This is a genomic window from Sphingomonas sp. Root710 (assembly GCF_001429065.1).
Classification (GTDB): Bacteria; Pseudomonadota; Alphaproteobacteria; order Sphingomonadales; family Sphingomonadaceae; genus Rhizorhabdus.
In genome coordinates this window covers 1,299,565-1,351,837 of sequence record NZ_LMIB01000001.1, presented here as the reverse complement: position 1 = coordinate 1,351,837, position 52,273 = coordinate 1,299,565, and the positions used below count along the sequence as shown (strand labels likewise).

The window sequence follows — 52,273 nt, the reverse complement described above, 5'->3', positions numbered from 1 at the left end:
TTCGTCGCGGGGGAGAAGGTGATCTTCTCCGAACTGTCACCCCGGCCGCATGATACCGGCATGGTGACGCTGATCTCGCAGAACCTGACTGAGTTCGACCTGCACGCCCGCGCGATCCTGGGCCTGCCGATCCCGCATATCCAGTTGCTGGGTGCGGCGGCGTCGGCGGTGATCCTGGCCGATCGCGACGCCGAGGATTTCCGTTTCGAGGGGCTGGCGGAAGCGCTGGCCCCGACGCCCGGCGCGGAGACCGACATACGGCTGTTCAGTAAACCGGTGACGCGCCGCAATCGCCGAATGGGCGTCGCGCTGGCACTGACCCGTGACGGCACCGCCGAGCAGGCGCGAGAAGCCGCGCGCAAGGCGGCGTCGCGGATATCGATACATTATGGGGAGGAGGGCTGATGACTCGCACGCTGATTTCCTCGGGTTCGCCATTCGAGAAGCAGGTCGGGTACAGTCGCGCCGTGGTCGACGGCGACTGGGCCTTCGTCGCGGGCACCACCGGCTATGATCCCGAAACACGGGTGATGCCCGATAGCGCGGCGGAACAGGCGCGCAACGCGCTCGGCGTCATCGAACGGGCGTTGGACGAGGCGGGCTTCGCGATGGCGGACATCGTTCGCGCAACTTATTATTTCACCGACGCCGCCTATTGGGATGAGGTGGGTCCGGTGCTGGGCGAGATCTTCGGCGAGATCCGCCCTGCCGCGACGGCGCTGATCGCCGGGCTGATCAAGCCTGAGATGAAAGTCGAGATCGAGGTGACTGCCAAGCGACGTTAGTTCGTAATTTTCGCCATATTTCAGAATTGGGCACTGAAATATGGTGTAACTGTGTTTGTGATATCCGGAATATCAATACATTTTTCGGCCTAAAGGCATTTGGCACGGTTCCTGCTGAGATGTGTGCATTCACAACGCACACGGAAAGGGAACTACAATGCAGAGCTTCAAGAACATGGTCGCCGGGAGCGCCGCCCTCGTCGCCGCCTTCGTCACCGTTGCCGCGGCGACCCCGCTGCGGGCCGAGCCGGTCCGGGTCGCAGTTGCTTATGGCGATCTGGACATCCAGAGCCAAGTGGGTGCCGCCGAACTTCAGACCCGTATCGCCCGCGCAGCACGCCGGGCCTGCGGTCCCAGCGATGCCGCTAGCCACTTTCAAGTCGCCCGCTGCCGCACCATGGCGGTCGAGTCGGCCCAGAGCCAGCTCGCGATGAAGGCGAACGGGATCAAGCTCGCCGCACGCTAAGTCCGGTCAGGCAGGCCAAGACCGGGCCGCCGCGGAGGGACTCCAGCCCTTCCCGGCGGCCCGAGTCATTTTAGAATTATGAGGATCAGAAGGTGAAGCTGTAAGGCTGGCCTGAGAGCGTGCCCGTTCCCGAGCCATGTTTCATGCCTTTCAGCGCGAAACTGAACGGCCCAGAGCGCCGATCGTCGCAGACCAGCATGCCTCGCCCGAATAGGGCGTCCTTTGCGCCGCGCTTATAGGTGAAACTGCCGACGCAATGGGTGCGGGCGCCTCCGAACAGTTCGATCGTGCCGCCATCGCTATACTGGGTCAGCGAACCCGAAAGCGCTTCATCGGCGCCGAGAACGCCTTTCACCGCCACCGTCATGTCGCACGCCGTTAGCAAGAGTGCCGATATCGCAACCGCGAATCCCGCATAATGTCTCACAACGCCGCCCCCCGGCCCGCCGCAGAGCAGCAGGGATAGCATGGCTGGCGCATGGCACTATCACCAATTGATCCATTTCGAAGCGAGGGCCGTGCGGCCGCCAGCCGCACATTTGCTTATCGCTTTCCAATATTTAATTTGGGGCGTGCGGAGCGGGGCTTGGCTAGTGGCGCAGCATGGCAATTAACATGACTCATCTGGAGCGGCTCGAGGCCGAGAGCATCCACATCATGCGTGAAGTCGTCGCCGAGTGCGAACGGCCGGTGATGCTTTATTCGGTGGGCAAGGATTCCGCGGTGATGCTGCATCTCGCCCGCAAAGCCTTTTATCCGTCGCCGCCGCCATTTCCACTGCTGCATGTCGACACGACGTGGAAGTTCAGGGCCATGTATGAATTGCGCGACCGGATGGCGCGCGAGAGCGGCATGGAGTTGCTGGTCTATCAAAACCCCGAGGCGATCGAGCGCGGGATCAACCCGTTCGACCATGGCGCGCTGCACACCGATATGTGGAAGACCGAGGGGCTGAAGCAGGCGCTCGACAAATATGGGTTCGATGCGGCGTTCGGCGGCGCGCGGCGCGACGAGGAGAAAAGCCGGGCGAAGGAGCGGATATTCTCGTTCCGCACGGCTTCGCACGGCTGGGACCCGAAGAACCAGCGGCCCGAGCTGTGGAACCTGTACAACGCCAAGAAGGCGAAGGGCGAAAGCATCCGCGTCTTTCCGATCTCCAACTGGACCGAACTCGACATCTGGCAATATATCCAGCTCAACGACGTGCCGATCGTGCCGCTTTACTTCGCAGCCAAGCGCCCCACGGTCGAGCGTGACGGCATGCTGCTGATGGTCGACGACGATCGCTTCCCCTTGAAGCCCGGCGAGGTGCCGGTCGACCGGTCGATCCGCTTCCGCACGCTCGGTTGCTATCCTCTGACCGGCGCGGTCGAGAGCGAGGCGTCGACCTTGCCCGAGGTGATCCAGGAAATGCTGCTGACGACGACGTCGGAGCGGCAGGGGCGCGCGATCGACAAGGACGCCGGCGGTGCCGGTATGGAGAAGAAGAAGCAGGAAGGGTATTTCTGATGACCGAGACGCTTCAAGAGAGCGCCTATCAGGTCGACAAGCTGATCGCCCAGGATATCGACGCCTATCTCGATCAGCACCAGCACAAGACCCTGCTGCGCTTCATCACCTGCGGATCGGTGGACGACGGCAAGTCGACGCTGATCGGACGCCTTCTCTATGATTCGAAGATGATCTTCGAGGACCAGCTTGCCGCACTCGAGGCGGACAGCAAGCGGGTGGGCACCCAGGGGCAGGAAATCGACTTCGCCCTCCTGGTCGACGGACTTGCCGCCGAGCGCGAGCAGGGCATCACCATCGACGTCGCCTATCGCTTCTTCTCGACCGAGAAGCGCAAGTTCATCGTCGCAGATACGCCGGGACACGAGCAATATACCCGCAACATGGTGACCGGCGCGTCGACTGCCGACCTGGCCGTGATCCTCATCGATGCGCGCAAGGGCGTGCTGACCCAGACGCGGCGGCACAGCTATCTGGCGCATCTGATCGGCATCAGGAACCTGGTGCTCGCGGTCAACAAGATGGATTTGGTCGGTTATGACCAGAAGGTCTTCGACGATATCGTCGAGGACTATACGGTCTTTGCGAAATCGATCGGAATTGAAGCATTCGTGCCGATGCCGATTTCCGGCTTCAAGGGCGACAACATCACGGCGCTGTCAGAGAACACCCCCTGGTACAAGGGGCCGACGCTGATGGAGCATCTGGAGACCGTCGAGGTCGACCAGATTTCCGATCAGGCGAAGGCGCTGCGCATGCCGGTGCAGTGGGTCAACCGGCCCAATCTCGATTTCCGTGGCTTTTCGGGGCTGATCGCTTCGGGCACCGTGAGGCCTGGCGACAAGATCCGGGTCCTACCTTCGGGCAAGACCTCGACCGTCGATCGCATCGTCACCCTGAGCGGGGATCTGGACGAGGCCATAGCCGGTCAATCGGTGACGTTGACGCTCGCCGACGAGATCGATTGCTCGCGTGGGGACGTGATCGCGATCGCCGACAGCCCGCCGCAGGTCGCCGACCAGTTCGAGACGACGATTGTCTGGATGTCAGACGAGGCGATGCTCCCGGGGCGGCCCTATTGGCTGAAGCTCGGGGCGCAAACCGTCACCGCCTCGGTTCAGGCGCCCAAATATCAGGTCAACGTCAACACGATGGAGCATTTGGCGGCGAAGACGCTGGAACTCAACGCGATTGGCGTTGCCAACCTGTCGACCGACCGGCCCCTGGTCTTCGAAAGCTATGCCGACAATCGCAGCCTGGGCGGCTTCATCCTGATCGACAAGATCACCAACGCCACCGTTGCCGCGGGGATAATCCATTTCTCGCTGCGCCGGTCGCAGAACGTCCATTGGCAGGCGATGGACATCACCCGCGAGAAGCGCGCCGACCTGAAGAATCAAAAGGCCGCGGTCCTCTGGTTCACCGGCCTGTCGGGTGCAGGCAAGTCGACCATCGCCAATATCGTTGAGAAGAAGCTGACGCGGATGAACCGCCACACCTTCCTCCTCGACGGCGACAATGTCCGTCACGGCCTCAACAAGGATCTCGGCTTCACTGATGCCGACCGGGTCGAGAATATCCGCCGGGTGGGGGAAGTGGCGCGACTGATGACCGATGCGGGCCTGATCGTCATCACCGCCTTCATTTCGCCTTTCCGCGCCGAGCGCGAGATGGTGCGCGCGATGATGGCGCCGGGCGAGTTCATCGAGGTGCACATCGACACCAGTCTGGCGGATGCGGAGAAGCGAGACGTGAAGGGCCTTTACAAGAAGGCGCGGGCCGGTGAGCTCCGGAACTTCACGGGCATCGACAGCCCCTATGAAGCGCCCGAACAGCCCGAGATCCGGATCGACACCGCCAAGCTGTCGCCCGAACAGGCTGCCGACCTGATCATCGACCAGCTGCTGGGGCAGGGCTGATGACCGATTCCGAACTTGCGATCCACATTGCGAACGCCGCGGGGCGGATGCTGCTCGACTTGCGGGCGTCGGGCCGTTTCGAGGGCAAGGCGATGGGCGTGGAGGGCGATCGCATCGCCAACGCCTTCATCATGGAGACGCTGCGCCGCGAACGGCCCGCCGACGCCATCCTGTCCGAAGAAGAGGTCAATGATGTGGCGCGCTGCCAAGCGGAGCGCGTCTGGATCGTCGATCCGCTCGACGGCACCCGCGAATATGGCGAAGGCCGCAGCGACTGGGCGGTTCATATCGCGGTGGCTGTCGCCGGGAAGGCGAGCGTCGGCGCGGTGGCACTGCCGGGGCTGGGCGTGACCCTCGATTCGGAGCATCCGCTTCCGCTCGCACCGCGCCCGGAAAGGCTGCGTATGCTGGTCAGCCGTACCCGGCCCGCGGCGGAAGCGGTTGCGGTCGCCGAGAGCCTGGGCGCCGAGCTGGTGCCGATGGGTTCGGCAGGCGCCAAGGCGATGGCGGTGGTGCGCGGCGAGGCCGACATCTATCTCCATTCGGGCGGTCAATATGAATGGGACAATTGCGCGCCGGTCGCGGTCGCGCAGGCCGCAGGGCTACACTGCTCGCGGATCGATGGAGCGCCGCTCACCTACAACCATCCCAATCCATGGCTGCCTGACCTCCTGATCTGCCCGACCGACCTGGCTGATGAGGTGCTACGCCTCGTCAAGGAGACGTCGCCAGCCTGACAGGATTGCGGAGGTCAGGAAGGCCGCACCGAACGGTCGTTCTTCAGAACGCTGATTTCCTGTGTGAGCTGTTGGCGTTTGATGTAGGACCAGCGCATATAAGCGGCCATCTGGCGCTCCTGGATGAGGAACCTGTGCTCTCTCATTCTCTGCCGCTTCGCCGCGTTGGACATCAGCGGCGGTTCGAGCAGCAGGTCGAGATAGCGGGGCAGGGAATATCGGTCGACCCAGGCTTGCGGCATATCGCGCGCGAAGGCGACGCCCTTGGCGTAATTGCCGATGATCTCGGCGGCGATCTGTGCGCCCGAGAGGCGGCGTCCGCAGCATCGGCCGGTGAAGTTGAAACGCGCGGCCATGTCGACATTGATCCGGTCGAGATAGCCCGGCCCACCAAAATGGTCATAAATGTAGACCGGTACGCGGCTGACTAACGCATAAGGCACCGTCTTGCCGATCGAGATGACCACATCGGCATCGGCGATCATCTGCGGCGTGATGAGCGTGACCTCGTCCCCGCCATGGCCGACATGATGGACCGACATATTCTGCCGCAGCAACCCGATCGCTTCCATCAACGCCGGATCGGCGTGGTTGGTGACCACAAGCGCGCGGCGCGGGGAGGGCGGTTTTGCGATGAAGGGCCGAAAGAAACCGGCAGGCGCGGCGTTGAGAAAGCTGGTGATCGGGCCATCATGGCCCATTGCGACGAGGTGCTCTGCCGTCAATGCAGAATTGGCGAGAACATGATCGGCCAGCAATCGGTCATGAAGCCACGCTCCGCTTTCCAGGAATACGCGCCGTGAAAGACGACCGATTATGATCCGCGTGTCCGACCTGTCTCTGTCCGAAGGGCCATAATCGAACAGCCCGAGCACCTGATGCTGGGCATAGACAATGTCATAGGCGAACGGCCGTATGCGGGCGGGATCGGTGATCGGCGGCGCGCCCGTGACAGATTCGATCAGGGCGCTCATCGGCCTGCCGACCCAGTTGGCGAACGTCGTGACGTTGCATCCCAGCGCCTGGAAATGTTGCGCCAGCTCGAGCGCAACGACTTCCGATCCGGCAATATGCTGGAGGTGATTGGTCGCGATGAGGAGGCTGCGGCTCCCGGCCGGTCGAACGGATTTGCGCACCTGATCTAGCGATCCATAAGCTAACAGATCGCCCAAATCTTACAGATACTTATCGAGTAATGTAAATGATTTGTCGGCAGTTTAGAGAGATGCGCGCTCGATCATTGACCAGCTGATGCCGGGAAAGGCACCCTCGATCAGGGTGCGCGCTGCTTTACGTCCGGCTTCGGCGGCTTCGTCCGCGCGTTGCGCGGCTTCAGCGTGATGGTCTCGGTCGCCGTTCGCCCCGTCATGGCCGCGCGCTTGCGCATCGGCCCGTTCGATACCCGCGAGAAGTTCGGCAAGCTGATGGCTCAAATTCATGCCGGGCGCCCCCCGGCCGCGATCCAGCTGTCATGGATGGCGTCGATCTCGAACAGGCGATAGGCGGCGGCCAGGCTGTCGATCCAGGCTTCCTCCCGCAGCCGCCCGGCCGTGGCGAAAAGGCGGCGGCCCTGATCGTCTGCGTAGCTGCTGCGCGACGCCGCAGTACCCGACCAGTGGCGCAGGTTACCGAGCGCGCGCACCAGCGCATCGATTTCGACGACCTCCCGACACGAGCCGTCCAATGAGCAAGGCAGGTCCATCTTTGCTCCCGAATGAGCGTTCGCTGTACAAGAATATTGCACAAATGTCAATCAGAATCTTGGTTAAGCGATTGTAGGCAATAGCGGCATGTAACAAAATTTAACGAGAAAATGCGCCGTTTAAACCGCTCGTTGTCAACAATTGTAACTTCAGTGTGAGTCCTATTTTCTTGGTCACGATATCGGCGCAGAGAGGCGGGGCGGGCGCGATAGTCCGCTGATTCGGTGGACGGCATCATGGCCAACGCAGTACTGAACATGGCTGACTATCCTGTGGTCGAGGCGCAACAGCGTCCCTTCCTTCGTTTGGTCGAGCCAGCGCCCCAGCCGAAGATGGCGCCGCCGTCGTGGATGATGGCTCCGCCAATTCCCGCCGAGATAAAGTCCGTCAGCGTCAACGAGCCGCAGCAACCTTATCTGCCGATCAATGTGATGTCGGTCGCCGTTCCGGTTTCTCAGTCCGTTCCGCCGGTTTCGGACAGTGCTCCCTATCGCCACGTTCGCGAAGTTCCGCGCATTATCTAATCGATGCTGCTTGGCCCGCCGGTTTGTTGGAAGCGGCGATAGGAAAAATCCTAGACTTGTAGGGAATGACCGTTAGAACATAACGGGAACAATTCAGCGAGTCGGATTATGGGGAAACCAGCCTACCGGGCGTCTCCGGGCTGCGAGATCGCATGCCCGGCATGCGATATCAGATGCGCGATACTGGCGGGCGAGGCTGATGATGCCTGGCGCGCGGCCGAACGTCTGCGGCGGGAGGCGGCGCTGCATCCCGCACCGGAACGGGCGGCGACACTGAGGCGCGCTGAAGCGCGGCTGGCAAGCGCAGAGCGAGACTTCGCGCGAGCGCGTCCCGCTGCTCCGCCGGCACTTCCTTTTCCAGCATGGTTTCGAACATGCGGGTCAAAGCGTCTGCATTAGGGAGGGCGACATCGAGGCGGATATATTGGACGGCCGGTTCGATGGCCGAGACTTCACCAGCGCGCTCTGCAGGGGACAGGCCGGCGAGCGCCAGAACGTCGGCCGGCTCGACGCCATAAGGTTGAAGCGCCGCGGCGATCTGTCGCGCGGCATCGATAGGAAGCAGGCCGGTGAAGCGTTTTTCCTCATAATAAGCGTAGCGGGTGTCGAGCGGACTGCCGAGCAGGGCAGCGAAGCTGCGCATCGACAGTCCGGAGCGGGCACGCAGAGCGCGCATGCGTTCATAAGGAAGGGCCATGCTGTCCACCGGAAACGGGATTGTCCGATTACCCGTAAAACTTGTGCGAAATTGTGCAACGAATTTGTTGATAAGCGAGGTGACGACATGGCGAGAGCGGGCAGGAAGCGTAAGTCGGGCGCGCGAGATAAGTCGGGACGGCTGATTGCGACGGCGAGGCTCCGCGCCGACCGGGGAACCGCAGAACTCCGGCTACATCGCGCCCGGCGAGCGGGAGCGCTCGATCCCCAGGCGGCGAGGCTATGGCAGCAGGGCCGGGCGGAGGAAGCGGTGGAAGCGATTGGCGGTGGTGATCATAGCCAGGCGGTCGATGCGATCGGCCGCGCCTGGCTGGCCGGGCTGCTTGCCCATCCGGCGCGCAGCGCGGAGGCGTTGCGCGATGCGGGGCGAATTTTGTTCAAGCTATATTGGGCGCATTATGCCGAACTTGCGCCGAGCGGCGGGCTCTATCGCGAGATGGCCGGGCGCGGCGTCGTCCGATCGATTACGGCAAGCGATATCGAGCGGGCGGCGAACCTGGAGGCCGCGCTCAACCGGCGGCTGGCCATCCTAGACGATTGCGGGCGCGATGTCCGCAAGGCCGTGGAGAGTCTTTGTATCGATCATCATTTCGAGTTCGGGCCGCTGTGGCTCGATCGGCTGATCCAGGCGCGGCGGCAGAAAGCCGCCCCGGATGCAGAGGCTTTGCGGCGGATCGAGGCCGCCGTGCTGGGCCTCGCCGCACTCACATGAATCGCAACTAGGACCGGATGGCCTTTACCATAACGTAATGAACGGCGTGTTAGCCATAAGTCTCAATTGAGGGACCGCCGATGATTTCGTCCGAAGTTTCCGTGATAGGGCGTTCGCGCCGGGCCGAAGAGCGGCTGCCGGCGGATATCCGCAGCCGGTACGGCACCGGCGGGATGCCTGAGCGCGCCTTGTGCCGCATTGTGGATATAACGACGCGCGGCGCGCGGCTGGAGGTCTATTGCGACCTTCCGCCCGCGACGATGATCACGCTGAAGCTGCCTTATACGGGTACGGTTCGCGCCAAGATCATGTGGTCCAAGGATTTCGAGGCGGGCTGCCAGTTCCTCGATCCGATCAAGGAAAGTGATCTGTCCACGATCTTTCAACAGGGTCACGCCTGATCCGGGCGCGGGCGGCCTGACCCGCTCAGGCCGCCGATTCGACGACCAGACTATTACCTTCCACCGCCACCACGGTGGCAATGGTGCCGACGGGCATGTCGGGCCCATTGGCCGACCAGAAACTATCGCCGTCGGTGGCCCGTCCCTGGCCCGCTATCAGAGCTTCGCAGATCGTCACCCGCATGCCGATCATCCGCGCCGCGCGGTTGTTGAGCAGGGGCTCGGGCGTTTGGGCGCTGCGACGGTAGATGTTGCCGCCGATGTAGATCGAGGCCACCGACGCGACCGCGAAGACGGCGAGGTCGACCGCCAGCGGCGGATCGAACAGCAGGGCAACGACGCCCGTCACGATCGCGGCGAGCGCCAGCCAGATCAGGAAGACGCCGGGCACGAATATCTCGGCCGCCGCTAGGATCACGGCGGCTATCCACCATCCCCAGCGCAGGTCGATCAGCGTGATGATGTCGCTCATGCGGCGTTATCCGGCGGAGTCGTCGGCACGCTCACGGCGGCGCGTGGCGACCCCTTGGCGCGAGTGGGGGCCGGCGGCGGTGTGCCGTCATCGCCCAGGGCGGCCTTGGCGAGCGCGCCGATGCCGCCGATCGTGCCGATCAGCTGGGTTGCTTCGACCGGGAAGAGGATCGTCTTGGCGTTGGGCGAGGTGGCGAACTTGCTCACCGCCTCGACATATTTCTGCGCGACGAAATAGTTGATCGCCAGCGCCTCGCCATTCTCGATCGCTTCGGACACGACGCGGGTGGCGTTGGCTTCGGCCTCCGCCGCGCGTTCGCGGGCTTCGGCGTCGCGAAAGGCACTTTCGCGGCGGCCCTCGGCCTGGAGGATCTGGCTTTGCTTCTGCCCCTCGGCCTTGAGGATTTCGGACGCGCGCTGACCTTCGGATTCAAGGATCAGGGCGCGTTTCTCGCGCTCGGCCTTCATCTGGCGGCCCATCGCGTTGACGATGTCGGCGGGCGGGCGGATGTCCTTCAGCTCGACGCGGGTGAGCTTGACGCCCCAGGCGACGGTCGCGTGATCGACCACGCTGAGCAGGCGGGCGTTGATCTCGTCCCGCTTCGACAGCGTCTCGTCCAGATCCATCGAGCCCATCACCGTGCGCAGGTTGGTCGTGGTGAGTTGGAGCAGCGCGCGATAGAGATCCGATACCTCATAGGCGGCCTTCACCGGGTCGAGCACCTGGAAGAAGACGACCCCGTCGACCGCGACCATCGCATTGTCCTTGGTGATGATCTCCTGCCCCGGGATATCGAGGACCTGTTCCATCATGTTGATCCGCCGGCCGACGCGATCGATGAAAGGTATGATCAGCGAGAAGCCGGGCTGCGCGGTCTTGGTGAAGCGCCCGAAGCGCTCGATCGTATATTCATAGCCCTGCCGGACGACGAGGACCGCCGAAAGGACGAAGATTATCGCCAGCAGCGCGATGGCGGCGAATAACAAGGCTGCGATCGTCATGCTTCGCTCTCCCCAGTTGCAGCAGGATGATAGCGTGTCGCGCGCGGCATGACAGCAAAACCCGCCATCCCGGATCTTTCTTGCTGGCCTCACGCTCCGCAAGGACACGAATGGCTTTCAAACCGTTACGGTTAGTCACGCCCTTCAGGATTCAGCGACGCTCATGCGCCTCAAGATAGATGCCAGCCTGCGATATCGCATGGCGGAACCCCTCGATGTCCTTCTGACCATCGAGGCGGCGCAGTTACCCGATCAGTTGCTGGTGAGCGACTTGCTGACCGTCGATGGCGTCGGGCCGATGCGGCCGATCGATGGCGAGGATGGAATCGGCCGCCGAACCTGGATGTGTGCGAGCGGCGACTTCCACGCACATTATGCGGCGGAGGTAGACGTAGATCGCCGTCCGATATCGATCGACGCGTTGCCGATCACGCCGCGCCGTGAATTGCCGCCCGAGGTGATCCCCTATCTCTGGCCCAGCCGCTATTGCGAGGCCGACCGGTTCGAGGCGTTCGTCGAACGGGAATTTCCGGGCGACAATCATGGCGCGAAGATCATGGCGATGGCGCGCTGGATATATGAGCATCTCGATTATTGCGCGGGGTCGAGTGACGCGTCGACGACGGCGGTCGACGTGTTCGTGTCACGGCAGGGCGTATGCCGTGACTTTGCGCATCTGCTGGTGAGCTTCGCCCGCGCGGCGGGGGTGCCGGCGCGGCTGGTGTCCGCCTATGCGTGGAACCTCGATCCGCCGGACTTTCACGCGGTCGTCGAGATCTGGCTGGCGGGCGACTGGTATCTGATCGATCCGACGCAGCTCGCACCGCTCGATGGTCTGGTGCGGATCGCGGTGGGGCGCGATGCGACGGACATCGCCTTCATGACGATATTTGGCACGGCTGAGCTTGTCGAACAGTCGATAATGGTTCGCCGCTTGGACTAGGACCCTCAAGCCCGGGTGAGTGCGCTGCGCCGCGCCGCGCCGCAGAAGCGGGGCGCCGATGCCTAAGGGTCCAGCCGATCGCGCCGAAGCCCAGGAGCATCATGGCCCAGGTCGCAGGTTCGGGCGCGGTGCTCACGACGGCGGTGCCGACGGTCAGATTGTCGAACTCGAAGCCGCCGCCGCCATTCTGGATGAGTTGAACGCGATTGAAGGCGCTATCACTCTGGAAATTGAAAAAAGCATATAATTCGCCGCCGTTGCCGCCGCCAAAGGGGTTGCCGTAATAGCTGCTGCCGAACCCGGACGAAGATTGCAGGACCGACTGAAGGGCATAGGTGCCGAGCAGGGTGGAGTCGTTATAGAGAGCGACCGTGTTGTTACCGTCGAGCGCCGATCCCCAGAGGCCGAAATAGTTGACGTTCTGCGACAGCTGGATGGTTGCCGGATTGCCGTTGACCGAGCCATATTGGCCGGTGCCGCCGACGCCACCATAGACGTTGGCATTTGCGATATTGATGAAGCCGCTGCTCGTCGTTCCAGTGATCGGCGAACCAGCGAAGCTCATGGTCGCCAGACCATTGGGCGCGCCGTCTAGATTGGCCACCGAGAAATCATAACCAGAAAGGGTTGGGGCGGTTACCCCGGCAGCTTCGACCGAAACGATCACAGCTGATTGAGCGGTGGCCGTGAAACCAAATAGCGCACAAAGCGCGAGAGAAGCTGCTCTGAACATACGCCACGACCCCGTTACACGGTCGGGCACTCATGCCCGATCGGATGAGATTAGAGATTTTCAGGCCGAAGGGAAGAATGGACGAACATCGATCGGCATAGCCTTAGACCAAAGTACTGCTATGGCGTGGAATATGAGCATGACCGGCATAGACCTTTGGGTGGGCAAGACGTTGTTCGTCCCGCTCATCATCAAATTCTGTCAGATCACCCGGCAAAGCCAATATGCGGTATCGCGGCTGTTCTGGTTCATCACGGCCCTCGATCAGTTGCGGATCGCCACGACCCTTACGTCGCAGATCATCGCGGGGCTGTTCAGCGTCTTCATGATGTTCACGGCATCGACCCGCGCCGACATGCCGGCGTTCAGCATGGCGTGGTTTCGGATGGTCGCGCTGGTTTTCCTGGCGCTCGACGTCTTTTCCGGCATCATCAGCGGCGCATGGCGGGGTGTCGAGATCTGGCTGCTCGTGCTGTTCGCGGAATATGCGGCTACGATCACCACGGTTCCCCCGCGGGAAGACAGGAAAGCCACCCGAAAGCTGCGCCCAGGGGAAGCGAGCCGCTGAGAAGGCTCAGACGGCGCGGAAGCGGCGGCCCAGTTCAACCGGCGCGGACGGAGGAAAGGCGCGGCCGAGTCGCGCAGTTGCGACATCAAGGAAGAGGTCGCCCAGGCGTTCGGTGACATGGGTGCCGAACGGGAAGGGGGCGGTCGCGAATTCCCCTATTTCGAGGAAAGGGACGCCGACATTGGTGGCACAGCGGTAGTCGGCCATCGTCGCGCCGACGAAGAGGCAACGGGCGCGGTCAGCGCGGCTGGCGGCGAAGATCGCTTCGCAGTTCATCCCCTGCGATAGCGGCGCGCCCAGCACCGATCGAAATTGGCGGGTGAGACCCTTGCGGGCGACGATCGTGCGGAGCTCGTCCTGCGGCATGCTCGACACGATATGGGCGGCGATCCCGCGGGCGTTGAGAAGCTGGAGCGCTTCGGCGATATCGGGCATCAGCGGACAATCGATCATGTCGTCGAGAATGATCTCGCCCAGTTTGTCACACTCCATGCTTGTCTCTGCGGGTGAAAGTTCTTCCCCGAGGAGCGTGCGGTGGAGCATGCGGACTTGCTCATGACGCGGCTCACCGGGATGCGCGCGCCGATAGGCTTCGACCATGCCGCGGACGTCGTCGCCATGATCCGCATAGAGTTCGCCAAAGGCCGAAACCGTCAACTCGGCAGAATCGAGGATCACACCGTCAAAGGCGAACAGGAAATGATCGAACTGCTCCAGGGTGAACATCTTGCCGGTCCTATCGTTCAGAACATTGGAGGCTATGCGCACATGGTAAATAATAGGCTAACCCGTTTCGGCGCCGTTGCTCGAAATCTCCTCTGGTAACCTATATCGGCCATCAGCTTTGGGAGTGAATCGTCATGCCGCGTTTCAGCGCTTTTTGCGGATTGCTGCTCATGTCCGCGGCGGTCGCGGCACCGGCGGCACAGGCGCCGATAACGGGCGCGCGCGCCGCTACTGCGCCACCATTCGACGTTCGGGCGGTCGCGACGTTCGATAATCCCTGGGCGCTAACTTTCCTGCCCGATGGCCAGATTCTCGTGACAGAGAAGGCCGGAAGGATGCTGCTCCTGTCTGCTGACGGGAAGCGGCGGGTCATCGTGGCTGGCATACCCCGGGTCGATTCAAGCGGACAGGGCGGGCTGGGCGAAGTTGTCGTCCACCCTGGCTTCGCGTCAAACCGGCTGGTTTACTTCAGCTATTCAGCACCCGGTTCGCGTAATGGAATCGTGCTGGCGCGCGGCAAGCTGACTGGCGGGCTCGACGGAGCCCGGCTGGAAGGGGTGACTAGCCTCTACGAGGCGCATCCCCTGATCAGCGGCGGACATTATGCCGGACGGATCGCCTTCGCGCCCGATGGCCATCTGTTCTTCGCGATGGGCGAGCGACAGAAGTTCACGCCCGCCCAGGACCTTAATGGTGTGTTGGGCAAGATTGTGCGACTGACCGCCGAGGGCAAGCCGGCGCCCGGCAATCCCCTCGTCGGTAAAGGCGATCCGGCGGTCTGGAGCTATGGTCATCGCAACCCGCTCGGCCTCGCCTTCGATCTGAACGGGCGATTGTGGAATGCCGAGATGGGCCCGAAAGGCGGGGACGAGGTCAACCTGATCCTGCCCGGCCGAAACTATGGTTGGCCGATCGTGTCGAACGGCGACCATTATGACGGGCGGAATATCCCCGACCACCCGGCCAGGCCCGAGTTCGAAGCGCCGAAGGTCAGCTGGAACCCGTCAATCTCTCCGTCGAGCCTGCTGGTCTATTCGGGCGGAATGTTTCCCCGATGGCACGGCAAGGCGCTGATCAGCGCATTGTCGGGTGAAGCGCTGATCCTGGTCGATCTGGGCAAGGACGGCGCGCGGGAAGAGGCGCGCTATGCTATGGGCAAGCGAATCCGGGCGGTGAACCAAGGCCCGGACGGCGCGGTCTATCTGCTGGAAGACAAGGAAGGCGGACGGCTGCTCCGGCTCACGCCGAAGGGCTAGGGAAGGTGCAACACGGTTACGCTCATCGTCGCGCGAATGGCGAAGCCGAGCGTTTCATAGAGCTGGATTATCGGTATAGACGCGTAGGAAGGGCACCTCGCCGCGCGCCGAGATCCGGTGGGCGATGATGCGCGAGCAGCCGCGCATAGCTAAGTTCCCTGGAAATCTGGCTGGGCGCGAAAGCCGCTCTCCTCAGTGAAACTATCGGGTTTCAGCCGTCCGCTCGCCATCACGCTTGTTGAGCGCGCTCCAGATCGGCAGACGAACTACGAGCGCGTCAACCGTCCGGTGACCGGTGGAGTGGCGCGCGCCGCCTCTTGCGTGACCGCGTCCGGCACAGGCGGATCGAAAGCGAGCCGGAAGGGCATCGCACCCGCCCAGACCGGGGCGGCCATGTCTTCCGTGTCGTCGACTGGCTCGCCGGTGCGGATTTTTACCGATGCTTCGTCGATCGGCATCCACAGGATCTTCGTCGCCTTGAGCTCCTGTGCGGACACGGGGCGCAGGCTGCTCCAGCGGCCGGGATAAAGGCCCTCCATCATCGCCTCGAGCCGGGCGAGTTTGTCCTCGTCACCGTTCACCAGTCGCGCGGTGCCGAACAGCATGGCGGATCGGTAGTTCGCGGAGTGGTGGAAAGCGGATCGCGCCAGCACGAGCCCGTCGAGATGGGTGACCGTCAGGCAGACGTCGAGGTCCTCGCTGGCACGGAGCGCGCGGCTGGCGCTCGATCCGTGCCAATAGATCGCGTCGCCCTCGCGCCAGTAAAGTGTGGGCGTGACCACCGGATAGCCATCGAACATGTAGCCGACGTGGCAAAGCATGCCTGCGTCGAGCACGGCGTCGAGCGCCGCGCGATCGTAGGCGGCGCGCTCATGGGCGCGCTTGACCCGTGTCCGCTCGCTGGGCGGCGAAGATGTCACGATGGCCCCCTGGATATTCTGTTCTGGAAGGAGCGTGACGCCCCGCCCTGGAGGACGGCGGGGCGGGGCACGCTCAAGCACAAACCGCCCCCGATGTGCGCGGCGGTGTGCCCTAACCGAGTTATTTAGCTGATCTGGAGCAGAATTGCCAGTTCAGGCGAAGACCCGCCGGCCACGGTCCGGCGGGTCCGCATTCTCTCCTAAAGAGCCGAGGGTCGAAGGGGCTCGTCGGCTCAGGGCACAAAACCCCTCGGGCGGCGGCTGGTTCCTGATCTGGCGCTCATGACCGCGCATTATGCGTCGGCGCATGGAAGTCGGGTGGCTTGTCGGCGATCCAAGCCAGAAACGAGCAATCGCCGGATGGGCGACCAGCGAGGCAGGGTCCGAAGACATGCGCGCCAACTCGCCGTTGGTGAAATGGGCGTGGATCGTTCGGTGGCAGATCGGATGAAGTGCGACCGTCTCGCGCCCTCCACGGCTTTTCGGCAGGGAATGGTGCCACTCGACCCGCCGGCCCAGCGGCCGTTCGCATAGCCAGCAAAAGAGATCCATCGAACGCCCCGGTTAGGGCATCGCCAGGCTGCTCAATTCCCGGATGCTGATGCCATAGACCTCGCAGATATGGTCGCGGAGTGCACGCTTGGCCAGCGCCATTTCGGCATAGGCCTCCTCCTCCGCGGCCTCGGCGTCGAGATTGACGCGAAATGAGGATGGGACGAGAGCTTCCCAGCTGGCACTATGCCGGCGGGCGGCCTCCCGCACCTGCGCGACCAGCTGCCGTCCTTCACTCACAGCCCTGCCCGGTGGCTTGACGGAAGGCGATCGCCATCGCTTTGTGATCCAGCGGCTTGGCAAGTATGATGTCTTCGGGTGCCCGAGGGGAGCATTCAGCAGGAGTCCCGGTGATGAAAATCACGGGAATCGGCCCCAGCTTTTCATGGATGGCACGGACCGCCAGCGGGCCGCTACCGTCGGCAAGGCGCACGTCCGAGGTGATCAGATCCGGCCGCTGGACGAGGGCGGCGTCGACGGCTTCTGTCTGGGATGCGGCGATCGAGACCGAGGATGCGCCCTGCTCCCGCAGAATGTCCTCGATCGTGATCGCGACGAACGGATCGTCCTCGATGATCAATATATGCGACACGCTACACCACTTTAACAAATGATGCTGCCTAACGCGCAGGACCGCTATCTGGGTCCGGCGGGCGTTTCGCCGCGCGGCGCTAGCTGCTCAGCCGGCTGATCTCGGCGATCAGCGTGCCGGCCCGATAAGGTTTCTGTAGGAAGGGGATCGCTGCTGGCACGCTGGAATCGCCATGAAACAGATGCCCCGAGGTGAGGAGGATGGGCAAGGCGGGCCAGCGCAGCCGGACACGCGCGGCAAGTTCCAGCCCGTCGATCTCGCCGGGCATCTTGATGTCGGTGAACAACAGGCCGATGTCGTCGCGGCTGTCGAGAAGTGTCAGTGCTTCGTCGCCGGTCTCGACGCCGACGGCCTTATATCCTGCATCCTCGATCGCATCGATCGCCATCAGCCGCACGAAAAGTTCGTCCTCTACCACGAGGATCACGGCTTTCGGATCGCGACCCTCGAATTCAAGGGCGAACTCGGACAAGCATTTCCCCCTTCGGCGAGCGAGGCAAGGCGGAAATTGCCTGATTTGCGCAGCGGAATCCAGCGGAACAGCCTCGCATCCCAGCCGTTACGCAATCATTACAACAAGGAGGCGAGGATGCTTGGGACTATTCTTCTTATCGTGCTGATCCTGCTGCTGGTCGGCGCGCTGCCGACCTGGGGACACAGCCGCAGCTGGGGCTATGGACCGTCGGGGCTGCTGGGCGTCGTCGTCGTCATCCTGCTAATTCTGGTCCTTACCGGTCGACTCTGATCCGCGGCGGCGGCGGACAACCCGCCGCCGTCACATTGTCCGGTCGATGCCGGTGATCAGCCGTGCGCCGCGATCGAAGGTCAGATAATTCCACAGCCAATTGGCGCAGACGATCAGCCGATTGCGGAACCCGATCAGGAAATAGATGTGTGCCGCGGACCATAGCAGCCAGGCCGTCATTCCCGAAAGCCGCAGCCAGCCAAGATCGACCACCGCACATTTTCGGCCGATCGTCGCCAGATTCCCGAAGCTTTGATACCGGAACCGGCCAGGATCCCGCCGCGCCAGCAACCGCGCAACGATGGTTCGGGCCGCATGACGGCCTTGCTGTTTGGCGGCGGGGGCAATGCCGGGAACGGCGTTGCCGCCAGCGTCGATGACCGCCGCCGTATCGCCGATCACGAAGATATTGTCGGTGCCCGGGACAGCGAGATCGGAACCCACGATCACCCGTCCGGCCCTGTCCGCAGCAGCATTCAGCCATTCGGCGGCCGGAGAGGCGCGAACCCCCGCCGCCCAGATGACCGTGCTCGCCGCGATCCGTTGGTTGCCGATGATCACGCCCTCGTCGTCGATCACCGTCACGCGGCTCCCGAGGCGCACTTGGACCCCCAGGCCCTCGAGTGCCTTCTTCGCCGATTCCGAGAGCGATGCGGGGAAGCTGGGGAGGAGCCGCTGTTCGGACTGGACGAGGATCACGCGTACGCAATGGCGGGTAATGTGAGGGAACTCGGTTTCCGCTGCCGAGCGGGCGAGTTCGGCGATCGCGCCCGCCATTTCCACGCCCGTCGGGCCGCCGCCGACGACGACGAAGGTCAGATATTCGGCCCGTTCGGCGAGATGCTCCTGCCGGTTCGTTTCCGCACGCTCGAGCGCCAGCAGGATCGTGCGCCGCACGCTGACCGCGTCGTCGATCGTCTTGATGCCGGGCGCGCGATCTGCCCAGCTGGCGCCGAAATAGCTATGCCGCGCGCCGGTGGCGATGATCAGCGCGTCATAGTCGATACTCGCTCCACTCGCCAGGCTCACGCGCTGCGCCGCCCGATCGACGGCATCGACACTGTCGAGCAGTACCTGGGTTCGCGCCTGCTTGCGGACGATCGAGCGGATCGGCTGGGCGATGTCGGCAGGCGAGAGGCCCGCCGTGGCGACCTGATAGAGCAGCGGCTGGAACAGGTGGTGGTTTTGCTTGTCGATCAGAACGATGTCGACGTCGTGCCGGGCGAGCTCCTTTGCCGCCGACAAGCCGCCGAAGCCGGCCCCGACGATGACGACCCGACGCCGCGCGCGAACAGGGGCTGGGATGGCCATCGGCTCAGTCCTTTCCGCCGACCGCGCGCGCGGCCAGCCGGTCGAGCGACCAGGCGCCACCACCGCGTGCGATCAGCGGGAGGAGCAATCCCGCCCAGCTCAGGTGGGTCGGCCATGCGTCGGGATAGACGAAGATCTGGATTGTCGCGGTCATACCCAGCAGAGCGAGCGCGGCGGGACGTGTTGCGAGGCCTAATACCAGCAGGATGGGGAAGAGATGTTCCGAATAGGTGGCGGCGTGTGCCGCGATCTCCGGCGGAGCGAAGGGCAGGGCATATTCGGTACGAAACAGCTCATAGGTGCTGTCGGTGATCGTCAGCAGTCCGTCGACCTTGGTGCGACCGGAGAGAAAGAAGATCGCGGCTATGCCGAAGCGTGCGACGAGCAGCAGCAGGGATTCCGGCAGCAGTTTCCCGGCGAGCGCCGCGGCGCGGCGATAATGGGACAACAGGCTGAGCATGGCAGTTCTCCGATGAGCGCCGATCCCCGCGCGCGGGCTTGTAAGCCGTCGCGCGCGGGGCCGGGCGAGGTCACGCCTTCTTTGGGGTGAGCGATCCGGGGCCCTTCGGCGTCTTGATCGTGGTGCAGGTGCCAGCGGGAACGAGCTTCCAGGCATTGCCCTGATAGTCGACCTTGGACGTGCCGGCGCAGCTGGTGCCCGCGCCTGCTGCACATTCGTTCTTTCCCGCTAGGGCGACGCCGAAGCACTTTTCGGTCTTCTTGGCGGCGGTATCGGCGGCGATCGCGGCATTGGAGGCGAAGGCCAGCGCGAGCGTGGCGGCGATGGCTGCGTTGGTTCTAGTCATGAGAATCTCCTGGTCTTGCCTTCGCAGCGGTTGCCGCGGTGACCTGAAAGGCGGAAGCGCAGGTCACGGGAGGCCAGTTCGCGACCCGGTCGGCGGGCGTTACAGCGACGGCAGCAAATAAATTTTCGCCGATATGGTTTTGCCGGTGTAACCTTCCGCGCGGCTGCCACGAATGCGTCCAGGGGAGCGCATATGCGAGCGAGCGAGGATCAACTGCGGCGATGGATGATCGGCGGCCTTGAAGGCGACGCCGCGGACCATGCCGCGCTCCTCACGGCGCTGGTGCCGCTCCTCCAGGCTTTTTATCGGCGGCGCGTGCGAGATGCCGCCGAGGATATCGAGGACCTCGTGCAGGAGACGTTGATTGCGGTACATACGCGCCGCTCGACCTATGATGCGGATCGCTCCTTCGGCGTCTGGCTGTTCGCGATCGCGCGCTACAAGATGATCGATCACTTCCGGCGCCGGCGGCAAAGCTGCGCGATCGAGGATGTCGAGGAAATGCTAGCCACCGAAGGATTCGAGGATGCGAGCCTGTCGCGAATGGATGTCGCCCGGCTGCTCGACACGCTTCCGCCCAAACAGGCCGATGCGATTCGCGATACGCGGATCGCCGGGCTGAGCATAGCCGAGGCTGCCAGCAGCGCGGGCATCGGCGAGTCCGACGTCAAGGTATCGGTCCATCGCGGGCTCAAGGCGCTGGCGGCGCGTGTGCGGGGGCAGATGTGATGGACACCGATCTGCTGATCCGCAGCATGGCGGAGGATGTGAAGCCGGTGCCGCGCCACGCGGTAGGCCGGCGGATCGCCATCGGACTCGGTCTGGGGGCTGCCGCCACCGTTCTGCTCATCGGAATGTGGCTGGGGTTCCGGCCCGATTTCCGAGTGGCCATGCAGGGTTATTCCTTCTGGATGAAGTGGACCTATTCGGCGTCGCTGGCCACCGTCGCGATCATCGCAACGATCCAGCTTGCCCGGCCGGAACCGGCGCGATTGGGATGGATGTGGGTGCTCGCCGTTCCCATGCTGCTGCTCGCCGCGGTCGGCGTCGCGGAAATGGCCCGGACGGCTCCTGACGGCTGGCTGGCGATGTGGCTCGGGGCGAGCTGGAAACAATGTCCCGGCATCGTGCTGCGTCTGGCAGTTCCGATCTTCATCGGTCTGCTCTGGTCGTTCCGGCAGCTTGCGCCGACGCGGCTGCGGGCCGCAGGCGCGGTCGCCGGTCTCGCGGCGGGTGCCTGCGCGGCCATGCTTTATTGCCTGCATTGCCCTGAGGTCTCGGCGCTGTTCGTGCTGACCTGGTATACCCTCGGCATCGGCATGGCCGCCGCGCTGGGGGCGCTCGCCGGTCCGCGGCTGATGCGGTGGTGAAATGTTTGGCGGGCAGTGTAACTTCGTCGGCCGCCGCTCCGTATTTCCGGAAGCCAATCCGGCGAACCTGAGGGAGAGTTAGAGATGATCACCGTAAAGACCGGCGTCAGCGCCGCTTCGACCGCCGCGCTGCTCGCGCTCGCCGCGCTTCAGTCGGCGCCCGCGCTGGCCGATCATCATGGCGAAGCGAAGAAGGTCCACTGCTATGGCGTCAACAGCTGCAAGGGCAGCTCAGACTGCAAGACCGCCGAACATGCCTGCAAGGGCCAGAATGATTGTAAGGGTCATGGCTTCAAGGAAATGACTGCCGAGGCCTGCACCGCCGCCGGCGGCAGCACGACCGAAGCCAAGAAGTAATTCGGCCCGCCCGGCCGCGCGATGAAAGCGCGGCCGGGCCTTTCCCAGAGGCACCCATGCCCGTCCACCGTTTCGGTCTCGGCCTGCGCAAGCCGCATTATGCGGATTTCCTTGATGGCGACGCGCCGGTCGCGGTCGATTTCGTCGAGGTGATCTCAGAGAATTTCATGGTCGATGGCGGCCGGCCGCGTCACATATTGCGGCAGGTGCGCGAGCGGCATCCCGTCGCGCTTCATGGCGTGTCGATGTCGGTCGGGTCGGCGGATGGCGTCGATCGCGACTATCTCCGCCGCCTGCGCGCGCTGGTCGACGAGATCGAACCGATGGTCGTTTCCGATCATCTGTGCTGGACGCGGATCGAAGGTTTCAATTCGCACGATCTGCTGCCGCTGCCCTATACCGAGGAGGCGCTGGACGTGGTCTGCGCCAATATCGCGATCGCGCAGGATGTTCTGGGGCGCGCAATGCTGATCGAGAATCCGTCGAGCTACGTCGCTTTCGCCGACGCTGCGATGACCGAATGGCAGTTTCTCGACGCGATGTGCGCCCGCACCGGATGCTCGCTGCTGCTCGACGTCAACAACATCCATGTCAGCGCGACCAACCATGGGTTCGATCCGCGCGATTATCTTGCAGGCGTCCCGGCCGATCGGGTCGAACAGATACATCTCGCCGGGCACAGCCAGGGCCGCCAGCTGCTGATCGACACGCATGACAAGCCGGTGCCACCTGCGGTCTGGGCGCTATACGAAGCGGCGATCACCCTAGTGGGGCCGGTGGCGACGATGATCGAGCGCGACGACGATATTCCGCCGCTCGACGAGCTGCTCGATGAGCTCGCCATAGCGCGCGATATCGCACGCGCCGATGCGCGGCGGGCGGCATGAGTCTGCTGGCGCTGCAGCGCGATTTCCGCGCCTGGATCGCCGAGGAAGCGCGCGACGCCGCCGATCGGATTGGGCCCGGCGCGCAGCCGGGCCTGGACGTCTACCAGAACAATTATCGCGCTTCGCTTGTTGCTTGTCTCAGCGAGACCTTCGAGCGGGTGCGGCTGTGGCTCGGCCAAGAACGCTTCCTGGCGGCGGCGGCGGCGCATATCGATGTGACGCCGCCGCACGCCTGGACGCTCGACGCGTATGCGACCGGCTTCCCGGAGACGCTGGATCTGCTGTTCGTCGACGCGCCCGAAGTCGTCGAGCTCGGCTGGCTCGATCTCGCCCTGTCGGAAGCCTTTGTCGGGCCCGATGCGGATTCTCTCGATCCGGCCACGCTGGGCGCAATCGACTGGGACAATGCGGTGCTTCGGCTGGTGCCGACGCTAACGATGCGCAGTTTCGGCACCAATGCAGCCGCGATCTGGTCGGCTCTGTCGGCGGAGGAAATGCCCCCGCCCGTCGAGGCGATATCCGAACCCGCCCTGCTGCTCGTCTGGCGCCGGGAATTCACATCCTGTTACCGGACGGCCGAGCCGGGAGAGTATTTGGCGCTGGATCTTGCGGCGCGGGGGGCGACGTTCGGACGCATTTGCGCGCGGCTGATCGAAGCGCATGGTGAGGAAGAAGGCGTCGCGATGGCGGGTGCCGCGCTCGGCCGCTGGATCGCCGACGGGATTCTGGTCGGCGTCGAAACCGGGACGGCGGACACTTAGCGCGTCCCCGTCACTCTCCAGGCACCGGCTATGTGAAACAGCGAGAAGGTGCCCCAGCGATGCGCGAATCCGCCCTGTTCATAGTTGATCCTGATGCGGCAACCCGATCGGGTTGCGCTCACGAAACGGTATAGCGGCAAGCCGGGCTGCATCACATCGCCGCGTTGATAGGCCTGGCCCTTCTCGGCAATGTCGACGCCGATCGCTTCGACTACGCCGCGAGGAAGCTCGGCCTTTTGCCGATATGATTGTTCGGCAAGCTTGCCGCAGGACGAGGCCGTCATGCCCGGTTGCCCGCTCAAGACGGCCAGGGCGGCCAGGGCGGCCAATGTTATCGGAAGCGCAGCGTGCCTCATCGGATTATCTCGCCCCATCACTGTCGCCCATCTTCCCGACTTCCCGGGGCGCTGGCAAGGGTGGCGGTCTAGTGTTTCGAACCGCGCAACGTTCCCGCGATATGAACGAGCGGCACGATCGCGCCGCCGACGATCAGGCCAACCACCCCGGACAAAAAGGCCGTGACGATCCACAAAACCGCGCCAGACGCGATCGAGACGGCATGGCCGGCGGCGTGGGCAAGATCATGGATCAACTTGGCTGGCGCATGGATGTCGAAGGCCTCGAGGCCATGAACGAGAATGCCGCCGCCGACCCAGATCATCGCCGCGGTGCCGATGATCGACAGCCAGCGCATCACCACCGGCATGCCGTGAACCAGCGCGCGGCCGATCGCGCGGGTGACGGCGATGCTTCGGCCGGCGAGATGGAGGCCGATATCGTCCATTTTCACGATGAGCGCGACGACGCCATAGACGCCGATGGTGATCGCGACGCCGACTGCAGCGAGCACGCCCGCGCGGAGCAGCACCGGCTCGGTCGCGACTTCGGCCAGCGCGATCGCCATGATCTCGGCGGAGAGAATGAGGTCGGTGCGGATCGCGCCCGATATCTGTTGCTTCTCCAGCGTCGCGGGATCGAGGGTGGTCAGATCCTCCTCGACATGGCTTTCACCCCTGATCGCCTCGAGCACCTTTTCCGCACCCTCGAAGCAGAGATAGGCGCCACCCAGCATGAGCAGTGGCGTGACCGCCCAGGGCGCGAAGCTGCTGAGCAGGAGCGCGGCTGGAAGCAGAATGATCAGCTTGTTGCGCAGCGAACCGACGGCGATCTTCGCGATGATCGGCAGTTCGCGGTCGGGGGTCAGGCCGCTGACATAGCGTGGCGTGACCGCAGCATCGTCGACCACCACACCGGCCGCCTTCGCACCCGCCTTGCCTGCTGCCGCGCCGACATCGTCCAGGGATGCGGCAGCGAGCTTGGTGAGCCCGGCAATGTCATCCAGCAGTGCGACCAGTCCCGACGCCATTCGATATCCTTCTTGCAAACCCGCGCTTCTCTAGAGAGCTTGGCGAACGGATCAAAGCGCAACTGTTTCCGTTGAGCGTCCGAGGAGAGAGCCTATCCCACCGCGACGTTTCGTCCCCACGACCGAAAGCCTGCTGACCCTGCGCCGCAAAAGCCGGACGCCGGTCTGGCTTTCGCTGGTCTGGCGGTTGCTGCTTGCTTTCGCGCTGATCGGCATCGCGCTCGCCGTCCACTGGCTCGATCGCGACGGGCTGCGGGACAATGTCGATGGCGCGATCAGCTTCGTCGACGTGCTCTATTTCACGATGATCACGGTCACGACGGTCGGCTATGGCGACATCGTGCCGGTGACCGAGCAGGCGCGGATGTTCGACACCTTCGTCGTCACCCCTGTCCGCCTGTTCGTCTGGCTGATCTTTCTGGGAACGGCCTATGATTTCCTGTTGAAGCGCGTCTGGGAGAAATGGCGGATGAGTGTGATCCAGGCCAAGCTGCACGGCCATGTCGTCGTCGCGGGCTTTGGGACGAGCGGCAGCGAGGCGGTCAGCGAACTGATCCGGCGCGGCACCGACCCCGCGTCGATCGTGGTAATCGATCAGGACGACGACAGCCTGAAGGCCGCGGAGGCCTGTGGCGCCAACGTCATCGACGGCGACGCCACCCGCAACGTCACGCTGGAGGCGGTCAAGGTCGATCGCGCCCGATCGATCGTGGTGTCTGCGGGGCGCGACGATACCTCGATCCTGATCGTGCTGACCGCGCGGCGGCTGGCGCCCGACGTGCCGATCAGCGTGGTGATCCGGTCCGAAGATAACGAAGCGCTGGCGCGGCAGGCGGGGGCGAATACGGTGATCAATCCGGCGAGCTTCGCCGGTTTGCTACTCGCCGGCTCGACCCATGGCCCGCACATCGCCGAATATATGGCGGATCTTGCCGCCGCCGGAGGCCCAGTGGCGCTGCGCGAGCGCCCCGTCGCGGCGGGGGAGATCGGCAAGCCGTTGTCCGAGATAGCAACCGGTCTCGGTCTGCGCGTTTATCGTGGTACGGAATATTGCGAGGAACGATCGACGCGGCTGGAAGCGGGCGACTTGATCGTCGAGGTGGTTTCCAAACAGGTCGCGGCGAAGTAGGCGAAGCTATGCTCTATTCGGGAAAGCTCGCGGTCCTCCATTATGCTACCCCGCAATTCGCGGTGGTTCAGCGCGGCGACCATGTGCTGTGCGCGGTCAGCGGCGAGCGCATCCCGCTCAACGAGCTGAAATATTGGAGCGTCGAGCATCAGGAGCCCTATCGCGGCGCCGCCGAGGCCCATGATGCGCAGGCCGCAGGCGGCGCCGCGAATCTCAAGCGGTCAGGCTGAGCGCGACCGCTTCGGCGACTTTGATGCCGTCGACGGCGGCGGAGAGGATTCCCCCCGCATAGCCAGCTCCTTCGCCAGCGGGGTACAGGCCGGCGACGTTGAGGCTCTGGAAGTCCCTGCCGCGGGTGATGCGGACCGGCGAGGAGGTGCGTGTTTCGACACCGGTCATCATCGCGTCGGGATCGTCATAGCGCGGGATTTGGCGGCCGAAGACGGGCAGTGCCTCGCGTAGCGCCTCGATCGCGAAATCGGGCAGGCAGGACGACAGATCGGTGAGATGGACGCCAGGCTTGTAGGATGGCGTCACCGCACCGAGCGCGGTGGAGGGACGGGCGGCGAGGAAGTCGCCGACGCGCTGGCCCGGAGCTTCATAATTCGATCCGCCAGCGACGAAAGCCTGTTCCTCCAGCCGCCGCTGCAAGGCGATACCGGCGAGCGGGTGGCCGGGATAGTCGCGCTCGGGATCTATGCCGACCACCAGGCCAGAGTTGGCGTTGAATTCCTGACGGGAATATTGGCTCATCCCGTTGGTCACCACGCGGCCGGGCTCCGACGCCGCGGCGACGACACGTCCGCCGGGGCACATGCAGAAGCTGTAGACGCTGCGCCCGTTCGAGCAATGATGCGACAGGCTATAGGCCGCCGCGCCGAGATCGGGATGTCCGGCACATTGGCCGAAACGGGCGCGATCGATCCAGCTTTGCGGATGTTCGATCCGCACGCCGATCGAAAAGGGTTTCGCTTCGATATGAACGCCGCGATCATGGAGCGTGTGGAAGGTGTCGCGCGAGCTGTGGCCGATCGCGAGGACGACATGGCTGGCTTCGAGGAAGTCGCCATTCTCTAAATGGAGGCCACGCAGCTTGCCGCCGGCGATCTCGAAATCGGTCACCCGCTGTTGCCAGCGATATTCGCCGCCGAGCGACTGGATCGTCTCGCGCATGCTTTCGACCATCGTCACCAGCCGGAACGTGCCGATGTGCGGATGTGCCTCGGTCAGGATCTCGGGCGGGGCACCGGCCTTGACGAACTCGGTCAGCACCTTGCGGCCGAGGAAGCGCGGGTCCTTGATCTGGCTGTAGAGTTTGCCATCGGAAAATGTGCCCGCGCCGCCTTCGCCGAACTGGACATTGGATTCGGGATGCAGCACGCCGCGCCGCCAAAGGCCCCAGGTATCCTTGGTCCTCTCGCGCACTACCTTGCCGCGATCGACGATGATCGGACGAAACCCCATCTGCGCGAGGATCAGCCCGGCGAACAGCCCGCACGGGCCCGCGCCGATCACGACGGGACGGGGCGAGTGTGGCTGTGCCTGGGTAACGAAGCGATATTCGGTGTCCGGGGTGGGGCGGACATGCGGGTCGCCCGCGAACCGGGCGAGTATGGCGGCTTCATCGGCCAGTTCGACATCGACCGAATAGACCATCAGGATCGCCGATTTGCGGCGCGCATCATTGGCGCGGCGGGCGATCGTGAAACCGAGGAGATCGGCCTTATCTATCCCGAGGCGTTCGACGATCGCGGCGGGCAGCGCCTCGGCCGGATGATCGATCGGCAACTTGATTTCGGAAAGGCGAAGCATGACGGGGCTTTAGGCGGCGGCGCGGAGCGCGGCAATCTCTACAACACGTCCCAGAACATGAAGTAGAGCAAGGCGACCCACGCGATCAGCGCGGCCACGCCCCTGATCCAGCCAAGATTGCGGTGTAGCCACTCAGGCATCGGACCGCCCGGCATAGAGCAGCCGCCCCCGCCCGAGGCGGGCGAGGACGAGGGCGATATCCTGTTCGCCGAAGGCGAAGCAACCGTCGCTGCGGCCGAGCTTGCCTTGCCGGACGGCGACATCGGGATTGGCATACCAGGCCGAATGGATGACGATCGCGCGTTCCTCGGCATGGGCGTTGCTGGGGTCGAGGCCGGCAAGGCGGCGCGACGGGCCGTGGACGCCATCATAGCTTTCGCCAGTGAGATAAGCGCCTTCCGAGGTGGCGGCGGACCCGACGGCGTCCGAGAAGCTATGCAGCATGCCGCTATGATCGGGATCGGAGCCTTTGCCATGCGCGACGAGGAGCGCCGTAGCGGAGCCCCGCACTATGTCCACGAGGAAGAAGCGCGGCGTGGAGGAGGGTAGGGCGAAATCCGCGACGGCGATCATGTCGCGCGACCAGATCGCCTGATGATGGCGAAACAGCGCTTCCAGTGCGCGGTTGGCGAGCGCGGGCGGGATTTCGGGAGCGGCGGAGGCGAGGCCAGGCGGCCTCGCGGCAAGCGGAGCGGCGCAGGCGGCCAGGCAGCCTGCGAGCGCCTGGCGACGGGAAAAGAGCATCCGGGCCGCCTTCAACCGCGCCAGAAACGCTTGCTGTCGATCAACGCCTCGAAGCAGTCTTCGGCCTTGTCGAGCAAGCGTGCCGACGATTTCCTGCGTCGTGGCGGCAGATCCACATCGAGCCCGAGACGACGCAGCAAGTCGGGCGCTGCGGCGATGTCGTTGAGTTCGCCGAGCCTGTCCTGGAGCGCTTCGAGCCGTTCGAGGAAGCGGTCAAGCCGACGGCGCGCTTTGCGGCCGGGGTAGAGGGTGACGAAGAATTCGGCGGCGTAGCGCAGCTTCTTCGCGTCCTTACGGAGGCGGTGACGATGCTCGTCATCCAAGGTGGAGAGCTGGTGACCTTCACGCTTGATGCGCTTGCGAAGGCGGTCGAGCCGCTCTCCTGCGAATTTGCGGATGGGCTCGTCTCGTATCGCCTGATCCCCCGCCTCGCCTTGCCATTCGCCGAGCGAGATCCATTCGGCGATCTCGATTGGCAGCAGCCGGACGCGGCTGCTTTCGAGCAGGTTGCGCATATGTGCGAATTTGCTGTCGCGGACGGCGCCCAAGGCGGTCTGCGCCGCACCGTCGAGCTGGGGAAGGAGCACGTCGATATCGCGGATCGCGCCGAGTTCGCCGGCCAGCCAGCGCAGTTCGGCGTTGAACAGCGCCCCCTGCTTGTCCCCGGTGAGGAGCGGAGCGAACAGGAACAGCGCGGTTCGCAAGCGGCGCAGCGCGACCCGCGCCTGATGGACGGCTTCGACAGCGCCACAATCGATGAGAATCGCCTCGTTGATCCGATAGTGACGCAGGCAGGAGTCGACGATGGTCGCGAAGGCCTCGGCCACGGTGCCGGTGCTGTCGAGAAGGATGGGGTCGGCCTTGCCGGGCGTGCCGAGCCGCCCGTCGACCAGCCTATATCCCCTGTCGGATTTCGTCTGCACCCCCAGCCGCAGGGGAACTTCCTCCTGAAGCTCGCGCGCGAGGTCGAATAGTGCTTGCGGGTTCCCCTGTTTGAGTTCGAACTCGATCTCCGAGATATCGCTGCTGTGATCGTCGGTGTGAACACGCCCTTTGTCGATCGCATATTCGATCATGGTCGCGCCCGGTTGTTCGATCATGCCGTCGATCCGATCGATTTCGGTGACGAACAGCGAACCGATCCGCTTCAGGTCACGGGCGTCGACAAATTGGCGGAGGGGCCCGGTCGCATCGTTAAGGATGGGCCAGTCACCGGTTATCGGCTGCTCCCACTCGCCGCGCACGAACAGTCCCGCGGTGCGGCTGCCCGCCGCCTTCACGGTCTGGATGCGTTCCTCGTCGGCGCGACGGATGCGCAGCGTATAACCGGCCCTTGCGAGCCGCTGGTCCGGCGTGTCGAAATAGGTGGCGACGAGCCGCCGATGCCGCCGGCCGGCGATGCCGAACAATCGCGACGCGAGAAGACGTTCCCGGTGAGCGGGGTCATATTCGAGCTTGAGTTCGACTTCGACAGGGTCGGTCATCTCGGTTCATTCCTACTATAGCCGCGGAACGAAGTCATGGCGTTTGGCGTCAGCCCGGCGGAAGCTCCTGGTCCTCCTCCGGGCGGTGGAGGTTCTCGGGAAGCGGCTGGACACGGATCAGCAGCAAGGCGACGACCACGACAAGCGCGGCAAGCATGCCCGTGAAGAAAACCACTCCGGGCCAGCCCATGCGCGCCCATGCCACGCCGCCGATCGGCCCCATCACACTGCCACCCATATAATAGCCAAACAAATAGACGGCCGAGGCGGTGCCCCGTTCCGCGCCGGCGCGGTGACTGACCCAAGCGGATGCGATCGCATGAATGCCGAAGACGCCGATGGTGGTGATGCCTATCCCCGCGACGATTGCCGGGAGCGGCGAAGCGGCCGTCAGCACCACGCCGATCAGGGCCAGCAGCGCGGGCATCCAGAAGGTGTGCCGGCGGCTCAACCGGCCGCTTAGAGACCCGAACAGCGCAGAGCTTGCCGAACCGAGTATGTATAGAAGGAAAATGGCGCCGACGGCGGAATGGCCGAGCCGATAAGGCGGCGCGATCAGCCGGAACGCGGTGAAATTATATATCGTCACGAAGATACCCATGACGAGCGCACCGACGATGAACAACAGCCGCAGGCCTGGATCCTCGAGAAGCGTGCCGGTCGTCTTGAGAATGCTTCCGACGCCGCGGCGGCGCGGCGCAAATCCGCGTGGCCGAGGGGATAGCCGCCAGAAGGCAAGGGCGGACAGCGAGGCGGCAAAGCCGAGCGCGGCCAGGCTGGCGCGCCAGCCGGCATAATCGGCCAATATGCTGACGACCAGGCGTCCCGACATGCCACCGATCGCCGCGCCGGCGATATACAGGCCGACCGATGATCCGAGCGAGGAGCGGTCGACTTCTTCGGCCAGGTAAACGACGGCGACCGATGGTATTCCGGCCAGCGCTACTCCGGTCAGAAAGCGGAGCCCCAACAGCATCGTCCAGCCCGGCAGCAGGGCGGTGGCGAGCGTGAGCGCTGCCGCTGCGAACAAGGAGACGATCATCAGCGGACGTCGTCCGACGAGGTCGGACATCGGTCCTGCGATCAGGATTGCAACTGCCAGCGGGCCGGTGGCGATCGATATGGCGAGGCTCGCCTCTGCCGGCGTGAGCGCGAATTCTGCGGCGAACAGCGGTAGCAGCGGCTGGACCCCGTACAGCACGGCGAAGGTCGAGAAGCCCGCGGCGAGCATCGCCCATGACAGGCGACGGAAGGCCGCAGTGCCCTTGACGATGGGGAAGCCGCCGGTCGTCACGATCAGGCGCTGGGCGGGCGAAGGCCGGTCATGGTCCGGCAGAAGCAAATTATCCGGCCCCGCGCAACCCGCGCGGAAGGCGGCGTCAGGCCAGCCGCACCGCGAAGTGCCGCGCGATCATACCTGCCTGAGCAGCTTGCGCGTCGTCATTCCAGATGTGGAACGACAACCTGATTATATGATCGCGCCGGTCGAAGCGCACATCCGCCGATGCGAAAGCATAGGATAAACCTTCCGGGTCGTCCGTTGTCAGACAGAGCGTGCCGCCACGATGGGCAACGTCGATCGTCACGCCCGCCGCCTCGGAAAACAAGCCTATCAGTCTGCGATTATGCGCGAGGATGGAGGGAACGCCGATCTCCCGGATCATCTCAACCCCCGCGGTCGCGATCACATAAGGTGCGATCGACGGGGTGCCACCCCAGAAGCGGCGCGCATCGGGCGCGTAGCGGAAATCATCGATATCGAAAGCGAACGGTTCAGCATGCGAGAACCAGCCGACATTTGCCGGCGTCGCGCGATCGATCAGGTTTGGCGTGGCCCAGAGGAAACCTGCTCCGGGCCCGCCGCAGAGCCATTTGACACAAGAGCCGATCAGGGCATCCACGCCCCAACTCTGCGTATCGATCGGGATTATGCCCGCGGATTGCGCGACGTCGACGATGGATATGGCGCCGGCTTTGCGGGCCCGCGCGGCGATGTCGGCGATCGGCGACACGCGGCCGCTGTTCGAATGGACATGCATCGCGATGACGGCCGCTACCCGATCGTCGATGGCGTCATGCCAGGTCGATTGCGCAGCGGGGTCGCCATCGAGCAGCTTCAGCCGGTAACCGAAGCGTTCGAACTGCCGTATCGCGAAGCCGATCGACGGGAAGGCGTGCCTCGATACGAGGAGCACGTCCTTGCCGGCGATGCGCGGCAAACCCGAGAGGAGGCTGAACAGCGCGGCGGATACGCCTGGCTGCGGGCATATCAGATCGGCGCGGGTGTCGAGCAACGTGGCGAGCGCGGAGCGGAAACGGTCGACCGCGCCGAGCCATAACGGCCAGCCATCCGATCCTTCGGTGCTCCAGGGCGCGAACAGGGAGTCGTCGATCGCGCGCCGCGCCGCGACCGGCAGACATCCCACCGAATGAGCGAGCAGATAAGGGCCGGACCCGGGGACTTCGAACAGATCCCGCGCGCTCGTCATGCCGCCTGATCGTGCGAGATGCTGTCGCGCACCTTGCCGTAGTGCGCGCCCCAGTCGTCGGTCATGGCGACGCGAACCTCCCAGAGTTCGGGGAAGAAGCGGTGCTTTGCGCCAGCCTGGAGCAGATCGACCGAGCGGCCCTTGAGCGAGGCCGATCCCATGCCGATCGAACGCTGGATCAGGAAGATGTGGTTCCAGCGGAATTTGCCGAACAGTTCGTCGAACTCGATCAGCGATTCCGCCACCGCATAGGCGGCGTCATGGGCATAATCCTGATCATAGATCGAGCGGATCGTGCGGCCCGCACCCGTGACATAGCGGGCGTCGAAGCTGCGCCACAGCTCGGGCACGATCTTGAGCAGGAGACGGAAGCCGGGCGATTCCTGGCCGCTGCCGTTACCGAGCTGGAGGCGGATTTGCTGATAGTCCTTGGGCGACATGGTCTCCAGCACATCCAGCTGTGCGGTCATCAGGCGGAGCAGCTGGTGACATCGGCCCAGCAGGGTCACGACGCGATGGGTCTCGCCCGCCTGAATATGATCGTCAGCCTCGATCAGCGTGTAGGCCATCAGCTTCATCCACAGTTCCTCGACCTGATGGACGATCTGGAACTGAAGCTCGTCGCGATTGACGAGATCGGCAAAATCCTTCTGGCAGGCGAGCAGCGAACCGGTGCGGAGGTAGAGCTCATAGTCGAGCGCCTCCGGAGCCTGCATCTCGGCGTATATCTTCGCGCGGTCCATCTCGCTCTCTCCAGTCTTTCGTTGCCAGGAGGATAGCATCGGAGGCCTGAGACATTGTTCGCAAAACGCACCATGAAGCGAGCCTTTATAGAACGATGGTAATTTGGATCGACTGATTGCGAAGCTATCGTGCTATGAGGCTCTTTTCACGAGGGCCGATGGGGTATAGCCTGAAACCATGCCCATCGATCAGATCGACCGCCAATTGCTCGCCCTTCTGGAAGGTGATGCCCGGCTGTCCTTTGCAAGCCTGGGTGAGGCCGTAGGCTTGTCGAAGACGCCTTGCTGGAAGCGCGTGCAGGCGTTGGAGGCGGCGGGCGCGATACGGGGTTATCATGCGACGGTCGATCCCGGCGCGCTCGATCTCGGAACGGCGGCGTTCGTGCGGATCAGTGTCAGATTCGACATGCATCAGGCATTTGAGGATGCGGTCCGCGCGCATCCGATGATCGTGAACTGTCACGCGACGGTGGGGGATACCGATTATCTGGCGCATATCCTGGCGCGCGACATGGCGGATCTAGATATCTTCCTGCGCAACGACCTGTGGCGTTTGCCGGGGGTCGAGCGCTTCACCACGACGATCGCGATGCGCGAGATCAAGACCGGCGGATCGATCACCGCCAATGCAGGACGCAAGGCATGACCGGACTTCGAACCCTTTACCCGTCGATCGAGCCTTATGCGACGGGGATGCTCGATGTCGGCGACGGCCACAGCATCTATTATGAGCGCGTCGGCACGCCTGGCGGCACACCAGCGGTTTTCCTGCATGGCGGGCCTGGCGGCGGGATTTCGCCCGACCATCGGCGGCTGTTCGATCCAGCGCGATATGATCTGCTGTTGTTCGACCAGCGCGGCTGCGGCCGGTCCACGCCGCATGCGGAGCTGGGCGCCAATACGACCTGGCATCTCGTCGACGACATCGAGCGGCTGCGCGCGCTGGCCGGGGCCGAGCAATGGCTGGTCTTTGGGGGGAGCTGGGGGTCGACACTGGCCCTGGCCTATGCTGAGACCCATCCCGAACGGGTAAGCGCGCTGATTCTGCGCGGCATCTTCATGGCGACGCAGGAGGAGGCGCGCTGGTATTATCAGTTCGGCGCGTCGCAGATGTTCCCCGACAAATGGGAGCGATTTCTGGCGCCAATTCCCGAGGCGGAGCGCGGCGACATGATCGCCGCCTATAACCGGCGCCTGACCGGCGACGACCGGCGGGCGCAACTCGAAGCAGCGAAGGCGTGGAGCCTGTGGGAGGGCGAGACGATCACGTTGCTGCCCAGCCCCGAACTGAGCACCGCGCATGGCGAAGACCATTTCGCGATCGCCTTCGCGCGGATCGAGAACCATTATTTCTTCAACGATTGCTGGCTGGAGCCGCAGCAATTGCTGCGCGATGCGGGACGGCTTCATGGCATCCCCGGAGCGATCATTCATGGCCGCTACGACATGCCTTGTCCGGCGCGTGCCGCCTGGGATCTACACAAGGCGTGGCCGGAGGCCGAGTTTCACCTGATCGAAGGTGCCGGGCACGCTTATAACGAGCCCGGAATATTGGATCAGCTGGTTAGAGCGACCGACCGGTTCGCATAAGAGAGGAAGAACGGATGGCGGGTTTCCTGAGGCGAAAACCGATCGCCGGAGTTGAGCAGCGCGCAGGCGGACTGAACCCGACCCTGTCCTGGCCGCATCTTGTCGCGCTGGGTGTTGGCGCGATCGTGGGCACCGGCATATTGACACTGATCGGCGTCGGGGCGGATCGGGCCGGACCATCGGTTCTGCTGTCTTTTGCGATTGCCGGTGCGATCTGCGCTTGCGCCGCTCTGTGCTACGCCGAACTCGCTGCGATGATGCCGACGGCGGGTAGCGCCTATACCTACAGCTATGCGGCGCTCGGCGAGATATTCGCGTGGGTGGTAGGGTGGAGCCTGATCCTCGAATATTCGCTTGTGGTGTCTACCGTCGCGGTCGGCTGGTCGGGTTATGCGACGCCGCTGCTGACCGGGATAGGGTTTCCCGCTGCGCTGACGCAGGGACCCGAGCTTGGCGGGCTGATCAACCTGCCGGCGATCTTCATCATCGCGGTGGTCGCCGGGCTGTTGCTGCTGGGGACGCGGGAGAGCGCGCGGGTCAACACTGTGCTCGTCGTGATCAAGATCGCGACGCTGTCGCTGTTCGTCGCGGTCACCTTGCCCTATTTCGATGCGCGCCATCTCCACCCATTCATGCCCTATGGTTTTGCATCCATCGCGGGACCCGACGGCGTGCAGCGCGGCGTGATGGCGGCCGCGGCGATCATCTTCTTCGCCTTCTACGGATTCGACGCGATTTCGACCGCGGCCGAGGAGACCAAGCGGCCCGAGCGCGACCTGGCGATCGGCATCGTCGGATCGATGGTGGCCTGCACGATCATCTATGTTCTCGTCGCCGCGGCGGCGGTCGGCGCGGTGCCGTTCACCGGTTTTGCGGACAGCCCCGAGCCACTGGCGCTGATCTTGCGCGACCTGGGGCGCCCCGGGGTCGCGCATATCATTGCGACGGCGGCGGTGATCGCGCTGCCGACGGTGTTGCTGGCCTTTCTTTATGGCCAGAGCCGCATCTTTCTGGCGATGGCGCGTGACGGTTTTCTCCCCCGGTCGCTGGCGCTGATCTCGCGGCGCGGCACGCCCGCGCGGATCACGACCGCGACGGCGGTACTGGTCGCGATCCTGGCGGGGCTACTGCCGATCGGCGAGATCGCGGCGCTGGCCAATGCCGGCACGCTGATCGCGTTCATGGCGGTGGGAGCCTGCCTGATCGTGTTGCGGCGGCGAAGCCCCGAACTGAAGCGTCCGTTCCGGACGCCGCTGTGGCTGTTCGTCGGCCTCGGCGCGACGCTGGGCTGCGCCTATCTGTTCGTCAGCCTGCCAGCGAAGACCCTGCTCTGGTGCCTTGTCTGGAACACGATCGGCATCGCCATCTACCTCGGCTATGCACATCGGCGCAGCATATTGCGAAATTGACCGCAAGGAACGGGACGCACACTCGCTGGAGATCCGGCAAGGCGATGGCATGACAATCATCGAGAGCCATGACTGGCACGCCGCCGCAGGCGATCTGGACGCGCGGGGCTGGACTATCCTGCCGGGACTGATTGGCGGGGCGCAATGCGATGCACTAGCGGCACTCTACGATCGGGAGAGCGGCTTTCGCAGCCATGTCGTGATGGAGCGGCACGGTTATGGGCGGGGGGAATATCGCTATTTCTCCTATCCGTTACCACCGCTCGTCGGCACGCTGAGGGCAACGCTCTATCCGCGGCTCGTCGACACCGCCAATCGCTGGCACGCACGGATGGGCATGAAGACGCGCTTTCCGCCGGCGCATCGGGATTTCCTGGAACGGTGCCATAGTGCGGGACAAGCGCGGCCGACGCCACTGCTGCTGCGCTACGGCGCAGGGGATTATAATTGCCTGCACCAGGATCTCTACGGCGAGCATGTGTTTCCGCTCCAGGCGGCGATTCTGTTGTCGGCGCCGGGCGAGGATTTCAGGGGTGGCGAGTTCGTGATGACCGAGCAGCGGCCCCGTATGCAGTCCCGCGCCGAGGTGGCGCCGCTATCAAAGGGCGACGCCGTGATCTTCGCCGTGACGCATCGCCCCCAGCGCGGAACGCGTGGCGATTATCGCGTGACGATGCGGCACGGCGTTAGCACGGTCCGGTCGGGCCGCCGCTACACGCTGGGTATCATCTTCCACGATGCGGCGTGAACCGCGACGATCAGGCGAAGCCGGGTATCTCCGTACCGGACTCCAGGGCGCGGCGTCCCTCCGAAAGCAACGGTTTCAATCGTGCGGATGGCAGGGCCTTGTCGAACGCCAGGCCGAAACGACTGCCGCGCACCCAAGCGGTGCGGGCCAGGATCTCGGAGCCCTTGCACACCACCCAGACGATCTCGCCTGACTGGGGCGGCATATCGGCATGGCCGAGCGCGCCGCTGCTCGACAGGTCGAGTAGGTGGATGCGCATCGGTCGTCCGCTCGCGAGGAGCGAAGCCTGAAGCAGGACGCGGGTACGCGATCCCTGGCGGGCATCTGGCCTGCCCCGGAAACCCAGGGCGGAAGCAATTGACATGGTACGCTACCTTTACAACCGCCGCCGGTACGGTCCGGTGGCGGATGATGCCGGGGTAACGGCCGAGCCAATATCATCCGGTTATGGGAAGTGGTGAACGCGGCGCTAAGCTTGATTCACTGGTTATCGTTGTTCGGAGCCGCAATCGCCGGAGGCAGTGGATACCGATATCCCGGCGATCTGCGTCGCGAAGGCGGGAAACTCCCTGGCCAGCCGGTCACTGCTAGCCGCTGCGAGGCGAAGTTCGTCGATGTCGAGGGGCGCCGTGAACCGGCAACCGGCGCGATTGCCCGCGATCCAGATCACTTCAGCCTCGCGCCATCCGACAAGGGGTACCTCTACCAAAATTATCGCGCCAGGAATGAGCTGGCCGGCATCTGCGGCCATCAGTCCTTCCTGCGATATGTCGGTCAAGGTGACGCCGCCGATCGTCGCGTCGTGCGGATCCGCGCCGTCGAGCGTCAGGCGGAGCCGGCTATGATGGTGGATCGCCAGGCGATGGCTCTGGCGACGGTCGGCAGAATTATGAAAAACGTCGTTCATCGAGGGTCCGTCTGGCATTTCCTTTTGACTGATTACCCCCGTAAATCAGCCGATATCCGACAACATATGCAGCACATCCGGCGATAAAAGCCGGATTATCCCTGATAGGTAGAATTGCGTAATGTTGGGGCGCGATGCTCCGAAGCGGATCAATCTCGGCAAGCCTTGACGTTTGTTCTCGTTATGATCAGGGTGTGCGCCAAATTAGGGGGACCATATGAGCCGATATCTACGCTGCTTCGTTGCGGCTGCCTTGGCAGTGGCGGCGGCACCGGCGCTCGCGCAATGGACGCCCGCGCCGGGCGGCGCGATGGTTGTCGGAGCGCAGGGGCTGCAGCCCGATCCGGCGACGAAGATGCGTCCGCTCAAGCTCGCCAGGCTGGTGGTCAAGATGAAGCGGGGTGAGACATTCGGCCAATACCGGACCGGCCTTTTATGCATGTTTCCGAAGGACATCGTCTGGTCGCGCGGGGGCAAATGGGACTTCGATATCGAAGAATTCGATGACGTATTTCGCGAGGAAATGGCTCAGGCGGGTTTTGCGATCGCCGGCAATCCGTCGAACCTGTTCGAGGACGAGAGCGACAGCAGGCCCGAATATCTGATTGGCGGCACGGTCAGCCAGATGCGAATGGACGTCTGCTATCCGACATCGGGCATAGGGGCGTTCGGCTCGGTAAAGAGCAAGGCGACGATCGACGTCGAATGGCAGGTTTATTCGGAGATCGAGCGCAAGGTCATCGGGACGGTCAAGACGAGCGGCAATGCGGAGGCCGCTGACGGCAGGCGACGGGGCGAGTTCAGCGCGGTGCTGGACGCCTTTGCCGTCGCGGTACGGAAGCTGGCTGATAATCAGCGGCTAAGAGCCGCGCTGACGGGGCCGATGACCGATCGCAACGTGGCACGTGCCGCCCCGCAGGGCCTGACGCCGTTGTCGATCAGGACATCGGTGATCGCGCCGGCCTCGGTAGCCGACGCCGTCGGATCCGCGGTTCTGATCTTTGCCGGCGGGCATGGCAGCGGATTCCTGATCAGCCCCGACGGTTATGTGCTGACCAACTATCATGTCGCGGGTGGCGGGCAATATGTGAAGGTGCGGTGGGCCGACGGTACGGAATCGCTTGGCGAGGTGATCCGTGGCGACAAGGCCCGCGACGTTGCGCTGATCAAGACCGATGCCAAGGGACGTGAGCCGCTGCGCCTGCGCCAACAGCCGGTGAAGATCGGCGAAGATATCTATGCGATCGGCGCGCCGCTGGACAAGAATCTCCAGAATACTGTCACCAAGGGTATCGTCTCGGCGACGCGGGTGATCGACGGTCTGAATTATTTCCAGGGCGATGTCGGCGTGACGTTCGGCAACAGCGGCGGCCCCATCATCGACAGCAAAGGGCAGGTGGTGGGCATGACCGTGTCTGGACGGGTCGATACGCCGATGGTGAACTTCTTCATACCGATCGCCGAAGCGCAATCATTTCTGGGTTTGCAGCTTCAGCCCCCGAAGTGATCGCGCTTTTCCGTACCGGATCGCGTAAAGTATTGGCACAAAGCGGCCGTTCCTGCATTGCGGGTGCATGACGTCCGACGTGAAAGAGACGCAACACCCCGATCCGGCCGGCTCGCCCTTGCGTATTCCGGTGTTCCGGGCGGTGTGGATGGCATCGATCCTGTCCAACTTCGGCGGGTTGATCCAGTCCGTCGGTGCCGCGTGGATGATGACCTCGCTGGTGTCGTCGCCGCAGATGGTGGCGCTGGTGCAGGCGTCGACCGCCTTGCCTTTCATGTCGCTCGCGCTGCTGGCTGGCGCGGTGGCGGACAATATCGATCGCCGGAAGGTGATGCTGGCCGCGCAGTTCTTCATGCTGGCAGTGTCGGCGGCTCTCGCCTTGTTCGCGTGGCAAGGCTGGTTGTCGCCATGGCTGCTGCTCGGCTTCACCTTCCTTATCGGTTGCGGCACCGCGATGAGCGGGCCCGCCTGGCAGGCGTCGGTGGGCGACATCGTGCCCCGCGCACAGATCGGCAAGGCGGTCGCGCTAAATTCGATGGGTTTCAACATTGCGCGCAGCGTCGGCCCGGCGATCGGCGGTGCTATCGTGGCGGCGGCTGGCGCGGCGGCGGCCTTCCTGGTGAATACGCTTTCCTATCTGGGTCTCATCATCGTGCTGCTGCGCTGGCGGCGGCCAGCCGAGCAACGGCGTTTGCCGCGCGAGGGACTGATCGTGGCAATGGGGGCCGGGTTGCGCTACGTCGCGATGTCGCCGCATCTGCGCATGGTGATAGGGCGGGCGATGTGCTTCGGCCTCGCCGCCAACACGGCCCCTGCGCTGATGCCGCTGATCGCGCGCGATCTGATCCAGGGCGGGCCGATGACCTTCGGTATACTGCTGGGGGCCTTCGGCGTCGGTGCGGTATTCGGCGGGCTTAGCAGTGGCCATGTGCGCGGCCGTCTCTCGACGGAGGCGACGATACGCCTAGCGTCGATCAGTCTGGCCGTGGGCACCGCAGTGGCCGGGTTGAGTTCACATATCGCAATCACGGTTATCGCGCTGATGGCGGCGGGTGGTAGCTGGGTGCTCGCGCTGTCGACCTTCAACATCACGATCCAGCTGGCCTCGCCTCGCTGGGTCGTCGCGCGAGCGCTGTCGGTCTATCAGATGACTGCGTTCGGCGGCATGGCGATAGGCGCCTGGGCGCTCGGGCTGGTGGCGGACCATCATGGAGTCGTGATCGCCCTGTTGGGCGGTGCGATAGCGCAGGGCGCGGTCATGCTGCTCGGCTTCGTGCTGCCGCTGCCACAGGCCGAGGATCTCAACCTCGATCCGATCAGCCAATGGACCGAGCCCGAGACGGCGGTGCCCCTTGAACCACGCAGCGGACCCGTTGTCGTGACGATCGAATATCGTATCGAATCGCATAATATCGCCGCCTTCCTGGCGACGATGACTGAGCGCCGTCGAATTCGCCGACGCGATGGCGCGCATGGCTGGACTTTGTTGCGCGACCTGCAAGATCCCGAATTGTGGATCGAGCGCTATCATGTCGCGACCTGGCTAGATTACATACGGCACAACCAGCGGCGCACCCATGCCGATGCCGAAAACATCGCTACGCTCCGCACCCTGCAGAAAGAGGGCGAACCGCTCCGCGTGCATCGGATGATCGAACGACAGACCGGATCGCTTCCCGACGCGCGCCGCCACGAACCGATTACGGCAAGCGACATCGTTTCCGACCCGGTGCGTTCCGCCTGAGCGGTGGCGGGCCGGCCCCGTTCAAGATAGCGAGCGGATGGTGGCGAGCTCGCGTTCATATATTTCGGCAATCCTGAGGTGAAGCTCGCGGATGGCTTCGGACGGTGCCAGCTCAGCAGCTTCCCGCTCTCGCTGGATCCTGCGCGTATAATGGCTGAGCTTCTCGTCGTTGATTTCGATCATGGAAATCCTCCGGAGATAGCTTCTCCGGCGCGGGCTGTAACATCAGCGGGCGCATTATCGCTGTGAACAATTGCAAATCGTCGGGTTTCGTAATGATGTGTTCAGGGGTCGTGGTGTCAAATGCTCCCATGACGTATCGTAATTCCAATATCGACCGAACCGGCGAGGCCGCGCCGGAGCCCTCCAGCGTCGCGCAGCTGCGTCGCGAAGCGCGGAAGGCCCGGTCGCTGGGAGATGCGGCGTTCAGCGACGATGCCCGCCAGCAGCTGTACGAGATCGCTGCGTCGCTGGACAGGGAGGCGACGCTCATGGAAGCCGCGCTTGCGGCGAAGGCGGGCCCGGCGGCGCGCAGGAGGCCCGCGACCGCGCATGTCGCCCCGCGCTGAAGATATTTTCTCTCGAGGAAAAATAATTCATTGACCAGGGGCAGGCGCTATTCGTACGCAGGTGCAGCATATGGGAGCTGCCCGCATGACCTCTCCGGATTTCCCGACGCCGACCCGACGCCAGCTTCTTACCATGATCGGCCGCAGCGCCGGAGCCGCCGGCTTGTATCAGGCGATGACCAGCCTCGGCCACGCGGCAGAGACGCAATTTTCCGGCCCTCCCAATCTATCCGGCGCCAAGAAGGGTAGTTCGGTCATCGTCCTGGGCGCCGGCCTGGCCGGGATGCTGGCGGCCTTTGAACTGCGCAAGGCGGGGTACGATGTTCAAATCCTGGAATATCAGGCGCGGGCCGGCGGCCGGAACTGGTCATTGCGGGGTGGCGACACCTACACCGAACTTGGTGGTGCGACGCAAAAAATTGCTTTCACTCCAGGCAATTATCTGAACCCCGGCCCGTGGCGCATTCCGCATCATCACCGTACCCTGCTGCACTATTGCAAGACGTTCGGCGTCGCGCTCGAACCGTTCATCCAGCTTAACCACAACAGCTTCTTTCATTCGGGCGATGCCTTTGGCGGCAAGCCGGTCCGCTACAAGGAGGTTGCTGCCGACTTCGATGGGCACGTCGCCGAACTGCTCGCGAAGTCGATCAACCAGAAAGCGCTCGACGCGGCCGTGACGAAGGAGGACGCCGAAGTTCTGCTCGAGGCGCTCCGCACCTGGGGAGGGCTCGACCATGACTTCGCCTATTCGAGCAGCCTCGCGAGCGCCAACCACCGCGGCTATGACCGGCCAGGCGGGGGCGGCATCAATGGCGAGCCGATCCCGTCCAAGCCCTTCGGTCTCAAGGACGTGCTCGACTCGCAGGCTTGGCGATCGATGGCCTTCTTCATGAATTACGAGATGCAGACGACGATGTTCCAGCCGGTCGGCGGCATGGACATGATCGGCAAGGCCTTTCAGAAGCAGGTCAAGGAGCTCATTACCCACAACGCCAAGGTGACCAAGATAGCGCAGGACGGCGCGGGCGTTACGATCAGCTATCAGGATGTCGGCTCCGGCGCGATGAAGGAGGCCAAGGCGGACTGGTGCGTGTGCACGATCCCGCTGTCGGTGCTGAGCCAGGTCGAGACCCAGGTGTCGCCCGCGATGCAGGCTGCGATCAAGGCGGTTCCCTATGGAGGCATGGTCAAGATCGGCCTGGAGATGCGCCGCCGCTTCTGGGAAGAAGATGATCACATCTATGGCGGGCACAGCTTTACCAGCCAGGATATCGGCCTGGTGTCCTATCCCAATTTCGATTTCTTCAACGACGGCCCTGCGGTGCTGCTCGGCGCCTTCGCGGCGGGGATCGGTGCGACCCGGCTCGCCGGGATGACGCCCGAAGAGCGGATCGAGGCCGCATTGGCGCAGGGGGCGGTGCTGCATGGCGAGAATTATCGCAAGGAATATCGAAGCGGCGCATCGGTGGCGTGGAGCCGGGTGCCATGGACGCTGGGCTGCTGCGCACGCTGGAACGACGACACCCGCAAGAAATATTATCAAACGCTGGTTGGCCTAGACGGGCGGATCGTGCTGGCCGGCGAGCATGCCTCCTATGTCGGCTGCTGGATGGAGGGTGCGCTGCTGTCCTCGATCGATGCGATAACCCGGCTCCACAAACGCGCTTCGGAGGCATGATCATGATCCGTCCCCTCCATTCCGCCGCGGCGTTGCTGATCATGGCGGCTGCGCCAGCTTTCGGGGCCGACGCGCCGGGCAGTATAGGCAGCAAGATTCCGCCGCCCGTCACCGGAGAGCAGGTCTACCGGCAGATTTGCCAGAGTTGCCACATGGCCGACGGCAAAGGCGGCACGGGCGCGGCGACGATACCGTCGCTCGCGAACAACAGCCGGTTGAAATATGCCGCCTACCCGCTGACGATCGTGGCCAAGGGGAAGGGAGCGATGCCGTGGCATAGCGACGTGCTGAAGCCCGCCCAGATCGCCGCGGTGGTAGGCTATGTCCGTACCCATTTCGGCAATGAGTATCAGGAACCGGTGACTGAGGCCGAAGCTGCCAAGCTGGCCGGCACGCCGCCGGTTGAGCGGCACTAGCGAGGGTCAGTCCGATAGCCGGCCATCGCTGATCCGGATCGTGCGCGCGGCCAGACGCGCCGCCTCGGCATGGTCATGGGTCACGTAGAAGACCGGGATGGCGATATCGACGAGCAGGGCCTCCAGCCAATCGAGCAAATTGCCGCGGGCGCCGCTGTCGAGGGCGGAGAGCGGTTCGTCCATCAGCAGCAGCCGCGGCTGGCTCAGCAGGGCACGAGCGATGCTGGCGCGCTGCGCCTCGCCACCCGACAAGCGTGAGGGCAGGCGATCGAGCAGATGCGCGATCCCGGTGTTTTCGATGATGGCGTCGCGAGCGAAAGGGCCCTGCGGCGCGCGGCGCTCGGCATAATCAAGATTTGCTGCGACGCTGAGATGCGGGAGCAGGCCGGCCCCTTGAAAAACATAACCGGTGCGCCGCAACTCGGGGGCGAGGAAGGTCTTTCCGTCCTGCCAGATTTCGCCGTCGACTACGATCCGGCCCGGGATCCGCGCAAGCCCGGCGAGCGCTCGCAGCACCGATGTCTTCCCCGAGCCCGAGGGACCGAGCAACGCCGTCACGCCCTGCGAGGGAGCATCGAATTCGATGCGCAGGGCGAAGTCGCCGCCGATCTTGCCGTTGAGCGCCAGAGCGATCGTCATGGCTGGACGTTCCCGATCCGCCGCTCGACTAGAAGCAAGGCGAGCAGGGCGGCAAAGGAGAAGAAGACGAGCAGAGCGGCAATCCGGTGCGCCTCGCCGAACTGGAGACTCTCGACGAGCTGGTAGATACGGGTCGAGAGCACTTCGGTCTTACCCGGGATATTGCCGCCAATCATCAGCACCACACCGAACTCGCCGACGGTGTGCGCGAACACCAGGATCGCCGCCGACAGAAAACCACGGCGGGAGAGGGGGAGCGCAACCGTCAGGAAACGGTCGAGATGCTTCGCCCCCATTGTCGCTGCGATTTCGAGGGGGCGGTCGCCGATCGCTTCGAAGGCGGTGCGCAGCGGCTGCACCGCGAAGGGCAATGAATAGAAGAGCGAACCGATGACGAGCCCGGTGAAGCTGAAGGCCAGGGTGCGGATGCCGAAAGGCTGGAGCAGCGCCATCAAGGGGCTGTTCGGGCCGAGCGCGATCAGGACGTAGAAGCCGATCACCGTCGGTGGGAGAACGAGCGGCAAGGCCGAGATCGCGCCGACGACCTCCTTCCACCAGACACGCGAGCGGGCGAGCCACCAGGCCAAAGGGGTGGCTAACAGGATCAACAGGATCGTGGTGACGAGCGCCAGCTCGGCGGTCGTCGCCAGGACAAGGCCCATCAGTTACAAGCCATCGGGTTATCGGGCGGCATAGCCATAGCGCTTGATGATGGCGAGCGCGGGGCGGCTTTTCAAATATTTGATGAAGGCGACGGCCGCCGGATTCTTCTCGCCCGTCCTGAGCAGCACTGCCTGCTGATCGATCGGGGTGTGGAGTTTTGCCGGGACAAGCCAGCGCGAACCGTCAGGTACGGCGATCACCTGGCCGAGTGCTACGAAGCCAAGCTGCGCCGCGCCGGTAGAGGTGAACTGATAAGCCTGGGCGATCGAGCTGCCCGTGACGAGCTTCGGCTTGAGCATTTCGTAGATTCCCAGGCTCTGCAGTGTTTCGACCGCAGCGACGCCATAGGGAGCAGTGGCGGGATCGGCGATCGCGACTTTGTCGAACTTGCCTGTCCTGAGGACCGCCCCCTTACCGTCGACGAGACCCCGTTTCGCCGAATAGAGGACAAGCTGACCGACCGCGTAGGTAAAGCGGGTGCCCGGCACGGCGAGGCCTTCCTTTTCTGCCTTGGCGGGCCGCTCCGTGTCTGCCGACAGAAAGACCTCGAACGGCGCGCCATGGCTGATCTGGGTATAAAAAGCTCCCGACGCACCGAAGGCGAGCACAGCCTTGTGACCGGTTGCCCTTTCGAAGCCGGCGGCGATCTCCTTGGCGGGTTCGGTGAAATTGGCGGCGACGGCGACTTGGGTCTCGGCCGCAGCGGCTGGGATGGCGAGAAGCGCCGCGAAAAGTGTCCATAGGCATGTAGGCAAGGTGGCGATGCGCACGGCATTTCCTTCCGGCAACGAAGTTGCGCGGCAATGCTATATCCATTCGTATATGGCAAGCTTCCTCAACTCGGCGGAAGCGGCTTTTCCCGGAGCAGCGGAGACAGGGCGTCGAGGCTGCCAGCGTCGGCGGTTTCGAGCAGGCGGCTTTCCAGTGCGCGATAGGCGGCGAGCACCTGTTTGCCACACGGCGTGATCCGTGCGCCCTTATCGCTACCGCCGCCGGGGGTAGTATCCACGAGCTTGTCGACCCAACAGCGGTTCATGCTGTCGACGAGCAGCCAGGTCCGCCGATAGCTCATGCCCAACGCCCGGCCTGCTGCCGAAATCGAACCCTCGCGGTCGATCGCTTCGAGCAGGTCGGCCTTACCGGGCCCCATGGCGGGTTCGTCGCCGCAGAAGATTTGTGCCTTGAGTTTCAGGGGGCCGAGACGGGGAACCATAGCTTCGCATAGCAGCCGGTCACTGGCTTGTCCCGACCCGAACGAGGGTCGAACATTATTACTATCAAATCGGTAGGGAAAACTTTCTTCAGGCCTCAGCAACGCAGGGGTACGAAAGAAGCATAGTGTGAGAAGAGAAATGTATGACCGAACTCCATGACGAGACGACCGCCGCGCCGCCCGGCCAATATTGGGATATCGACGCGATCACCGCCGAACTGCGCGATGCCCGCGAAGACTGGCGCAGCGCGCATAAGCGCCATGCCGAATATGGCGCGGTCGGTTTTCCGTCACGGCATGTCCTCGGCAAGATCATGGATGCGCTGTGCGGCGCGCTGTTTCCGCTGCGACTGGGGCCCAGCTTCGTGCGCGCGCACAATGAAGAGGCGTTCGTGGCTGAAACATTGCAGACCGCCTTGAGCCGGCTATATGGCCAGATTCGGCTGGAACTCGGCTATTCGATTGGCGCTACATCGCCCGAACTGGTCGACGGCGAGGCGGGACGGATCATCGGGCATTTCGCGACCAAGCTGCCCGCGCTGCGGCGGTTGATCGATACCGATGTCGAGGCGGCCTATGCCGGCGACCCGGCGGCGCGCAGCGTCGATGAGGTGCTGCTCTGCTACCCTTGCGTGATCGCGATCGTGCATCACCGGTTGGCGCATCTGCTCCACGGGCTCGGCGCGCCGCTGGTCGCGCGGATCATTTCCGAGCTCGCTAATTCGCGGACCGGGATCGACATCCATCCGGGGGCATCGATCGGCGAGTCCTTCTTCATCGATCATGGAACCGGGCTGGTGATCGGCGAGACCGCAGTGATCGGCAAGCGGGTGCGGCTCTATCAGGCGGTGACGCTGGGCGCGCGCAGCTTTCCGGCGGATGCCGATGGCGCGCTGCGGCGTGGGTTGGCGCGTCATCCGATCGTCGAGGACGATGTCGTCATCTATGCGGGCGCGACGATCCTCGGCCGAGTGACGATCGGCGCGGGATCGACGATCGGCGGCAATGTCTGGCTGACCAGTAGCGTGCCGCCGGGCAGCACGATCAGCCAGGCACGGGCGCATCGCGATGCATCGTCCGAACTGCTCGACCTGCTGGGTGATAGCGATGTCGCTTGAGCTTTCGCCGCTGTGCCTGGTCGTGCCGGGGCTCGACAATTCGGGGCCAGACCATTGGCAGAGCCTATGGGAGGAACGGCGCAGCGATTGCCGCCGGGTCGATCTCGGCTGCTGGTCGGAGCCTGACCGGCGCATCTGGACCGAACGGCTCGACGCCGCGCTGGCGATGACCGATGGGCCGATCGTGTTGATCGCGCACAGCCTGGGCTGCCTGACGATCGCCTGGTGGGCACTGGGCGCTGCGCCGGAGAAGCTGGCGCGGATCAAGGGAGCCCTGCTGGTCGCGCCGCCGGATGTCGATGCGGGGGACGCCCATCCCTTCGTGCGCCGCTTTGCGCCAGCGCCGGCGCGGCTGCTGCCCTTTCCCTCGATCCTCGTCGCCAGCCGCGATGATCGCTATGCGGCGTTCGACCGGTTGGAGGCGCTGGCGCGTGCCTGGGGCAGCCGCTTCGTCGATGTCGGGCAGGCCGGGCATATCAATGCCAGCTCGGGCCTCGGCTATTGGCCTGATGGCGAGGCGCTGCTGGAGGAATTGCTTGAGGAACAGGCCGGACCGAGGCGGACCCCGATCCGGCCGCATGTTCAGCGCGACTGGTAACATGTTGTGATGCGTGATGGCTGGATGACTTTTCCAACGCTTCCCGCCATCGTTCGCTGATGGAAAGCTTCAACCGCATCGTTGACGCGCTGGCCGGAGCGGTGTTTTTTAAGGTGCCGCTATTCGGGGTGCAGATCGAGCTGATCGTGCTCTACCTCGCCGTGCCGATGCTGTTCTTCACGCTATGGCTGGGCTTTCCCAATATCCGCTGCGTCGGTCATGCGTTCGACGTGCTGCGCCGTCAGCCGCGCGAGGGCGAGGCGAAGGGCGACGTCAGCCAGTTCGCGGCGCTGACCACGGCGCTGGCGGGGACGATCGGGCTCGGCAATATCGCGGGGGTCGCGGTGGCGCTGACGATGGGCGGGCCCGGTGCGATCCTGTGGATGTTCATCATCGGCTGGTTCGCGATGACGGTGAAGATGGCCGAAGTCACGCTGGGCCTGAAATATCGCATTACCGACGAGCGCGGGCATGTTCATGGCGGGCCGATGTATGTGCTGAAGGCGGTGCTGGCGCGCAAGGGCTGGCCGCGGCTGGGGCTGGTGCTCGGCGGCTTCTACGCCTTCTTCGCGCTATTCGGGGCGATCCCGATGGTGCAGGTCAACCAGAGCTTCGCACAGGTCAGCACCGTGACCGGGATCAGCAATGGCTGGGCCTACGGCATTTTCCTGGCCTTCTCTGTCGCGCTGGTGACGCTGGGCGGGGCGCATTGGCTGGGCGAGGTTTCGAAGCGCCTGACCCCGCTCAAGGTCGCGGTCTATCTGGCGGGTGTCGCGGCGATCCTGATCCTCAATGCGGGTGAGGTGCCCGAAGCGCTGGTGCGGATCTGGCATGGCGCGTGGAGCGGGGAGGCGGCGACGGGCGGCGCGGTGGGCGCGTTCGTCGCGGGCATGCGCCGCGCTGTGTTCGCGAGCGAAGCGGGGGTCGGATCGGCGGTGATGGCGCACAGCCTGGCGCGGACCGAGGAGCCGGTGTCCGAGGGCATGGTCGCGTTGCTCGAGCCGCTGCTCGGCACTATGATCGTCTGCGCGTTCGGCGGACTGGCACTGGTCGTCGCGGGAACCTGGGATGATGCCGGACTGAAAGGCATCCAGATCACCAGCGCAGCTTTCGGGCAGGTGTCGAGCTGGTTCCCCTATCTGCTCGCGGTGGTGGTGTTCCTGTTCGCCTATTCGACGCTGGTCGCGTGGGGCTTCTATGGATTGCAGGCCTGGGGCTATCTGTTTGGCCATGGCGACAGGGCGCAATGGTCGTACAAGATCCTCTATATCGTGCTGCTGCCGCCAGCCGCGGTGATCGACCTCGGTCGGGTGATCGACATCATCGACAGCAGCTTCTTCCTGATGGCGGTGCCGAATGTGATTGCGCTGTTCCTATGCGCGGGCGAGTTGCGCCGGGATGTGGCGGAATATTGGCAACGACGCGGGCGGCCCGAAAAATCGCTTGAACTGTAGGGTAAGATTTGTTCACTCTATGTTCCATTTAAGATTTGAGGAGTGAAGATGGTCTACGATCGATATGCGGGGATGGTCTCGCTGCCTGGTCCGGACGGCAAAGAGCGTCGCCGTTTTAGAGTCGATGAGGATGGTAACGTCCTTTACGACGACAAGGAGCAAAGCTCGAAGGGGTTTGAAGATCACGAAAAGGCTGGTGAACCCGGGACTGCGGGACTCATTGGCTGGGACGAATTAGATCGTCAGCTTGATGAAAATCTTGAGACAGTAAGGCGGTTGGGCGGGAACAAACCCATCCAGCTTGCCGAAGTGAGTAATCTTGACTGGAATGGATATGAGGCGTTGCGAGCCCAAAGACAGCGCGACGGTAGGAGGCTGAAATCCGTTTCTATTCGAGACGCCTCCAATGGCCCCAAAGATGGACAGGCAGTGGGGTTGGCCTCACGGGCAAGCCGAGTTGGTATCGAGTCAGCTAAAGTTCGGGCGCGGTACAATCCACAAGTAAGGAATCTGGGCCCTCACGACAACGCTCAACGCGCCGCACTCAAGGAAAGGTTGCGCGCTGAATCTCCACCGGAGGTTGGTGGACCGCTCGATGCCCTGTTTCCTAACAAGGGGCCTAAACCAGGTTCGTCCGGGAGAGCAAATGTCCCCAATGAGGCCGTCAATCAGCAAGCTCGAACTTTCGGAAAAATAGGGAGAGCAATGGGCGCGCTGGGCGTGGGACTTGCCGGTCTGGATATTGCGCAGGCTGACAACAAAGTTCGTGCGACAGTGGCTAACATCGGGGCTGGTTTAGGCGGGATCGCCGGAGGGGCGGGCGGTGCCGCCATCGGTGCGGCAACAGGGCCTGCGGCCGTTGTCGCTGCGCCAGCTGGCGGTGTGGCTGGAGCTATGGCTGGCGGCGATTGGGGGTATGAAGGCGGCGAAAAAGCCTATGACTATTTCGATGATTTGCTGCGACGCGGCTGGCGATGGTAATACCGTTTACGCTTATCTTATTTGGCAAAGAAAATGTTCGAAATCTATCCTTCACCTCGACCGAAAATAGACCTGATTGAAGGCGGCTTTTCCGTGTCGACTCCGGATGGTGTGGATAAGGTTTTCTTGGAAAAAGTCAGGGCGGTTGCTGCATATAAGCGAGACGAGATTACGGTCGACAGGGTCTGTTGCGATATTGAGACGGCCTCACAAAACGGACCTATGCTTCGAACAATTCATGAGGAAATGGTTGGTTTTCATGAAGCGATGGCTGAACTAGAGAAGCTTCCTGGATTTTATCGATATTGGCGAGAGTATGTAATACTTCCAGCATTTCAACAAAATTACACAGAGCTTTATCGACAAGGATGTGATTTCAGTAAACTAGATGTAGATAATCCGCCAAGAGACAAATATGAGCCAAATCATCCAATAGAACTCTCAGAAGAACCGCGGTTCAGTAGGACGGGACTATTGACCGCCTTGATTGCTGTCGTAGCGTTTATCGCGGTGTTTCACATAATAATGAGATGACTGTTGACGCATTGATGATAGGCGCCCGAAGAGTTCAATAAGCCAGCGCGCACCCGTCGGCCCGCGTTTCGCTGGCGGCGGCGTAGACCCGGTCCTGTCCGTCCATCCGCTTCTCGATACACTGGTAGCGGCCGAAGCCGCCGTCGGAGGCTCCGATCGTCCAGCCCATGTTCGCGAGTTCGGCGCGAGTCGCCTCAGGCACGCCGCTTTCGAGGCGAAGCAGCCCAGTGGCGGGAAGGTCCGGGCTGTCCTCGCCCATCGATTGCGATGAGCCTTCATGGTGCCAGCGCGGGGCGTCGCCGGCCGATTGGATTTCCAGGCCATAATCGCGGCGGTTGATGATGATCTGGGCCTGACCCTGGGGTTGCATATCGCCGCCCATCACGCCGAAGCTCATCCACGGTTCGTCGCCCAGCGTCGCGAAGCCTGGGATGATCGTCTGGAAGGGGCGCTTGCCGGGCGCATAGATGTTAGGGTGGCCGTCCTGGAGCGAAAAGAGCTGGCCGCGGTCCTGGAACATGAAGCCGAGGCCGTCGGCGACGAGACCGGAGCCCATCCCGCGAAAGTTGGACTGGATCATCGAGACCATCATCCCGTCCTTGTCGGCACAGGTGAAATAGGTGGTATCGCCTTTTGAGGGAGCCTGGCCGGGGCGGACGGTTTGCATGATGCTGCCGGGGCGGATCAGCTTCGCGCGCTCTGCGGCATATTCCTTCGAGATCAACCATTCGACCGGCACTTTGGCGAAGTGCGGATCGGCGTAGTAACGGGCGCGGTCCTCATAGGCGAGGCGCTTGGCCTCGGCCTGGAGGTGGATCGATCGGGCGGACTGGAAGCCTGCGGCCGCCATGTCGAAATGCTCGAGTATGTTGAGCATCTGGAGCGTGGCGATGCCCTGGGTGTTCGCTCCGAGCGCGTGGACGCCGACGCCGCGATAATCGCTTTTATACGGCTCGATCCATTCGCCTTGATGCGCGGCGAAGTCTTCATAACGCAGCCAGCCGCCGATCCGCCGGAAATAGGCGTCGATCGTCTTCGCGATCTCGCCCTTGTAGAAGGCGTCGCGACCGCCATTTGCGATGGCGCGATAGGTACGGGCGAGGTCGGGGTTGCGGAAAACGCCGCCCGCCTTGGGGCCGTCGCCGCCAAGCGCATAGGTGCGGATCGCGTTGTCGATCTCCTCGATGCCCGCGCCGGGCTTGCGGAAATTGGCAAGGCTGCGGCGGATATAATAAGCGATCATGTCGGGCACCGGCGCGCCA

Annotated in this window: 67 protein-coding genes and 1 pseudogene (2 of these 68 running past the window's edge); 34 read left to right on the top strand and 34 right to left on the bottom strand. The window is 63.7% G+C overall.

What is annotated here, in order from left to right:
* From purT to ASE00_RS06345, 3 genes are all read left to right on the top strand, one after another.
* On the top strand, positions 1 to 405 hold the final stretch of the coding sequence (gene purT / locus ASE00_RS06355) for a formate-dependent phosphoribosylglycinamide formyltransferase (protein ID WP_056378287.1). 780 nt of this gene lie to the left of the window's left edge; 405 of the gene's 1,185 nt are visible here — the last part of the coding sequence; the start codon falls outside the window, past its left edge; its stop codon occupies positions 403 to 405.
* Positions 405 to 785, top strand: a complete 381-nt coding sequence (locus ASE00_RS06350; protein ID WP_056378286.1) for a RidA family protein — start codon at positions 405 to 407, stop codon at positions 783 to 785. Before purT ends, ASE00_RS06350 begins: the two co-directional genes overlap by 1 nt.
* A gap of 157 nt (positions 786 to 942) precedes the next feature.
* Positions 943 to 1,251 carry a UrcA family protein gene (locus ASE00_RS06345; RefSeq protein ID WP_056378285.1) on the top strand — a complete coding sequence of 103 codons (309 nt, stop codon included), beginning with the start codon at positions 943 to 945 and terminating at the stop codon, positions 1,249 to 1,251.
* A gap of 85 nt (positions 1,252 to 1,336) precedes the next feature.
* Here ASE00_RS06345 and ASE00_RS06340 read toward each other — a convergent pair whose 3' ends face one another.
* Positions 1,337 to 1,618, bottom strand: coding sequence for a hypothetical protein (locus tag ASE00_RS06340; RefSeq protein ID WP_056378284.1), 282 nt, complete (start codon positions 1,616 to 1,618; stop codon positions 1,337 to 1,339).
* Between the two features lie 236 nt (positions 1,619 to 1,854).
* On the opposite strand from ASE00_RS06340, the gene cysD reads away from it, so the two are divergent.
* From cysD to ASE00_RS06325, 3 genes are read left to right on the top strand one after another with little or no spacing between them, the layout of a single operon-like run.
* Entirely contained in the window at positions 1,855 to 2,760 is a 906-nt protein-coding gene (cysD, locus tag ASE00_RS06335; RefSeq protein ID WP_056378283.1) for a sulfate adenylyltransferase subunit CysD, read from the top strand.
* Entirely contained in the window at positions 2,760 to 4,679 is a 1,920-nt protein-coding gene (gene cysN, locus ASE00_RS06330; protein WP_056378282.1) for a sulfate adenylyltransferase subunit CysN, read from the top strand. The genes cysD and cysN overlap by 1 nt, the downstream gene beginning before the upstream one ends.
* Entirely contained in the window at positions 4,679 to 5,416 is a 738-nt protein-coding gene (locus ASE00_RS06325) for a 3'(2'),5'-bisphosphate nucleotidase CysQ (RefSeq protein WP_056378281.1), read from the top strand. The genes cysN and ASE00_RS06325 overlap by 1 nt, the downstream gene beginning before the upstream one ends.
* A gap of 14 nt (positions 5,417 to 5,430) precedes the next feature.
* On the opposite strand, the gene ASE00_RS06320 is transcribed toward ASE00_RS06325, so the two are convergent.
* The 3 genes from ASE00_RS06320 to ASE00_RS06310 all read right to left on the bottom strand — a co-directional run bounded on the left by ASE00_RS06320 (position 5,431) and on the right by ASE00_RS06310 (position 7,118).
* Positions 5,431 to 6,552, bottom strand: coding sequence for a hypothetical protein (locus tag ASE00_RS06320; RefSeq protein WP_056379382.1), 1,122 nt, complete (start codon positions 6,550 to 6,552; stop codon positions 5,431 to 5,433).
* A gap of 81 nt (positions 6,553 to 6,633) precedes the next feature.
* Complete coding sequence (locus tag ASE00_RS06315; protein ID WP_056378280.1) at positions 6,634 to 6,855, bottom strand: hypothetical protein; 222 nt, start codon at positions 6,853 to 6,855, stop codon at positions 6,634 to 6,636.
* Positions 6,852 to 7,118, bottom strand: a complete 267-nt coding sequence (locus ASE00_RS06310; protein WP_056378279.1) for a hypothetical protein — start codon at positions 7,116 to 7,118, stop codon at positions 6,852 to 6,854. The genes ASE00_RS06315 and ASE00_RS06310 overlap by 4 nt, the downstream gene beginning before the upstream one ends.
* Before the next feature lie 225 nt (positions 7,119 to 7,343).
* Here ASE00_RS06310 and ASE00_RS06305 point away from each other — a divergent pair, with 225 nt between their 5' ends.
* A complete protein-coding gene (locus ASE00_RS06305) occupies positions 7,344 to 7,643 on the top strand; it encodes a hypothetical protein (protein ID WP_162256414.1) in 300 nt (99 codons plus the stop codon).
* A 169-nt stretch (positions 7,644 to 7,812) separates the two neighbouring features.
* Here the strand turns inward: ASE00_RS06305 and ASE00_RS06300 are convergent, their stop codons facing one another.
* On the bottom strand, positions 7,813 to 8,319 hold the full coding sequence (locus ASE00_RS06300; RefSeq protein WP_162256413.1) for a hypothetical protein: 507 nt from the start codon (positions 8,317 to 8,319) through the stop codon (positions 7,813 to 7,815).
* Positions 8,320 to 8,427: 108 nt separating this feature from the next.
* On the opposite strand from ASE00_RS06300, the gene ASE00_RS06295 reads away from it, so the two are divergent.
* Both ASE00_RS06295 and ASE00_RS06290 read left to right on the top strand, forming a co-directional pair.
* A complete protein-coding gene (locus tag ASE00_RS06295; RefSeq protein WP_156405292.1) occupies positions 8,428 to 9,072 on the top strand; it encodes a hypothetical protein in 645 nt (214 codons plus the stop codon).
* 101 nt (positions 9,073 to 9,173) lie between these two features.
* Entirely contained in the window at positions 9,174 to 9,473 is a 300-nt protein-coding gene (locus tag ASE00_RS06290; protein ID WP_235538552.1) for a PilZ domain-containing protein, read from the top strand.
* 25 nt (positions 9,474 to 9,498) lie between these two features.
* Here ASE00_RS06290 and ASE00_RS06285 read toward each other — a convergent pair whose 3' ends face one another.
* On the bottom strand, positions 9,499 to 9,945 hold the full coding sequence (locus ASE00_RS06285) for an NfeD family protein (RefSeq protein ID WP_056378274.1): 447 nt from the start codon (positions 9,943 to 9,945) through the stop codon (positions 9,499 to 9,501).
* A complete protein-coding gene (locus tag ASE00_RS06280; RefSeq protein ID WP_056378273.1) occupies positions 9,942 to 10,946 on the bottom strand; it encodes an SPFH domain-containing protein in 1,005 nt (334 codons plus the stop codon). Before ASE00_RS06280 ends, ASE00_RS06285 begins: the two co-directional genes overlap by 4 nt.
* Positions 10,947 to 11,109: 163 nt before the next feature.
* On the opposite strand from ASE00_RS06280, the gene ASE00_RS06275 reads away from it, so the two are divergent.
* Positions 11,110 to 11,889: a transglutaminase-like domain-containing protein gene (locus ASE00_RS06275; protein WP_056378272.1), complete on the top strand. Its 780-nt coding sequence runs from the start codon at positions 11,110 to 11,112 to the stop codon at positions 11,887 to 11,889.
* Here ASE00_RS06275 and ASE00_RS23330 read toward each other — a convergent pair.
* Positions 11,825 to 12,556 carry a PEPxxWA-CTERM sorting domain-containing protein gene (locus ASE00_RS23330; RefSeq protein ID WP_056378271.1) on the bottom strand — a complete coding sequence of 244 codons (732 nt, stop codon included), beginning with the start codon at positions 12,554 to 12,556 and terminating at the stop codon, positions 11,825 to 11,827. The genes ASE00_RS06275 and ASE00_RS23330 overlap by 65 nt on opposite strands.
* Positions 12,557 to 12,755: 199 nt before the next feature.
* On the opposite strand from ASE00_RS23330, the gene ASE00_RS06265 reads away from it, so the two are divergent.
* Entirely contained in the window at positions 12,756 to 13,190 is a 435-nt protein-coding gene (locus ASE00_RS06265) for a hypothetical protein (protein WP_056379379.1), read from the top strand.
* 6 nt (positions 13,191 to 13,196) lie between these two features.
* Here the strand turns inward: ASE00_RS06265 and ASE00_RS06260 are convergent, their stop codons facing one another.
* Complete coding sequence (locus tag ASE00_RS06260) at positions 13,197 to 13,958, bottom strand: HAD family hydrolase (protein WP_056378270.1); 762 nt, start codon at positions 13,956 to 13,958, stop codon at positions 13,197 to 13,199.
* A gap of 92 nt (positions 13,959 to 14,050) precedes the next feature.
* Here ASE00_RS06260 and ASE00_RS06255 point away from each other — a divergent pair, with 92 nt between their 5' ends.
* Positions 14,051 to 15,172 (top strand): PQQ-dependent sugar dehydrogenase, encoded by a 1,122-nt coding sequence (locus ASE00_RS06255; RefSeq protein WP_056378269.1) that lies wholly within the window; start codon positions 14,051 to 14,053, stop codon positions 15,170 to 15,172.
* A 266-nt stretch (positions 15,173 to 15,438) separates the two neighbouring features.
* Here the strand turns inward: ASE00_RS06255 and ASE00_RS06250 are convergent, their stop codons facing one another.
* From ASE00_RS06250 to ASE00_RS06235, 5 genes and pseudogenes are all read right to left on the bottom strand, one after another.
* The gene (locus ASE00_RS06250) at positions 15,439 to 16,092 is read right to left on the bottom strand and encodes a pyridoxamine 5'-phosphate oxidase family protein (protein WP_200957879.1); all 654 of its coding nucleotides are present in this window, start codon (positions 16,090 to 16,092) and stop codon (positions 15,439 to 15,441) included.
* Positions 16,093 to 16,372: 280 nt separating this feature from the next.
* Positions 16,373 to 16,644 (bottom strand): annotated as a pseudogene (locus ASE00_RS24010) (HNH endonuclease).
* A 12-nt stretch (positions 16,645 to 16,656) separates the two neighbouring features.
* Positions 16,657 to 16,884, bottom strand: coding sequence for a hypothetical protein (locus ASE00_RS06245; RefSeq protein ID WP_056378268.1), 228 nt, complete (start codon positions 16,882 to 16,884; stop codon positions 16,657 to 16,659).
* Positions 16,877 to 17,224, bottom strand: coding sequence for a response regulator (locus ASE00_RS06240; protein ID WP_235538551.1), 348 nt, complete (start codon positions 17,222 to 17,224; stop codon positions 16,877 to 16,879). Before ASE00_RS06240 ends, ASE00_RS06245 begins: the two co-directional genes overlap by 8 nt.
* Positions 17,225 to 17,315: 91 nt before the next feature.
* Entirely contained in the window at positions 17,316 to 17,708 is a 393-nt protein-coding gene (locus ASE00_RS06235; protein ID WP_056378266.1) for a response regulator, read from the bottom strand.
* 117 nt (positions 17,709 to 17,825) lie between these two features.
* Here ASE00_RS06235 and ASE00_RS22810 point away from each other — a divergent pair, with 117 nt between their 5' ends.
* Entirely contained in the window at positions 17,826 to 17,981 is a 156-nt protein-coding gene (locus ASE00_RS22810; RefSeq protein ID WP_082594484.1) for a DUF3309 family protein, read from the top strand.
* A gap of 30 nt (positions 17,982 to 18,011) precedes the next feature.
* Here ASE00_RS22810 and ASE00_RS06230 read toward each other — a convergent pair whose 3' ends face one another.
* The 4 genes from ASE00_RS06230 to ASE00_RS23715 form a co-directional block, all read right to left on the bottom strand.
* A complete protein-coding gene (locus ASE00_RS06230) occupies positions 18,012 to 19,292 on the bottom strand; it encodes an NAD(P)/FAD-dependent oxidoreductase (protein WP_056379378.1) in 1,281 nt (426 codons plus the stop codon).
* A 4-nt stretch (positions 19,293 to 19,296) separates the two neighbouring features.
* The gene (locus ASE00_RS06225) at positions 19,297 to 19,752 is read right to left on the bottom strand and encodes a DoxX family protein (protein WP_056378265.1); all 456 of its coding nucleotides are present in this window, start codon (positions 19,750 to 19,752) and stop codon (positions 19,297 to 19,299) included.
* Positions 19,753 to 19,822: 70 nt separating this feature from the next.
* Positions 19,823 to 20,098 (bottom strand): DUF2282 domain-containing protein, encoded by a 276-nt coding sequence (locus ASE00_RS06220; protein WP_056378264.1) that lies wholly within the window; start codon positions 20,096 to 20,098, stop codon positions 19,823 to 19,825.
* 99 nt (positions 20,099 to 20,197) lie between these two features.
* Entirely contained in the window at positions 20,198 to 20,359 is a 162-nt protein-coding gene (locus ASE00_RS23715) for a hypothetical protein (protein ID WP_162256372.1), read from the bottom strand.
* On the opposite strand from ASE00_RS23715, the gene ASE00_RS06215 reads away from it, so the two are divergent.
* The 5 genes from ASE00_RS06215 to ASE00_RS06195 all read left to right on the top strand — a co-directional run bounded on the left by ASE00_RS06215 (position 20,291) and on the right by ASE00_RS06195 (position 23,473).
* Positions 20,291 to 20,827: a sigma-70 family RNA polymerase sigma factor gene (locus ASE00_RS06215; protein WP_056378263.1), complete on the top strand. Its 537-nt coding sequence runs from the start codon at positions 20,291 to 20,293 to the stop codon at positions 20,825 to 20,827. The genes ASE00_RS23715 and ASE00_RS06215 overlap by 69 nt on opposite strands.
* The gene (locus tag ASE00_RS06210) at positions 20,827 to 21,468 is read left to right on the top strand and encodes a DUF1109 domain-containing protein (RefSeq protein WP_056378262.1); all 642 of its coding nucleotides are present in this window, start codon (positions 20,827 to 20,829) and stop codon (positions 21,466 to 21,468) included. The genes ASE00_RS06215 and ASE00_RS06210 overlap by 1 nt, the downstream gene beginning before the upstream one ends.
* 84 nt (positions 21,469 to 21,552) lie before the next feature.
* The gene (locus ASE00_RS06205; RefSeq protein WP_056378261.1) at positions 21,553 to 21,825 is read left to right on the top strand and encodes a hypothetical protein; all 273 of its coding nucleotides are present in this window, start codon (positions 21,553 to 21,555) and stop codon (positions 21,823 to 21,825) included.
* Between the two features lie 56 nt (positions 21,826 to 21,881).
* Positions 21,882 to 22,712, top strand: coding sequence for a DUF692 domain-containing protein (locus ASE00_RS06200; RefSeq protein ID WP_056378260.1), 831 nt, complete (start codon positions 21,882 to 21,884; stop codon positions 22,710 to 22,712).
* Complete coding sequence (locus ASE00_RS06195) at positions 22,709 to 23,473, top strand: DNA-binding domain-containing protein (RefSeq protein ID WP_056378259.1); 765 nt, start codon at positions 22,709 to 22,711, stop codon at positions 23,471 to 23,473. The genes ASE00_RS06200 and ASE00_RS06195 overlap by 4 nt, the downstream gene beginning before the upstream one ends.
* Here ASE00_RS06195 and ASE00_RS06190 read toward each other — a convergent pair.
* Positions 23,470 to 23,757 (bottom strand): hypothetical protein, encoded by a 288-nt coding sequence (locus ASE00_RS06190; protein ID WP_156405290.1) that lies wholly within the window; start codon positions 23,755 to 23,757, stop codon positions 23,470 to 23,472. The genes ASE00_RS06195 and ASE00_RS06190 overlap by 4 nt on opposite strands.
* A 140-nt stretch (positions 23,758 to 23,897) precedes the next feature.
* Positions 23,898 to 24,839: a DUF808 domain-containing protein gene (locus ASE00_RS06185; protein WP_056378257.1), complete on the bottom strand. Its 942-nt coding sequence runs from the start codon at positions 24,837 to 24,839 to the stop codon at positions 23,898 to 23,900.
* A 187-nt stretch (positions 24,840 to 25,026) separates the two neighbouring features.
* Here ASE00_RS06185 and ASE00_RS06180 point away from each other — a divergent pair, with 187 nt between their 5' ends.
* Both ASE00_RS06180 and ASE00_RS06175 read left to right on the top strand, forming a co-directional pair.
* On the top strand, positions 25,027 to 25,968 hold the full coding sequence (locus ASE00_RS06180; RefSeq protein WP_235538550.1) for a potassium channel family protein: 942 nt from the start codon (positions 25,027 to 25,029) through the stop codon (positions 25,966 to 25,968).
* 8 nt (positions 25,969 to 25,976) lie between these two features.
* Positions 25,977 to 26,198 carry a DUF2093 domain-containing protein gene (locus ASE00_RS06175; protein ID WP_056378255.1) on the top strand — a complete coding sequence of 74 codons (222 nt, stop codon included), beginning with the start codon at positions 25,977 to 25,979 and terminating at the stop codon, positions 26,196 to 26,198.
* Here ASE00_RS06175 and ASE00_RS06170 read toward each other — a convergent pair.
* The 6 genes from ASE00_RS06170 to ASE00_RS06145 all read right to left on the bottom strand — a co-directional run bounded on the left by ASE00_RS06170 (position 26,182) and on the right by ASE00_RS06145 (position 33,240).
* Positions 26,182 to 27,780, bottom strand: a complete 1,599-nt coding sequence (locus tag ASE00_RS06170; RefSeq protein WP_056378254.1) for an NAD(P)/FAD-dependent oxidoreductase — start codon at positions 27,778 to 27,780, stop codon at positions 26,182 to 26,184. The two genes, ASE00_RS06175 and ASE00_RS06170, sit on opposite strands and share 17 nt — an antisense overlap.
* A 132-nt stretch (positions 27,781 to 27,912) precedes the next feature.
* Positions 27,913 to 28,524 (bottom strand): murein L,D-transpeptidase catalytic domain family protein, encoded by a 612-nt coding sequence (locus ASE00_RS06165; RefSeq protein ID WP_056378253.1) that lies wholly within the window; start codon positions 28,522 to 28,524, stop codon positions 27,913 to 27,915.
* A gap of 11 nt (positions 28,525 to 28,535) precedes the next feature.
* A complete protein-coding gene (locus ASE00_RS06160; protein WP_056378252.1) occupies positions 28,536 to 30,008 on the bottom strand; it encodes a CYTH and CHAD domain-containing protein in 1,473 nt (490 codons plus the stop codon).
* Positions 30,009 to 30,057: 49 nt separating this feature from the next.
* A complete protein-coding gene (locus ASE00_RS06155) occupies positions 30,058 to 31,350 on the bottom strand; it encodes an MFS transporter (protein WP_235538549.1) in 1,293 nt (430 codons plus the stop codon).
* Positions 31,351 to 31,387: 37 nt separating this feature from the next.
* Entirely contained in the window at positions 31,388 to 32,497 is a 1,110-nt protein-coding gene (locus ASE00_RS06150; protein WP_056378251.1) for an aminotransferase class V-fold PLP-dependent enzyme, read from the bottom strand.
* Positions 32,494 to 33,240, bottom strand: coding sequence for a tryptophan 2,3-dioxygenase family protein (locus ASE00_RS06145; protein WP_056378250.1), 747 nt, complete (start codon positions 33,238 to 33,240; stop codon positions 32,494 to 32,496). Before ASE00_RS06145 ends, ASE00_RS06150 begins: the two co-directional genes overlap by 4 nt.
* Positions 33,241 to 33,418: 178 nt before the next feature.
* Here ASE00_RS06145 and ASE00_RS06140 point away from each other — a divergent pair, with 178 nt between their 5' ends.
* Genes ASE00_RS06140 through ASE00_RS06125 form a run of 4 tightly spaced genes read left to right on the top strand, consistent with a single transcriptional unit; the run spans position 33,419 to position 36,987 of the window.
* The gene (locus ASE00_RS06140; RefSeq protein ID WP_056378249.1) at positions 33,419 to 33,886 is read left to right on the top strand and encodes an Lrp/AsnC family transcriptional regulator; all 468 of its coding nucleotides are present in this window, start codon (positions 33,419 to 33,421) and stop codon (positions 33,884 to 33,886) included.
* Positions 33,883 to 34,830, top strand: a complete 948-nt coding sequence (gene pip / locus ASE00_RS06135) for a prolyl aminopeptidase (RefSeq protein WP_056378248.1) — start codon at positions 33,883 to 33,885, stop codon at positions 34,828 to 34,830. The genes ASE00_RS06140 and pip overlap by 4 nt, the downstream gene beginning before the upstream one ends.
* Before the next feature lie 14 nt (positions 34,831 to 34,844).
* A complete protein-coding gene (locus ASE00_RS06130) occupies positions 34,845 to 36,239 on the top strand; it encodes an amino acid permease (protein ID WP_056378247.1) in 1,395 nt (464 codons plus the stop codon).
* Between the two features lie 49 nt (positions 36,240 to 36,288).
* Positions 36,289 to 36,987 (top strand): 2OG-Fe(II) oxygenase, encoded by a 699-nt coding sequence (locus ASE00_RS06125; protein ID WP_056379374.1) that lies wholly within the window; start codon positions 36,289 to 36,291, stop codon positions 36,985 to 36,987.
* A gap of 10 nt (positions 36,988 to 36,997) precedes the next feature.
* Here ASE00_RS06125 and ASE00_RS06120 read toward each other — a convergent pair whose 3' ends face one another.
* Together ASE00_RS06120 and ASE00_RS06115 are read right to left on the bottom strand one after the other, a co-directional pair.
* Positions 36,998 to 37,351, bottom strand: coding sequence for a PilZ domain-containing protein (locus tag ASE00_RS06120; RefSeq protein ID WP_056378246.1), 354 nt, complete (start codon positions 37,349 to 37,351; stop codon positions 36,998 to 37,000).
* A gap of 123 nt (positions 37,352 to 37,474) precedes the next feature.
* The gene (locus tag ASE00_RS06115; protein ID WP_082594567.1) at positions 37,475 to 37,894 is read right to left on the bottom strand and encodes a PilZ domain-containing protein; all 420 of its coding nucleotides are present in this window, start codon (positions 37,892 to 37,894) and stop codon (positions 37,475 to 37,477) included.
* A gap of 217 nt (positions 37,895 to 38,111) precedes the next feature.
* Between ASE00_RS06115 and ASE00_RS06110 the strand changes: the two genes are divergently transcribed.
* Together ASE00_RS06110 and ASE00_RS06105 are read left to right on the top strand one after the other, a co-directional pair.
* Positions 38,112 to 39,401 (top strand): S1C family serine protease, encoded by a 1,290-nt coding sequence (locus ASE00_RS06110; protein WP_082594482.1) that lies wholly within the window; start codon positions 38,112 to 38,114, stop codon positions 39,399 to 39,401.
* A gap of 67 nt (positions 39,402 to 39,468) precedes the next feature.
* Complete coding sequence (locus ASE00_RS06105; protein WP_056378243.1) at positions 39,469 to 41,145, top strand: MFS transporter; 1,677 nt, start codon at positions 39,469 to 39,471, stop codon at positions 41,143 to 41,145.
* Positions 41,146 to 41,166: 21 nt separating this feature from the next.
* Here ASE00_RS06105 and ASE00_RS23325 read toward each other — a convergent pair whose 3' ends face one another.
* Positions 41,167 to 41,328: a hypothetical protein gene (locus tag ASE00_RS23325; protein ID WP_156405289.1), complete on the bottom strand. Its 162-nt coding sequence runs from the start codon at positions 41,326 to 41,328 to the stop codon at positions 41,167 to 41,169.
* 128 nt (positions 41,329 to 41,456) lie between these two features.
* Between ASE00_RS23325 and ASE00_RS06100 the strand changes: the two genes are divergently transcribed.
* The 3 genes from ASE00_RS06100 to ASE00_RS06090 all read left to right on the top strand — a co-directional run bounded on the left by ASE00_RS06100 (position 41,457) and on the right by ASE00_RS06090 (position 43,811).
* Positions 41,457 to 41,714: a hypothetical protein gene (locus ASE00_RS06100; protein ID WP_056378242.1), complete on the top strand. Its 258-nt coding sequence runs from the start codon at positions 41,457 to 41,459 to the stop codon at positions 41,712 to 41,714.
* An 85-nt stretch (positions 41,715 to 41,799) separates the two neighbouring features.
* Positions 41,800 to 43,395 carry a flavin monoamine oxidase family protein gene (locus ASE00_RS06095; RefSeq protein WP_056378241.1) on the top strand — a complete coding sequence of 532 codons (1,596 nt, stop codon included), beginning with the start codon at positions 41,800 to 41,802 and terminating at the stop codon, positions 43,393 to 43,395.
* A gap of 2 nt (positions 43,396 to 43,397) precedes the next feature.
* Entirely contained in the window at positions 43,398 to 43,811 is a 414-nt protein-coding gene (locus ASE00_RS06090; RefSeq protein ID WP_235538548.1) for a c-type cytochrome, read from the top strand.
* A gap of 6 nt (positions 43,812 to 43,817) precedes the next feature.
* Here ASE00_RS06090 and ASE00_RS06085 read toward each other — a convergent pair whose 3' ends face one another.
* From ASE00_RS06085 to ASE00_RS06070, 4 genes are all read right to left on the bottom strand, one after another.
* Positions 43,818 to 44,450, bottom strand: coding sequence for an ATP-binding cassette domain-containing protein (locus ASE00_RS06085; protein WP_056378239.1), 633 nt, complete (start codon positions 44,448 to 44,450; stop codon positions 43,818 to 43,820).
* Complete coding sequence (modB, locus tag ASE00_RS06080) at positions 44,447 to 45,112, bottom strand: molybdate ABC transporter permease subunit (RefSeq protein WP_056378238.1); 666 nt, start codon at positions 45,110 to 45,112, stop codon at positions 44,447 to 44,449. The genes ASE00_RS06085 and modB overlap by 4 nt, the downstream gene beginning before the upstream one ends.
* Before the next feature lie 18 nt (positions 45,113 to 45,130).
* A complete protein-coding gene (modA, locus tag ASE00_RS06075) occupies positions 45,131 to 45,883 on the bottom strand; it encodes a molybdate ABC transporter substrate-binding protein (protein ID WP_056379372.1) in 753 nt (250 codons plus the stop codon).
* Between the two features lie 65 nt (positions 45,884 to 45,948).
* Positions 45,949 to 46,326, bottom strand: a complete 378-nt coding sequence (locus ASE00_RS06070; protein WP_056378237.1) for a winged helix-turn-helix domain-containing protein — start codon at positions 46,324 to 46,326, stop codon at positions 45,949 to 45,951.
* 143 nt (positions 46,327 to 46,469) lie between these two features.
* On the opposite strand from ASE00_RS06070, the gene epsC reads away from it, so the two are divergent.
* From epsC to ASE00_RS23315, 5 genes are read left to right on the top strand one after another with little or no spacing between them, the layout of a single operon-like run.
* Positions 46,470 to 47,444 carry a serine O-acetyltransferase EpsC gene (gene epsC, locus ASE00_RS06065; RefSeq protein WP_056378236.1) on the top strand — a complete coding sequence of 325 codons (975 nt, stop codon included), beginning with the start codon at positions 46,470 to 46,472 and terminating at the stop codon, positions 47,442 to 47,444.
* Complete coding sequence (locus tag ASE00_RS06060) at positions 47,434 to 48,042, top strand: RBBP9/YdeN family alpha/beta hydrolase (RefSeq protein WP_056378235.1); 609 nt, start codon at positions 47,434 to 47,436, stop codon at positions 48,040 to 48,042. The genes epsC and ASE00_RS06060 overlap by 11 nt, the downstream gene beginning before the upstream one ends.
* 59 nt (positions 48,043 to 48,101) lie before the next feature.
* Entirely contained in the window at positions 48,102 to 49,496 is a 1,395-nt protein-coding gene (locus tag ASE00_RS06055) for an alanine/glycine:cation symporter family protein (RefSeq protein WP_056378234.1), read from the top strand.
* 48 nt (positions 49,497 to 49,544) lie between these two features.
* Positions 49,545 to 50,477 carry a hypothetical protein gene (locus ASE00_RS23320; RefSeq protein ID WP_156405287.1) on the top strand — a complete coding sequence of 311 codons (933 nt, stop codon included), beginning with the start codon at positions 49,545 to 49,547 and terminating at the stop codon, positions 50,475 to 50,477.
* Positions 50,478 to 50,510: 33 nt separating this feature from the next.
* Positions 50,511 to 51,011, top strand: coding sequence for a hypothetical protein (locus ASE00_RS23315; protein ID WP_156405286.1), 501 nt, complete (start codon positions 50,511 to 50,513; stop codon positions 51,009 to 51,011).
* Between the two features lie 34 nt (positions 51,012 to 51,045).
* Here ASE00_RS23315 and ASE00_RS06050 read toward each other — a convergent pair whose 3' ends face one another.
* Positions 51,046 to 52,273, bottom strand: the 3' portion of a protein-coding gene (locus ASE00_RS06050; RefSeq protein ID WP_056379370.1) for a gamma-glutamyltransferase family protein. The gene runs 599 nt beyond the window's last position; 1,228 of the gene's 1,827 nt are visible here — the last part of the coding sequence; the start codon falls outside the window, past its right edge; its stop codon occupies positions 51,046 to 51,048.

Coding starts and splice junctions, on each gene's coding strand:
- ASE00_RS06350 (WP_056378286.1), top strand. CDS start 405: ATGACTCGCACGCTGATTTCCTCGGGTTCGCCATTCGAGAAGCAGGTC.
- ASE00_RS06345 (WP_056378285.1), top strand. CDS start 943: ATGCAGAGCTTCAAGAACATGGTCGCCGGGAGCGCCGCCCTCGTCGCC.
- ASE00_RS06340 (WP_056378284.1), bottom strand. CDS start 1,618: ATGACGGTGGCGGTGAAAGGCGTTCTCGGCGCCGATGAAGCGCTTTCG.
- cysD (WP_056378283.1), top strand. CDS start 1,855: ATGGCAATTAACATGACTCATCTGGAGCGGCTCGAGGCCGAGAGCATC.
- cysN (WP_056378282.1), top strand. CDS start 2,760: ATGACCGAGACGCTTCAAGAGAGCGCCTATCAGGTCGACAAGCTGATC.
- ASE00_RS06325 (WP_056378281.1), top strand. CDS start 4,679: ATGACCGATTCCGAACTTGCGATCCACATTGCGAACGCCGCGGGGCGG.
- ASE00_RS06315 (WP_056378280.1), bottom strand. CDS start 6,855: ATGAATTTGAGCCATCAGCTTGCCGAACTTCTCGCGGGTATCGAACGG.
- ASE00_RS06310 (WP_056378279.1), bottom strand. CDS start 7,118: ATGGACCTGCCTTGCTCATTGGACGGCTCGTGTCGGGAGGTCGTCGAA.
- ASE00_RS06300 (WP_162256413.1), bottom strand. CDS start 8,319: ATGCGCGCTCTGCGTGCCCGCTCCGGACTGTCGATGCGCAGCTTCGCT.
- ASE00_RS06295 (WP_156405292.1), top strand. CDS start 8,428: ATGGCGAGAGCGGGCAGGAAGCGTAAGTCGGGCGCGCGAGATAAGTCG.
- ASE00_RS06285 (WP_056378274.1), bottom strand. CDS start 9,945: ATGAGCGACATCATCACGCTGATCGACCTGCGCTGGGGATGGTGGATA.
- ASE00_RS06280 (WP_056378273.1), bottom strand. CDS start 10,946: ATGACGATCGCAGCCTTGTTATTCGCCGCCATCGCGCTGCTGGCGATA.
- ASE00_RS06275 (WP_056378272.1), top strand. CDS start 11,110: ATGCGCCTCAAGATAGATGCCAGCCTGCGATATCGCATGGCGGAACCC.
- ASE00_RS06265 (WP_056379379.1), top strand. CDS start 12,756: ATGAGCATGACCGGCATAGACCTTTGGGTGGGCAAGACGTTGTTCGTC.
- ASE00_RS06255 (WP_056378269.1), top strand. CDS start 14,051: ATGCCGCGTTTCAGCGCTTTTTGCGGATTGCTGCTCATGTCCGCGGCG.
- ASE00_RS22810 (WP_082594484.1), top strand. CDS start 17,826: ATGCTTGGGACTATTCTTCTTATCGTGCTGATCCTGCTGCTGGTCGGC.
- ASE00_RS06230 (WP_056379378.1), bottom strand. CDS start 19,292: ATGGCCATCCCAGCCCCTGTTCGCGCGCGGCGTCGGGTCGTCATCGTC.
- ASE00_RS06225 (WP_056378265.1), bottom strand. CDS start 19,752: ATGCTCAGCCTGTTGTCCCATTATCGCCGCGCCGCGGCGCTCGCCGGG.
- ASE00_RS06220 (WP_056378264.1), bottom strand. CDS start 20,098: ATGACTAGAACCAACGCAGCCATCGCCGCCACGCTCGCGCTGGCCTTC.
- ASE00_RS06215 (WP_056378263.1), top strand. CDS start 20,291: ATGCGAGCGAGCGAGGATCAACTGCGGCGATGGATGATCGGCGGCCTT.
- ASE00_RS23715 (WP_162256372.1), bottom strand. CDS start 20,359: ATGGTCCGCGGCGTCGCCTTCAAGGCCGCCGATCATCCATCGCCGCAG.
- ASE00_RS06210 (WP_056378262.1), top strand. CDS start 20,827: ATGGACACCGATCTGCTGATCCGCAGCATGGCGGAGGATGTGAAGCCG.
- ASE00_RS06205 (WP_056378261.1), top strand. CDS start 21,553: ATGATCACCGTAAAGACCGGCGTCAGCGCCGCTTCGACCGCCGCGCTG.
- ASE00_RS06200 (WP_056378260.1), top strand. CDS start 21,882: ATGCCCGTCCACCGTTTCGGTCTCGGCCTGCGCAAGCCGCATTATGCG.
- ASE00_RS06195 (WP_056378259.1), top strand. CDS start 22,709: ATGAGTCTGCTGGCGCTGCAGCGCGATTTCCGCGCCTGGATCGCCGAG.
- ASE00_RS06190 (WP_156405290.1), bottom strand. CDS start 23,757: ATGACGGCCTCGTCCTGCGGCAAGCTTGCCGAACAATCATATCGGCAA.
- ASE00_RS06185 (WP_056378257.1), bottom strand. CDS start 24,839: ATGGCGTCGGGACTGGTCGCACTGCTGGATGACATTGCCGGGCTCACC.
- ASE00_RS06175 (WP_056378255.1), top strand. CDS start 25,977: ATGCTCTATTCGGGAAAGCTCGCGGTCCTCCATTATGCTACCCCGCAA.
- ASE00_RS06170 (WP_056378254.1), bottom strand. CDS start 27,780: ATGCTTCGCCTTTCCGAAATCAAGTTGCCGATCGATCATCCGGCCGAG.
- ASE00_RS06165 (WP_056378253.1), bottom strand. CDS start 28,524: ATGCTCTTTTCCCGTCGCCAGGCGCTCGCAGGCTGCCTGGCCGCCTGC.
- ASE00_RS06160 (WP_056378252.1), bottom strand. CDS start 30,008: ATGACCGACCCTGTCGAAGTCGAACTCAAGCTCGAATATGACCCCGCT.
- ASE00_RS06150 (WP_056378251.1), bottom strand. CDS start 32,497: ATGACGAGCGCGCGGGATCTGTTCGAAGTCCCCGGGTCCGGCCCTTAT.
- ASE00_RS06145 (WP_056378250.1), bottom strand. CDS start 33,240: ATGGACCGCGCGAAGATATACGCCGAGATGCAGGCTCCGGAGGCGCTC.
- ASE00_RS06140 (WP_056378249.1), top strand. CDS start 33,419: ATGCCCATCGATCAGATCGACCGCCAATTGCTCGCCCTTCTGGAAGGT.
- pip (WP_056378248.1), top strand. CDS start 33,883: ATGACCGGACTTCGAACCCTTTACCCGTCGATCGAGCCTTATGCGACG.
- ASE00_RS06130 (WP_056378247.1), top strand. CDS start 34,845: ATGGCGGGTTTCCTGAGGCGAAAACCGATCGCCGGAGTTGAGCAGCGC.
- ASE00_RS06125 (WP_056379374.1), top strand. CDS start 36,289: ATGACAATCATCGAGAGCCATGACTGGCACGCCGCCGCAGGCGATCTG.
- ASE00_RS06120 (WP_056378246.1), bottom strand. CDS start 37,351: ATGTCAATTGCTTCCGCCCTGGGTTTCCGGGGCAGGCCAGATGCCCGC.
- ASE00_RS06115 (WP_082594567.1), bottom strand. CDS start 37,894: ATGAACGACGTTTTTCATAATTCTGCCGACCGTCGCCAGAGCCATCGC.
- ASE00_RS06110 (WP_082594482.1), top strand. CDS start 38,112: ATGAGCCGATATCTACGCTGCTTCGTTGCGGCTGCCTTGGCAGTGGCG.
- ASE00_RS06105 (WP_056378243.1), top strand. CDS start 39,469: ATGACGTCCGACGTGAAAGAGACGCAACACCCCGATCCGGCCGGCTCG.
- ASE00_RS23325 (WP_156405289.1), bottom strand. CDS start 41,328: ATGATCGAAATCAACGACGAGAAGCTCAGCCATTATACGCGCAGGATC.
- ASE00_RS06100 (WP_056378242.1), top strand. CDS start 41,457: ATGACGTATCGTAATTCCAATATCGACCGAACCGGCGAGGCCGCGCCG.
- ASE00_RS06095 (WP_056378241.1), top strand. CDS start 41,800: ATGACCTCTCCGGATTTCCCGACGCCGACCCGACGCCAGCTTCTTACC.
- ASE00_RS06090 (WP_235538548.1), top strand. CDS start 43,398: ATGATCCGTCCCCTCCATTCCGCCGCGGCGTTGCTGATCATGGCGGCT.
- ASE00_RS06085 (WP_056378239.1), bottom strand. CDS start 44,450: ATGACGATCGCTCTGGCGCTCAACGGCAAGATCGGCGGCGACTTCGCC.
- modB (WP_056378238.1), bottom strand. CDS start 45,112: ATGGGCCTTGTCCTGGCGACGACCGCCGAGCTGGCGCTCGTCACCACG.
- ASE00_RS06070 (WP_056378237.1), bottom strand. CDS start 46,326: ATGGTTCCCCGTCTCGGCCCCCTGAAACTCAAGGCACAAATCTTCTGC.
- epsC (WP_056378236.1), top strand. CDS start 46,470: ATGACCGAACTCCATGACGAGACGACCGCCGCGCCGCCCGGCCAATAT.
- ASE00_RS06060 (WP_056378235.1), top strand. CDS start 47,434: ATGTCGCTTGAGCTTTCGCCGCTGTGCCTGGTCGTGCCGGGGCTCGAC.
- ASE00_RS06055 (WP_056378234.1), top strand. CDS start 48,102: ATGGAAAGCTTCAACCGCATCGTTGACGCGCTGGCCGGAGCGGTGTTT.
- ASE00_RS23320 (WP_156405287.1), top strand. CDS start 49,545: ATGGTCTACGATCGATATGCGGGGATGGTCTCGCTGCCTGGTCCGGAC.
- ASE00_RS23315 (WP_156405286.1), top strand. CDS start 50,511: ATGTTCGAAATCTATCCTTCACCTCGACCGAAAATAGACCTGATTGAA.